At 67.4% G+C, this 55,129-nt stretch carries 58 protein-coding genes, 1 tRNA gene and 1 riboswitch; of the genes, 12 read left to right on the forward strand and 47 right to left on the reverse strand.

The window, feature by feature from the left end:
* The 3 genes from EVS83_RS15895 to EVS83_RS09380 all read right to left on the reverse strand — a co-directional run.
* Positions 1–420: hypothetical protein (locus EVS83_RS15895; protein WP_208108725.1), on the reverse strand; the 420-nt coding region annotated here is incomplete at its 3' end.
* A gap of 1,017 nt (positions 421–1,437) precedes the next feature.
* Complete coding sequence (locus tag EVS83_RS09375; RefSeq protein ID WP_133500787.1) at positions 1,438–1,647, reverse strand: hypothetical protein; 210 nt, start codon at positions 1,645–1,647, stop codon at positions 1,438–1,440.
* A gap of 607 nt (positions 1,648–2,254) precedes the next feature.
* The gene (locus tag EVS83_RS09380; protein ID WP_133500788.1) at positions 2,255–2,770 is read right to left on the reverse strand and encodes a hypothetical protein; all 516 of its coding nucleotides are present in this window, start codon (positions 2,768–2,770) and stop codon (positions 2,255–2,257) included.
* Between the two features lie 635 nt (positions 2,771–3,405).
* Between EVS83_RS09380 and EVS83_RS09385 the strand changes: the two genes are divergently transcribed.
* Complete coding sequence (locus EVS83_RS09385; RefSeq protein ID WP_246022847.1) at positions 3,406–4,356, forward strand: integron integrase; 951 nt, start codon at positions 3,406–3,408, stop codon at positions 4,354–4,356.
* 321 nt (positions 4,357–4,677) lie between these two features.
* Here the strand turns inward: EVS83_RS09385 and EVS83_RS09390 are convergent, their stop codons facing one another.
* The 23 genes from EVS83_RS09390 to EVS83_RS09500 all read right to left on the reverse strand — a co-directional run bounded on the left by EVS83_RS09390 (position 4,678) and on the right by EVS83_RS09500 (position 27,174).
* Entirely contained in the window at positions 4,678–6,144 is a 1,467-nt protein-coding gene (locus EVS83_RS09390) for a sigma-54 dependent transcriptional regulator (RefSeq protein WP_133500790.1), read from the reverse strand.
* Positions 6,141–6,530 (reverse strand): response regulator, encoded by a 390-nt coding sequence (locus EVS83_RS09395; RefSeq protein ID WP_115645119.1) that lies wholly within the window; start codon positions 6,528–6,530, stop codon positions 6,141–6,143. Before EVS83_RS09395 ends, EVS83_RS09390 begins: the two co-directional genes overlap by 4 nt.
* Before the next feature lie 19 nt (positions 6,531–6,549).
* The gene (rpoN, locus tag EVS83_RS09400; protein WP_133500791.1) at positions 6,550–7,959 is read right to left on the reverse strand and encodes an RNA polymerase factor sigma-54; all 1,410 of its coding nucleotides are present in this window, start codon (positions 7,957–7,959) and stop codon (positions 6,550–6,552) included.
* A gap of 243 nt (positions 7,960–8,202) precedes the next feature.
* The gene (locus EVS83_RS09405) at positions 8,203–8,859 is read right to left on the reverse strand and encodes a response regulator (RefSeq protein ID WP_133500792.1); all 657 of its coding nucleotides are present in this window, start codon (positions 8,857–8,859) and stop codon (positions 8,203–8,205) included.
* 67 nt (positions 8,860–8,926) lie between these two features.
* Positions 8,927–9,493, reverse strand: a complete 567-nt coding sequence (locus EVS83_RS09410; protein WP_133500793.1) for a PilZ domain-containing protein — start codon at positions 9,491–9,493, stop codon at positions 8,927–8,929.
* Positions 9,490–9,768, reverse strand: coding sequence for a hypothetical protein (locus tag EVS83_RS09415; RefSeq protein ID WP_133500794.1), 279 nt, complete (start codon positions 9,766–9,768; stop codon positions 9,490–9,492). The genes EVS83_RS09410 and EVS83_RS09415 overlap by 4 nt, the downstream gene beginning before the upstream one ends.
* On the reverse strand, positions 9,765–10,178 hold the full coding sequence (gene fliS, locus EVS83_RS09420; protein ID WP_133500795.1) for a flagellar export chaperone FliS: 414 nt from the start codon (positions 10,176–10,178) through the stop codon (positions 9,765–9,767). The genes EVS83_RS09415 and fliS overlap by 4 nt, the downstream gene beginning before the upstream one ends.
* 20 nt (positions 10,179–10,198) lie before the next feature.
* Positions 10,199–11,530, reverse strand: a complete 1,332-nt coding sequence (gene fliD, locus EVS83_RS09425) for a flagellar filament capping protein FliD (RefSeq protein WP_133500796.1) — start codon at positions 11,528–11,530, stop codon at positions 10,199–10,201.
* A gap of 83 nt (positions 11,531–11,613) precedes the next feature.
* The gene (locus EVS83_RS09430; RefSeq protein ID WP_133500797.1) at positions 11,614–11,931 is read right to left on the reverse strand and encodes a flagellar protein FlaG; all 318 of its coding nucleotides are present in this window, start codon (positions 11,929–11,931) and stop codon (positions 11,614–11,616) included.
* 67 nt (positions 11,932–11,998) lie between these two features.
* Positions 11,999–13,144: a flagellin gene (locus tag EVS83_RS09435; protein WP_133500798.1), complete on the reverse strand. Its 1,146-nt coding sequence runs from the start codon at positions 13,142–13,144 to the stop codon at positions 11,999–12,001.
* Between the two features lie 492 nt (positions 13,145–13,636).
* Positions 13,637–14,392 carry a flagellar brake protein gene (locus EVS83_RS09440; RefSeq protein WP_133500799.1) on the reverse strand — a complete coding sequence of 252 codons (756 nt, stop codon included), beginning with the start codon at positions 14,390–14,392 and terminating at the stop codon, positions 13,637–13,639.
* A gap of 63 nt (positions 14,393–14,455) precedes the next feature.
* Positions 14,456–15,646: a flagellar hook-associated protein FlgL gene (gene flgL / locus EVS83_RS09445; RefSeq protein ID WP_133500800.1), complete on the reverse strand. Its 1,191-nt coding sequence runs from the start codon at positions 15,644–15,646 to the stop codon at positions 14,456–14,458.
* A 14-nt stretch (positions 15,647–15,660) separates the two neighbouring features.
* Positions 15,661–17,535: a flagellar hook-associated protein FlgK gene (gene flgK / locus EVS83_RS09450; protein ID WP_133500801.1), complete on the reverse strand. Its 1,875-nt coding sequence runs from the start codon at positions 17,533–17,535 to the stop codon at positions 15,661–15,663.
* A gap of 3 nt (positions 17,536–17,538) precedes the next feature.
* Complete coding sequence (gene flgJ, locus EVS83_RS09455; RefSeq protein WP_166636862.1) at positions 17,539–18,471, reverse strand: flagellar assembly peptidoglycan hydrolase FlgJ; 933 nt, start codon at positions 18,469–18,471, stop codon at positions 17,539–17,541.
* 244 nt (positions 18,472–18,715) lie between these two features.
* Positions 18,716–19,813, reverse strand: a complete 1,098-nt coding sequence (locus tag EVS83_RS09460) for a flagellar basal body P-ring protein FlgI (RefSeq protein WP_425456092.1) — start codon at positions 19,811–19,813, stop codon at positions 18,716–18,718.
* A 181-nt stretch (positions 19,814–19,994) separates the two neighbouring features.
* Entirely contained in the window at positions 19,995–20,762 is a 768-nt protein-coding gene (locus EVS83_RS09465) for a flagellar basal body L-ring protein FlgH (RefSeq protein WP_246022837.1), read from the reverse strand.
* A gap of 9 nt (positions 20,763–20,771) precedes the next feature.
* Positions 20,772–21,557, reverse strand: coding sequence for a flagellar basal-body rod protein FlgG (gene flgG, locus EVS83_RS09470; RefSeq protein WP_133500804.1), 786 nt, complete (start codon positions 21,555–21,557; stop codon positions 20,772–20,774).
* A 12-nt stretch (positions 21,558–21,569) separates the two neighbouring features.
* Complete coding sequence (locus tag EVS83_RS09475) at positions 21,570–22,316, reverse strand: flagellar basal body rod protein FlgF (RefSeq protein WP_133500854.1); 747 nt, start codon at positions 22,314–22,316, stop codon at positions 21,570–21,572.
* Positions 22,317–22,551: 235 nt separating this feature from the next.
* Entirely contained in the window at positions 22,552–23,775 is a 1,224-nt protein-coding gene (gene flgE, locus EVS83_RS09480; RefSeq protein WP_133500805.1) for a flagellar hook protein FlgE, read from the reverse strand.
* A gap of 35 nt (positions 23,776–23,810) precedes the next feature.
* Positions 23,811–24,467: a flagellar hook assembly protein FlgD gene (locus EVS83_RS09485; RefSeq protein ID WP_133500806.1), complete on the reverse strand. Its 657-nt coding sequence runs from the start codon at positions 24,465–24,467 to the stop codon at positions 23,811–23,813.
* Between the two features lie 19 nt (positions 24,468–24,486).
* A complete protein-coding gene (gene flgC / locus EVS83_RS09490; RefSeq protein ID WP_133500807.1) occupies positions 24,487–24,894 on the reverse strand; it encodes a flagellar basal body rod protein FlgC in 408 nt (135 codons plus the stop codon).
* Between the two features lie 13 nt (positions 24,895–24,907).
* A complete protein-coding gene (flgB, locus tag EVS83_RS09495) occupies positions 24,908–25,279 on the reverse strand; it encodes a flagellar basal body rod protein FlgB (RefSeq protein ID WP_115645148.1) in 372 nt (123 codons plus the stop codon).
* A 953-nt stretch (positions 25,280–26,232) separates the two neighbouring features.
* On the reverse strand, positions 26,233–27,174 hold the full coding sequence (locus tag EVS83_RS09500; protein ID WP_133500808.1) for a chemotaxis protein: 942 nt from the start codon (positions 27,172–27,174) through the stop codon (positions 26,233–26,235).
* A gap of 115 nt (positions 27,175–27,289) precedes the next feature.
* Here EVS83_RS09500 and flgA point away from each other — a divergent pair, with 115 nt between their 5' ends.
* The 4 genes from flgA (at position 27,290) to EVS83_RS09520 (ending at position 29,991) form a co-directional block, all read left to right on the forward strand.
* Positions 27,290–27,961, forward strand: coding sequence for a flagellar basal body P-ring formation chaperone FlgA (flgA, locus tag EVS83_RS09505; protein WP_246022839.1), 672 nt, complete (start codon positions 27,290–27,292; stop codon positions 27,959–27,961).
* A gap of 99 nt (positions 27,962–28,060) precedes the next feature.
* Positions 28,061–28,375 carry a flagellar biosynthesis anti-sigma factor FlgM gene (gene flgM, locus EVS83_RS09510; protein WP_166636863.1) on the forward strand — a complete coding sequence of 105 codons (315 nt, stop codon included), beginning with the start codon at positions 28,061–28,063 and terminating at the stop codon, positions 28,373–28,375.
* 3 nt (positions 28,376–28,378) lie between these two features.
* The gene (locus EVS83_RS09515) at positions 28,379–28,744 is read left to right on the forward strand and encodes a flagellar protein FlgN (protein ID WP_246022841.1); all 366 of its coding nucleotides are present in this window, start codon (positions 28,379–28,381) and stop codon (positions 28,742–28,744) included.
* 77 nt (positions 28,745–28,821) lie between these two features.
* Complete coding sequence (locus tag EVS83_RS09520) at positions 28,822–29,991, forward strand: ATP-binding protein (RefSeq protein WP_246022842.1); 1,170 nt, start codon at positions 28,822–28,824, stop codon at positions 29,989–29,991.
* Here the strand turns inward: EVS83_RS09520 and EVS83_RS09525 are convergent.
* The 6 genes from EVS83_RS09525 to EVS83_RS09550 all read right to left on the reverse strand — a co-directional run bounded on the left by EVS83_RS09525 (position 29,980) and on the right by EVS83_RS09550 (position 35,837).
* The gene (locus EVS83_RS09525; RefSeq protein WP_133500811.1) at positions 29,980–31,005 is read right to left on the reverse strand and encodes a sensor domain-containing diguanylate cyclase; all 1,026 of its coding nucleotides are present in this window, start codon (positions 31,003–31,005) and stop codon (positions 29,980–29,982) included. The genes EVS83_RS09520 and EVS83_RS09525 overlap by 12 nt on opposite strands.
* Before the next feature lie 66 nt (positions 31,006–31,071).
* Positions 31,072–32,811 (reverse strand): EAL domain-containing protein, encoded by a 1,740-nt coding sequence (locus EVS83_RS09530; RefSeq protein WP_133500812.1) that lies wholly within the window; start codon positions 32,809–32,811, stop codon positions 31,072–31,074.
* Between the two features lie 62 nt (positions 32,812–32,873).
* A complete protein-coding gene (locus EVS83_RS09535) occupies positions 32,874–34,307 on the reverse strand; it encodes a M28 family peptidase (protein ID WP_133500813.1) in 1,434 nt (477 codons plus the stop codon).
* Positions 34,308–34,376: 69 nt separating this feature from the next.
* Positions 34,377–34,802, reverse strand: a complete 426-nt coding sequence (mscL, locus tag EVS83_RS09540) for a large-conductance mechanosensitive channel protein MscL (RefSeq protein ID WP_133500814.1) — start codon at positions 34,800–34,802, stop codon at positions 34,377–34,379.
* 16 nt (positions 34,803–34,818) lie between these two features.
* Entirely contained in the window at positions 34,819–35,529 is a 711-nt protein-coding gene (locus EVS83_RS09545; protein WP_133500815.1) for a fumarylacetoacetate hydrolase family protein, read from the reverse strand.
* A gap of 2 nt (positions 35,530–35,531) precedes the next feature.
* Complete coding sequence (locus EVS83_RS09550; protein WP_246022844.1) at positions 35,532–35,837, reverse strand: hypothetical protein; 306 nt, start codon at positions 35,835–35,837, stop codon at positions 35,532–35,534.
* A gap of 77 nt (positions 35,838–35,914) precedes the next feature.
* Here EVS83_RS09550 and EVS83_RS09555 point away from each other — a divergent pair, with 77 nt between their 5' ends.
* Positions 35,915–36,247, forward strand: coding sequence for a Rieske (2Fe-2S) protein (locus EVS83_RS09555; RefSeq protein ID WP_133500816.1), 333 nt, complete (start codon positions 35,915–35,917; stop codon positions 36,245–36,247).
* Here the strand turns inward: EVS83_RS09555 and EVS83_RS09560 are convergent.
* The 9 genes from EVS83_RS09560 to thiS all read right to left on the reverse strand — a co-directional run bounded on the left by EVS83_RS09560 (position 36,244) and on the right by thiS (position 43,018).
* On the reverse strand, positions 36,244–36,618 hold the full coding sequence (locus EVS83_RS09560) for a YciI family protein (protein ID WP_133500817.1): 375 nt from the start codon (positions 36,616–36,618) through the stop codon (positions 36,244–36,246). The genes EVS83_RS09555 and EVS83_RS09560 overlap by 4 nt on opposite strands.
* A gap of 53 nt (positions 36,619–36,671) precedes the next feature.
* Positions 36,672–37,934, reverse strand: coding sequence for an RNA polymerase sigma factor (locus EVS83_RS09565; protein ID WP_133500818.1), 1,263 nt, complete (start codon positions 37,932–37,934; stop codon positions 36,672–36,674).
* A gap of 4 nt (positions 37,935–37,938) precedes the next feature.
* Entirely contained in the window at positions 37,939–38,349 is a 411-nt protein-coding gene (locus tag EVS83_RS09570) for a VOC family protein (protein ID WP_133500819.1), read from the reverse strand.
* Positions 38,350–38,359: 10 nt separating this feature from the next.
* Entirely contained in the window at positions 38,360–38,791 is a 432-nt protein-coding gene (locus EVS83_RS09575) for a VOC family protein (RefSeq protein WP_133500820.1), read from the reverse strand.
* A gap of 25 nt (positions 38,792–38,816) precedes the next feature.
* Positions 38,817–39,236: a YciI family protein gene (locus tag EVS83_RS09580; protein ID WP_133500821.1), complete on the reverse strand. Its 420-nt coding sequence runs from the start codon at positions 39,234–39,236 to the stop codon at positions 38,817–38,819.
* Positions 39,237–39,349: 113 nt separating this feature from the next.
* Positions 39,350–41,191 carry an SLC13 family permease gene (locus tag EVS83_RS09585; protein ID WP_133500822.1) on the reverse strand — a complete coding sequence of 614 codons (1,842 nt, stop codon included), beginning with the start codon at positions 41,189–41,191 and terminating at the stop codon, positions 39,350–39,352.
* A 68-nt stretch (positions 41,192–41,259) separates the two neighbouring features.
* On the reverse strand, positions 41,260–41,982 hold the full coding sequence (gene trmB / locus EVS83_RS09590; protein ID WP_133500823.1) for a tRNA (guanosine(46)-N7)-methyltransferase TrmB: 723 nt from the start codon (positions 41,980–41,982) through the stop codon (positions 41,260–41,262).
* Positions 41,982–42,776: a thiazole synthase gene (locus tag EVS83_RS09595; RefSeq protein ID WP_133500824.1), complete on the reverse strand. Its 795-nt coding sequence runs from the start codon at positions 42,774–42,776 to the stop codon at positions 41,982–41,984. The genes trmB and EVS83_RS09595 overlap by 1 nt, the downstream gene beginning before the upstream one ends.
* 29 nt (positions 42,777–42,805) lie before the next feature.
* Positions 42,806–43,018: a sulfur carrier protein ThiS gene (gene thiS / locus EVS83_RS09600; RefSeq protein ID WP_133500825.1), complete on the reverse strand. Its 213-nt coding sequence runs from the start codon at positions 43,016–43,018 to the stop codon at positions 42,806–42,808.
* Positions 43,019–43,174: 156 nt separating this feature from the next.
* Between thiS and EVS83_RS09605 the strand changes: the two genes are divergently transcribed.
* The 6 genes from EVS83_RS09605 to EVS83_RS09630 all read left to right on the forward strand — a co-directional run bounded on the left by EVS83_RS09605 (position 43,175) and on the right by EVS83_RS09630 (position 48,983).
* Positions 43,175–45,022 (forward strand): autotransporter domain-containing protein, encoded by a 1,848-nt coding sequence (locus EVS83_RS09605; protein ID WP_133500826.1) that lies wholly within the window; start codon positions 43,175–43,177, stop codon positions 45,020–45,022.
* A 57-nt stretch (positions 45,023–45,079) separates the two neighbouring features.
* Positions 45,080–45,153: transfer RNA gene (locus EVS83_RS09610), tRNA-Gly, on the forward strand.
* Between the two features lie 61 nt (positions 45,154–45,214).
* A complete protein-coding gene (locus EVS83_RS09615; RefSeq protein ID WP_208108726.1) occupies positions 45,215–45,676 on the forward strand; it encodes an ATP-dependent zinc protease family protein in 462 nt (153 codons plus the stop codon).
* Positions 45,673–46,581: a 30S ribosomal protein S6--L-glutamate ligase gene (gene rimK, locus EVS83_RS09620; protein ID WP_133500827.1), complete on the forward strand. Its 909-nt coding sequence runs from the start codon at positions 45,673–45,675 to the stop codon at positions 46,579–46,581. The genes EVS83_RS09615 and rimK overlap by 4 nt, the downstream gene beginning before the upstream one ends.
* A gap of 307 nt (positions 46,582–46,888) precedes the next feature.
* On the forward strand, positions 46,889–47,572 hold the full coding sequence (locus EVS83_RS09625; protein WP_133500828.1) for a response regulator transcription factor: 684 nt from the start codon (positions 46,889–46,891) through the stop codon (positions 47,570–47,572).
* 85 nt (positions 47,573–47,657) lie between these two features.
* On the forward strand, positions 47,658–48,983 hold the full coding sequence (locus EVS83_RS09630) for a sensor histidine kinase (protein ID WP_133500829.1): 1,326 nt from the start codon (positions 47,658–47,660) through the stop codon (positions 48,981–48,983).
* A 163-nt stretch (positions 48,984–49,146) separates the two neighbouring features.
* On the opposite strand, the gene EVS83_RS09635 is transcribed toward EVS83_RS09630, so the two are convergent.
* The 6 genes from EVS83_RS09635 to ahcY all read right to left on the reverse strand — a co-directional run bounded on the left by EVS83_RS09635 (position 49,147) and on the right by ahcY (position 54,849).
* Entirely contained in the window at positions 49,147–50,064 is a 918-nt protein-coding gene (locus tag EVS83_RS09635; RefSeq protein ID WP_133500830.1) for a branched-chain amino acid transaminase, read from the reverse strand.
* A gap of 56 nt (positions 50,065–50,120) precedes the next feature.
* Complete coding sequence (locus EVS83_RS09640; RefSeq protein WP_133500831.1) at positions 50,121–50,729, reverse strand: hypothetical protein; 609 nt, start codon at positions 50,727–50,729, stop codon at positions 50,121–50,123.
* Positions 50,730–50,774: 45 nt separating this feature from the next.
* Positions 50,775–51,401, reverse strand: coding sequence for a hypothetical protein (locus tag EVS83_RS09645; RefSeq protein WP_133500832.1), 627 nt, complete (start codon positions 51,399–51,401; stop codon positions 50,775–50,777).
* Positions 51,402–51,521: 120 nt separating this feature from the next.
* On the reverse strand, positions 51,522–52,343 hold the full coding sequence (gene metF, locus EVS83_RS09650; RefSeq protein ID WP_133500833.1) for a methylenetetrahydrofolate reductase [NAD(P)H]: 822 nt from the start codon (positions 52,341–52,343) through the stop codon (positions 51,522–51,524).
* Positions 52,344–52,455: 112 nt separating this feature from the next.
* Positions 52,456–53,136, reverse strand: coding sequence for a hypothetical protein (locus tag EVS83_RS09655; protein ID WP_133500834.1), 681 nt, complete (start codon positions 53,134–53,136; stop codon positions 52,456–52,458).
* Between the two features lie 282 nt (positions 53,137–53,418).
* Positions 53,419–54,849, reverse strand: coding sequence for an adenosylhomocysteinase (gene ahcY / locus EVS83_RS09660; protein WP_133500835.1), 1,431 nt, complete (start codon positions 54,847–54,849; stop codon positions 53,419–53,421).
* A gap of 34 nt (positions 54,850–54,883) precedes the next feature.
* Positions 54,884–54,979: riboswitch (S-adenosyl-L-homocysteine riboswitch) on the reverse strand.
* Positions 54,980–55,129: the final 150 nt, after the last annotated feature.

A 55,129-nucleotide genomic window follows, 5' to 3' on the forward strand; every position in this document is an offset into this window, starting at 1 on the left:
CGGCGTCGGCTTGGACGAATTGTTAGCTGCCAGCCGAGCTTCGTGCTTTTCGCCGAGACGCCAGCTTAGCCAGACCAGCCAGGCAATAGACAGGCCCCAAGCAGCGAACTTCAAAATGGCACTACTTGGCGGGTCTTGAGAGTAGAACGTGAACGACACGGCTGCGCCACACACGGCGCCGAAAAGTGCTGCGATCCACCAGCGGTCTAGCCTCAAACGGCGAGCTAGCAAGAGAGCGGGTAAGCCTATCGCTGCGACGATAGGCGCTGAGAACGCGTAAGTGACAAGGCTAATTGCTAAGAAGACGCTTAGGGACTGATCAGTGCCGCTCAGAATGTCACGGCACGACAGAACTAGTGGCGGAATTGCCGGTGCAACGATGAAGCCGCCAAGTAGCCACAAGACGCGAATTTGTTTCATGGCAGCTAACACCGAAGTTGACCCGCGCCGCGAAGCGGCGTCGGCTTGGACGAATTGTTAGCTACCGCGCGTGCTCGGCTGGATGCTCACGGAGCTGCCGGAACTACAGGCACTGTGAGGCGCTGCTCCGGCACTGATCGAGTTTATCGTTTGAAGGGAGAACTGCCCGGTCTTCTTGGCAATGACCGCTACAACGACAGGCGGGCTACCCGGAAGATCGCGCAATTCGACGGCAAACCCCTGCGAGCGGACGTAACGTTCCAAATCGACTGTCGGCTTGCCAGGAGGTAACCGCACTTCATATCCGAGTGTGACCGCTGCGCTCAGATCGGGCGCAGGACCGGCCCATGCGACGAATGGCGCGGCTGACGTGCACGTCCGCTCCGCCTCTGCGGGAACCTGTGGCGATTGGCTCCGACTACAGCCTCCAAGACATATTGCGGCCAGTGCCGCAATGACGAGACAGCGCATGCAATCAACTCCCAAAGGCAGCTAACACCTGAGTTAAGCCGCGCCGCGAAGCGGCGTCGGCTTGGACGAATTGTTAGGGCGCACCCTCATGGCGGCCCATAGAACGACAGCTCGATAGTTGCACCGAGGTCCGCGGCGAGACGGACCGCCTGGGCAGGGATGCTATAGCTTGGCCAAGGCCGATCTTCGGTTGCCAAATCATGCAGCCCGAAATCAATGACCACGGTGCGAAAGCCTAGCTCAGGGATGAGACTTAGGGTTGCACGGTGCTTCTTTGCGAACCGAACCGCGCCCTGAGCTTGTTTGAGGATCCCTTCGGCGTCAGACAACTGGATGTTGAAGCCCGACTCCTGGACGTTACCCCTGCTTGCTGGCAGACGCGGCTCCCCCTTCCAGTACACACGCACGGGTTCCAGTTTCGACTCAGACAGAAAGCGGCGGACCTTCGCAGTCGATCCTGAAACCCGCAAAACGCATGAAGACATGTGTGCGCCCTAACACGTGAGTTAAGCCGCGCCGCGAAGCGGCGTCGGCTTGGACGAATTGTTAGCGCCTTGAGGACTGCAACCGCACATGCGCCCTCTCGAATCTGCCCGCCGCGGTCAAGTTCATCTGGATAGCGTACCCGCGGCGGCGGCTGCCTGCCTGCTCCGTATCGAGGATGCACTCCAGAACAAGAGGCCGGATTTCCTTGCATGCATCGAAGTAGTAGCTGCTGGAGCCGCGGATGAGCACGCCTTTCAGTTGGCGATTCATGCCCCGCTCAATCTGAAGAGGCGTGTAGTAGCGGTAAGGGAAGCTGCTTGGAAGCCCGGCCGCCGCATAGACCAGCTGCCATGTGTTTTCACACGCACAAGGCATGGGCGAGTAGGCCAAGCTTGCACCGCCTATCGCCAGAGCGACTACAAGGGCTGAAACACTTCCATTCATGGCGCTAACACCTGAGTTAAGCCGCGCCGCGAAGCGGCGTCGGCTTGGACGAATTGTTAGCTGCCATGCCCGTACACCACGGAAGGACCGCCTTTGACACCCTCGGTCTCAGCGTAGAACCGCGAGCCATCATTGCCAACCACCAAGAGACCCTCACCTAAGCCAATCCGACGCTGTAGCGCGCCCCACGTGGTGGCTCGGAAGCCGCGGGAGTCTTCCAGCACTAGGCACGGGTCATCGCTGGAGAACCGTGCACGTTTCCCGGCGAAGGCTGACGGCAGTATCTCTTCGATGTTGTGGCAGATGCGCGAGTACAACCTCTCGGGGCGCTTCGAAGCTTCGTGGAGGAAGCGCTCGCGGAAACTAGCCACGACGTATCGCTGGGCAAATGCTTCGAGCGCTGACTTGCTGTCCATCGCAGCTAACGCTTGAGTTAAGCCGCGCCGCGAAGCGGCGTCGGCTTGGACGAATTGTTAGGCGGCGCACAGAGCTTCTGCAAGGCTTCCAATTGTTGGGCATGCAGATTCGACAGCGGACTAATTAGAAGCGCCTCCCTTCCGCCGGCTTCAAGCGCTGCCAGAGCAACCGCCGGATCGGAGTAGCGCTGAAGGACTGGCAGGCCGACCGCCTGGAACTCGGCGGCAAGCGCCCTTGCGGAATCTATCGCGGACGCGCGGGAAGAAACCGGATGGGGTGAATAGCCCGTGCCGGCAATGTTGGCCAGTTGCGCACCGATGATGGCAACTCTCTTTTTCATAGCCACGTACTCAACTGCAACGTCCCCGAGTGCGTCGAATGCGTCGGAGTAGTTCGCGAACGAAACGTGGAACAGCCAACGGACGTGCCCGTCGGTTCGCTTGAAGTGACGACTGCTCTTAACGAACGTCCAGCCGGGCATAAGCTCCACCAGCTCGGAAATAAAAGCCGCATGTAGCTCAGATACTTTCATAGCCGCCTAACACCGATTCTCTTGAATAAGCACAGCGGTAACCGCTCCGCAAGGAAGAAGGAGGCAGGCTCGGCCAGAAGTCTATTACGAAACAATAGTTTAGCTCTGGCCGCAGTGGCCCGTGACTTGGTCCGACTGTTTGGCGCGGCGTGCTCATCGGTAATCCGTTATCGCGGCGTCCGTGGAGGGGTAAGCGACGCCTCGCCGGCAGCGGAATTGTCCGACGCTCTATTCGTCCATTGCCCTAGCGCACATAACGAAAACGTTCTGCACGATTGCCACCTCTTCTTGCAGTGCTGAGGACGCAACGTCGCATGGATGCGCTGGTATCGCTTTACCGAAGCTTGGGTAGGCAGCTGGGACTTCGTGTCGCAGAGGACCCGCCGCCTGGAAGCAATCGCTATCGCTCCGGGGCCGGCGGGTGGCCCGATACGCGTTCCCACTCGCCTCCGCGCTCGTCTGGAGCCAGCACGTCGACGCCGGGCTCGCGCGAAGTACCAGCGAGGAACCTGGCGGGTCGTCGGGACACGTCGCCCGGCGACGACGGCATCCACTGGCTGGGCGATGCTTATCGCGAAGATGCTGCACCCAGTGCAGGAACGAACCTCAGAACAGACGCAAGCCACGGAAAACGTCTGCTCGACCTCGTGCGAGAACGCGTGCGGGTTCGCCATTACAGCCTCCGCACCGAGCGTGCCTACGTCAGTTGGGTGCGACGCTTCATTCTCGCGAATGGCCGGCGGCATCCGCGCGAGCTGGGTGGTGCGGAGGTCGAGCGGTTCCTGACCGATCTCGCCGCACGCGACGACGTCGCGTCGGGTACGCAGAACCAGGCGCTCGCTGCGCTGTTGTTTCTCTACCGCGAAGTTCTCGGCCTGAAGCTGCCGTGGATGCAGGACGTCGTGCGCGCGAAGCGGCCTCGGCGTATTCCCGTGGTGTTGTCGCGCGGCGAGATCGATCGGTTGCTCGGTGCGATGGATGGGCAGACGCGACTGATGGCGGCGCTGCTCTACGGCACGGGCATGCGCCTCATGGAATGCACGCGCCTGCGCGTCAAAGACGTTGATTTCGAGCGCTGCGAGATCGTGGTGCGGGAAGGGAAGGGCGACAAGGACCGCCGGGTGCCGCTGCCGCAGACGCTGCGGGAAGATCTGCGCCGCGCGATCGAACGGTCGATGTTGCTGCACCGCCATGATCTGGCGGAAGGATTCGGCGAGGCGCGTCTTCCCCATGCACTGGCCAAGAAGTATCCGAATGCGGCGCGCGAGCCGGGTTGGCAGTTCGTATTTCCGTCCGCTCATAGATCGGTGGATCCTCGAACGAACAAGACGCATCGTCACCATCTGGACGACAGCGCGCTGCAGCGCGCCGTGAAGCGTGCGCGTACGCTGGCGGGCATCACGAAGCCCGCGACCTGCCATACGCTGCGTCATTCGTTCGCGACGCACTTACTCGAGAGTGGGCAGGACATCCGCACCGTGCAGGAGCTGCTCGGCCACAAGGATCTCGGCACGACGCAGATCTATACGCACGTGTTAGGACGTGGCGCGGGTGCGGTCCTGAGTCCGCTCGATCGTCAGTTCTGATCGTGTGGACGCGAACCAGGTAGTGCGCTTCGCAGCCGTGCGCTTCGGCGCATCTCAGCGTTGCGTGTATCGCGCGAGGAGCCTTTTGTCGACTACGAACCCAACGTCAAGGGCGAGCGACCTTCGTGCGGTCGGCGTGACGGCACGCACGCCGCTTACGCAACAGGGAATTACGCGACGGCAGTCGATCGCGCATCCCTTACAACGACCGCCGATGACGGCAATCACGACACCGAGGGACAACGACCGAGCGGATACGAAACGTGACAGTCAGGAAACGTCGTGCAGGATACGTCACGCGAAAGGCGTCCTCTCGACGCCTCAATCCGCGTCGCGATCAATCCCGTACTTGCGCAACTTCTCGACGAGCGTCGTCCGACGCAGGCCCAGTAACGGCGCGGCGTGCGCCACCACGCCATTCGCCTGCTGCAGCGCCGCCTGGATGAGCTCGAGTTCGAGTTCCGCCATGTGGCTTTTCAGGTCCAGACCTTCCGGCGGCAGTGTCGCGCGCGGATTGATCGTCGAAGGATCCGCAGGCGAAGCCGTCGAAGGCGCCGTTGATGGCGTGCGTGTCGCGGCGATCACCGTGGCGGGCGTCGGGTTCGCGGCCACCGGCTCGACGGGCAGTTCGGCGACACCGGCGCGATAGCGCGCGGGGAGGTCGGCGGCGCGCACCTGTCCGTTCGGATGCAGCACGGCGAGGCGCTCGAGCAGGTTGTGCAGTTCGCGCACGTTGCCGGGCCAGTGGTAGTGCTTGAGCACGTTCACGGCTTCGCCCGTCAGCGAGACGCGGCCGCGACCGCTGTCGGCGAGCTGGCGCGTGATCGCGGAAATCAGATCGGGCAGGTCTTCCGTGCGTTCGCGCAGCGCGGGCATCTCGATCGGGAAGACGTTGAGGCGATAGAAGAGATCCTCGCGGAAACCGCCCTTCGCGATCTGGTCCTCGAGGTTGCGATGCGTCGCGGCGACGACGCGCACGTTGCACGAATACACCTGCGTGCCGCCGACGCGCTCGAACGTGCGCTCCTGCAGCACGCGCAAGAGCTTCACCTGCATCGCCATCGGCATGTCGCCGATTTCGTCGAGCAGAAGCGTGCCGCCCTCGGCCATCTCGAAACGGCCCTTGCGCTGCGTCAGTGCGCCGGTGAACGCGCCCTTCTCGTGGCCGAACAGTTCGCTTTCGAGCAGGTCGGCCGGAATCGCGCCGCAGTTGATCGCGACGAACGGCTTGCCGGCGCGCTTGGAACGCTCATGGATCGTGCGCGCCGCGACTTCCTTGCCGGTGCCGGATTCGCCGAGGATCAGCACTGTCGTATCGAAGCCGGCGACCTGGTCGATCATGCGATTCAGACGCACGACCGCTTCGGACGACCCCGTCGGCCCGACGCTCTGCTTCTCCTGGCGCTCTTCCTCGTCGATTCGCTTGAGGCTGGCGCGACGGAGCGCTTCCTGCAGTTGCGGGCGACGGATCGGGTAATCGAGCGGCCACACCGAATCGGGATGCACGAGCGAACGCCATGGCGCGCGCTCGTCGTGACCGGGCAGCACCATCAGCGGCGGATGCAGCGGTTGGCGCGAGAGCCAGTCGGCGAATGCCGACCACGCGGCGACATCGCCAACGTCACCGGCGACGATCGCGACCCAGTCGCTCGCTTTCGAACGCGAGAGATCGAGGTCCGCGGTGTCGGCGACGAGGCGCGGGGTGAAGTCCATGAATTCCAGCAGAGTGGCGACGCGTTCCGCGCGCGCCATGTCGCCATCCACCACCAGGATGCGCGACTCGCTCATTCGGTCGCTCCGACCTCCGCCGCGCGCCCGGCCAACTTCTCGAGCAGCGGCATGACGTCGTGGATGTAGGAGAGCTTGCTGACGAACGCGTCGGCACCGGCGCGCAGTGCGTGCTCGCGATGCTCGGCGTCATCGAAATGGCTGGCGATCACGACGTAGGGCGGGGCGTCCTGCGCCTTGATCAGGCGCGTGGCCTGCAGGCCGCCCATCTCGGGCATGGCGAGGTCCATCAGCACGACGTCCGGACGCAGCGCCTCGCACTGCGCGATCGCTTCGATGCCGTTGCCGGCGGACCCGACGATGTTCACCCAGTCGAGTCGACGCAGGTGGCGCACGGCCGCGTTGATGAAGCCTTCGTGGTCGTCGACCAGCAGGACGCTCAGCATTCCCTTCTCCTCGGATCCCTCACCGCACCGCGGCGGCGGCGACGGGCCGCTGGCGTGCCCGCGCGGGGGCGATGTCCAGCTGGTCTCGATACTTTGCCACCGTACGGCGCGCGATGCGCACGCCCTGTCGCGCGAGCAGACCGGCGATCGTGTCGTCGGCGAGTGGCGCGTGCGGCGGTTCGGCGTCGATCAGGCGCTTGACCATCGCCTTGACCGCGGCGCCGGACACTTCCGCGCCCTCCAGCCGCACCGCGAAGAGGCGCTTGAGCTCGAACGTGCCGCGCGGCGTCTGGATGTACTTGCCGGTGGTGATGCGCGAGACGGTCGACTCGTGCATGCCGATGGCGTCGGCGACTTCGCGCAGGGTGAGCGGCGCGATGGACTCTTCGCCCTGTTCGAGAAAGGCCTGCTGGCGCTCGACCAGCACCTGCGTCGTGCGCAGCAGCGTGTCGTTGCGCATCGCGATACCGCGGACGAGCCAGCGCGCTTCGTCGAGCAGGCCGCGCAGCGCGGAGACGTCGCCGCTGGCGCCGGACAGGCCGGACTCGCAGTGCGCGGAGATGCGCACCTTCGGAAGCGTCCTGCCATTGAGGTTCACGCGCCATTGCCCGCCGAGCTTGCGCACCACGACGTCCGGCACGACGTGATCGTCGTCGCGGATCGAAGGCTCCGGCACCGGGCAGGCGTCGAGCGAGAGGATGAGACCGACCGCCGCGTCCGCGGCGTCGACGGTGCAGTCGAGGGCGGCGGCCAGTGCGCGGCCGTCGTGGCGGGCGAGTGTGGCGAGGTGGTCGCGCACGATGCGCCGCGCGAGGTCGCGGTCCTGGCCCTCCGGCAGACGGTCGAGCTGCGCGCACAGGCATTCGCAGGCGTCGACGGCGCAGAGCCCGGCCCAGTCGCCGTTGAGCAGGCGCAGGCGGACGATCTGCATTGCTTTCGGGCTCACGCCGAGTTCGCCGGCACCTTCCGCGGTCAGCGCGTCGAGTTCGCCTTCGAGCAGGCCGGAGTCGGAGGTGCGATCCAGCCACCACGCGGCGATCAGAAGGTCGCCGGTCGACCAGTCGAGCCGCAGTTCCTTCAGCAGGCGCAGGCGCCAGTCGCTGAATTCGCCATCCGCGATACGGGCGGTGGCGTCGTCATCCCCCACGGTGACGCCGCCACTCATGCCCGACAGGAACTGCGGCTCGGGTAGCTCGTCCCAGGCCGCCGCGTCGAACGACGCTTCGTCCAATGCGGCGTCATGCGCGTCCGCATCGGTTTCGCCGGCCTCGTCGCCTTCGTCGAGTTCCAGCATCGGGTTCCGGTCCAGCGCCTGGCGCAGCTCCATCTCGAGCTGCGGCGCGGTCAGCTGCAGCAGTCGGATCGACTGCAGCAACTGCGGCGTCAGGTTGAGCGACTGCGACATCTGCGCGCGAACCGACGCCTTCATTCGAGCCTCCCGGTGGACCAGTAAGTGTTAGTACGGCATGAATCCTGCAGTGCATCGTGCAGGAGTCGTGCCAGAGCTCGGATCGGGGTATTCCCGACGCACCGGCGGCGCTTCAGGTAGGGGAGGTCGGGGAAACCCTTACGCCACTGCCGGCTTTTCGACAGGAACTGTGGCGCGCTCCGAAAAAGTGCCGCCGCTGCAGTCGGGAAGCTGAACCACTCCCCGACGAACGGTCGGGCCTGCTCAGGGCGACGGCGCGTCCTTCGACGGCAGACGCGCCTGCCACTGGACGGCCGTGCGCACGAGCTCGACCGCATTGCGGCAACCCAGCGCTTCCATGAGTCGCGCGCGATGGGTTTCGACGGTCTTGATCGAGATGCCGAGGTCGGCCGCGATCTGCTTGGTCGTGCGGCCCGCGCCGAGTGCGGCGAGGATCTCGCGCTGGCGCGGGGGCAGGGTGGACGGATCGGTGCCCTTGCGCGCGCGGTTGCCGCCATCGCCGAGCATCGCCGACGACACCTGCGGGCTCAGGTAGACGCGGCCCGCGAACGCGGCACGCAACGCGATGTCGAGCTCGGCCGGCGCGGCTTCCTTCACCACGAAACCCTGCGCGCCGCGCGCGATCGCTTCGCGAACGTGCGCACTGTCGTCGTGCATCGACATGATCACGACTGCCGTTTCGGGTGCGACGCGGCGCAGTTCTTCGAGCGTGTCGAAGCCGTTGCGGCCGGGCATCGAGAGATCGAGCAGCACGACGTGCGGATGCAGGTCGCGCGTGCGCAGCACGGCTTCATCGCCGCCCGCCGCTTCACCGACGACCTCGATCCCGTCGAACGATTCGACGAGCCGGCGCAGGCCGGCACGGATCAGGGTGTGGTCGTCGCAGATCAGGACGCGCACGCATTCACGATCGGGGGAGGTGGCCGCACCTTAGCCGAGCGGGCACAGCATCGCCAAGACGCGGCGTTCAGCGCTGGCGTCGCCGCTCCGCCACCGCGCGACGGTGCAGGCGGAACAGATGCCGTTCGAGGAGGGCTTCGAGGCTTGCCGGCAAAGGATCGAAACGCAGCCAGGCGCGGGCGCCATCACTGCCGGTTTCGATCGCGAGCACGTGCGCCGGCAGCAGCAACGGTTCGGGCAGCGTGTCGGACGGCTGCAGGCGCAACACGACGGCGTCGCCGATCGCCGGCACTGTGTCGTCGCGCGTCATCGACACCGCGGCACCGCGCGCGGACCAGTCGAGCGGACGCACCGGATCGACAGGCTGGTCGCGTTGCATCAATGCGCCGACGAGGCCGACAAGAAGATCGACTTTCGCTTCGAGCCGGCGCACGGCCGGATCGGTGCCGGGTTCGTCGGATTCCTCGCCGCGCGTTTCGTCGACGAGCGCGAGGGCGCGCATCAGCGCTTCGGCGCGTGCGAGCGCGGCGCGCTGGCGGGCTTCAGGTAGCGGCGGAAGGAGCGCGAGCGGCCGAGCGTCCTCGCTGGCGATCGCGTCGCCGAACAAGGAATCGCGCGCGGCCTCGGCGTTCATCCGGCGAGGTAGGCCTTGATCGCACGGCCGTCGCGGCCCATGCGCTCGAGCGTGCGTTGCGCTTCGTCGCGCGCATCGCGCAGTTCCTCGATCAGCGCGCGCTGCGCCGCGAGCAGGTCGAGCCAGGATTCGCGGCAGCCCATTTCGGCATCGGTGCCGTTCTCGAAGGTGGCGCGTAAGGCGTTTTCGTGTTCGACCAGCAGCGCGTGGGCGCCGTCGAAATCGCTGTTGGCGATGCAGGTGCGGATCGCATCGGTCGGCAGGCCGACGGTCATGCGCCGGCTCCCGCAACGCGCGGTGCGGCGCCGGGTGCAATCGCGCTCCAGGCGGACTCGATGTCGGCGATCAGGCCGTCGCACTCGCGCAGCGCGCTCGTGTCGTTGGCGACGTTCGCCTCGAGCAGGCGACGCTGGATGTAGTCGTAGAGCGCGAGCAGGTTCTGCGCGATCTCGCCGCCGGCTTCCATGTTCAGCGAGCCGGCGAGCGCGCCGACGATCGTCGAGGATTCGCTGATCGCCTGGCCCTTGCGGGCGATGTTGCCGGCGTCGATGCACGCGGCGGCGAGCTGCAGGCGCTCGCGCAGGCCGGTGAACATCAGCGCGACGAGGCGATGCGGATCGGCTTCGAGCACCGCGCTGGACACGGCGGTCTGTCGGTACTGGTTGGCGTAGGCGTGGATGCTCATGGCGGTGCTCGGTGCTTCGATCAGGACGACAGCGACGACAACTGCTGCGAGAGATAGGTGCTCGTCGATTGCAGCTTGGTCACGAGTGCGTCGAGCGCGGTGAACTGCGTCCGGTACTGCGTGGTGAGCTGGTCGATGTGTACCTCGTAGTTATCGCGCTGCTTCTGCAGATCCTTGAGCTTTTTATTGAGACTATCGGTACGGCTGCTCAAAACGCTGCCCGTGCCGACCCACGAATCCATCGAACCGCGCAGCTGCTTGCCCAGCGCCGCGTTCGGTCCGAACAGCTTGCTGACCGCGCCGGGGTCCGCGGCGATGGCGGTGTCGAACTTCGCGCCGTCGAGCGTGAGCGAACCGTCGACGGCCGTCTTGAAGCCGAGCTTCGACAGGTCGCCGTACGCGCCGGAGACCATCGAGCGCAGTCCCTGCATGATCGAACGCGGCGTCGCGTCGCCCACCAGCGTGCCCGCGGTCTTGCCGTCGCTTCCAGCCTGCGTGAGCGAGCGCATCTGGCTGAGCGCCGTGTTGTAGGAGCTGACGAACACCAGCAGCGACGCCTTCAGCGAGCTGGCGTCGGTGGTGACGTCGAGCGAAGCCGGCGTGTTCGGCGTGGCCTTCGTCAGCGTGAGCGTGACGCCGTCGAGCGCGTCGCCGAGCGTGTTCGAGCTCGACGTGCGCAGCACGCCATCGATCTTCACCTGCGCGTCCTGGGCGGGCGCGATCTGCGTGAGCGTGCCGCCGCTGGTAGCGAGCGCACCGAGGCCGCCATCGCCACCGGACGTCGTGATCGTGATCTGGCCGGCGCTGCCGGTTTTCGTCGCGGCGATCGTGAGCACGTCGCCGGCGTCGCCGTGCACGATGCTTGCGGTGACGCCCTTGTCGCCGGCCTTCGCGTTGATCGCATCGCGGATGCCCGCGAGCGTGCCGCTGCCGTCGGCGATGTCGATGTCGATCTGCGTGCCGCCGCCGACCTGCAGGCTCAGTCGGCCATAGCCGAGCTGCGTGGTCGCGTTGACCGGCGTCGACTGCAGCTTGTGCGCGGTCGCGAGCTTCTCGACGCTGATCGAATAGCTGCCGAGCTTCGCCGACGACGTCGCGCTCGCGGTGTAGCCGGCGTCGGTGGCGACGGTCGCCTTGCGGCCCGGAAGTGCGCCCTCCGCGTCGTAGCGCTTGATCGACGACTGCAGGCTCGACATCGCACTCGTGATCTGGCCGAACGCCGAGATCTCCGACTGCGTCGTCTTCTGGATGGCGTCGAGGCGCCGGTCGGTCGGCGCGCGCTCGGCTGCGATCAGCTGGCTGACGAGCGTGGTGACATCGATCGAACCGCCTGTGCCGGAGACGCTGGCCATGAAACCTCCGAATGCGCCACGTGCGGCGCTTTCCCGGATTGGTTAACGGCGGCGGGGCAACGGCCTTTAGCGGCTTGGCCTGTTCAGGCGCGGGCGTCGAGGAGCGAGCCGGTGACTGCGAGGCGTCGCGCGATGGCGAGCGCGGTTTCGTCGGGAATCTGCAGGATCACCGCGCCTTCGCGATCGAGCACGGAGACGACGATGCGGTGCGAGGTGGAGTCGACGCGGAAGCGCAGCGAGGTGTCGCTGTCGGCGATCAGTTCGTCGAGTTGTTTCTGGAGCGCGGCCGGCGTGCGGGGCGGCGCGGGTGCGGCAGTCGTCGCGACGTGCGCCAACGACGAAACCCCGGCCGGGACGGTCGAGGTCGGGAGCAATGTTTTGACGGATGCGAGGTCGGTCATGGCGACTCACCCGCGAAAACCCGGGACGCCGATGGCGTCCCGGGCTTCGTTTGGAACGATGGAGCGATCAGCGCAGGAGGCTGAGGACGCCCTGCGTCGCCTGGTTGGCCTGGGCGAGCATCGCGGTGCCGGCCTGCTGCAGGATTTGCGTGCGGGACAGCTCGGCGGTCTCCTTGGCGTAGTCGGCGTCGCGGATACGGCTGCGCGAAGCGGACAGGTTCTCGGAGGTGGTGTTGAGGTTCGACACGACAGAGGTGAAGCGGTTCTGCAGTGCACCCAGGTTGGCGCGGGAGGTGTTGACCGACTTCAGCGCCGCGTCGGCGACGTCGATCGCCATCTGCGCACCGGAGAAGGACGACACGTTGACGTTGCCGATACCGGTCGTCGTGCTCGACGAGCCGACCGCACCGTTGGCGAAGCCGCCGACCGTCGCGCTGTTGGTCGTACCGGCGACCGTGATCGCGGCCGACGACGACAGCGTCAGCTGGCCCGAAGCCTGGTCGTACGACGCGCCGACGCCCGTCTGCGCCGAGACGCGGTTGATCGCTTCGGCGAGCTGGCCGACGCGCTCCTGGGCGCTACCGGCAGCGGCGATCGCGCCGATGTCGGTACCGTTGATCGTCACGCCGCCGGCGGCGATCGCCGTCGCGAAGCCCGACACCGACGAAGCGGCGACCGAACCCGAGTAACGCGTGACCGAACCACCGAGAGCCGACGTCTGCACGTTGGCGATCGAGGCGACCGTGATGGTCTCGCCCGAGTTCGCGCCGACCTGGAAGGCGACGCCGGCGAACGAACCGTCGAGCAGGTTCACGCCGTTGAACTTGGTGGTCTGCGCGACGCGCTGGATTTCCGACTGCAGCTGCGTGACTTCGGCGTTCAGCGCGTCACGGTCCGACTGCGAGTTCGTGCCGTTCGAGGCCTGCACGGCCAGCTCGCGGATACGCTGCAGGTTGTTGCCGACTTCACCCAGCGCGCCTTCGGCGGTCTGAGCGAGCGAGATGCCGTCGTTGGCGTTGCGGGCGGCCTGGTCGAGGCCCCGGATCTGCGAGGTCATGCGCTCGGAGATCGAGAGGCCGGCGGCGTCGTCCTTCGCGCTGTTGATGCGGAGGCCCGACGACAGGCGCTGGATGCTGGTGGCGAGGCTCGAGCCGCTGGTCGACAGGTTGCGCTGCGCGTTCAGCGACATCACGTTGGTATTAATGGCGGACATTTCTGCTTGTCTCCAGTTGTGATCCGGCGGGGCGGCGAAAGCCTTTCGAGCCGGTTTCTGCAGGGTTCGGCGGGATTGCCTTCGCCGCTGCTGTGGTGAGTAACGGCACCACCGGCGCGGGGCTTTAGGCCGCTTGAGCCCGTCAAGACGTTTTTGCGCAAGTTGTGATGCACGCCACGCCGGATGCGCATGCGCGTTCGGCAACGTCACGGAAAACTTGAGCGGCCGTTCGCGCGGTCATGAAATGGTTCGCTCGAAAATGCGGGGCGACGTTATCGGCCGGGACCGAAAAACATTGAATTTCCCGTGGTTTTCGCGGGTTTTTGCGTGTTCGCGCGCGGGCGCGGTCGCGTTCTGATCACGAGAGGTGCGTTTCCCATGCATCGCTCGACAGAAGCGGGTGCCGATTGCACGGCAAAGCATTCGCATGACGCACATACAAAAACGCGACGCACGAGGCGTCGCGTTCCGTGTGCATCGATGCAGTGACGATCAGTCGTCGCGCATCTTCGCCATGTGCATGCGATCGAGCTGCATGACGTAGCGCAACAGTCGCGCCTGGTCCTGCACGGTGAGGTCGACGAAGCTGCAGCCGGCACGCCACACGCGACGACCGCGCTGGTCGATGCGCTGTGCATGCTGCACGCGCAGCGTCACCGTCATCGGTTCCTGTTCGGGCAGTTCGAGGACGACGCCGGGATACACGTCGCCGGTGGCGACCTCGATGCTCGCATCGTCGCTCGTCAGAACCGCGAGACCACCACCGCCGATGTCGGCGATCGTGGCGCGCACGGTGCGGCGTGTACCGCTGTCGGCATCGACGGGCAGGATGCACGACACCGTGCCCGGCGGTTCGCGCCGCACGTATTCACGACGCTGCAGGTGCATCACCTTGACCGGCACCGGCACTTCGAGCGCGGGCAGGCCTTCATGCGTGCCCATGCGCGCGGCGCCGGTGGCGAAGCGCACGGTGATGCGGTCGATCGAGCTTTCGAAGCGCAGGCGATCGGCGGCGAGCAGTTGTTCGGTGAGCGCAGCATCGCGCGGCACGTCGATCCACAGCGACGTCGCGCCCACGCCGAGCGCCACGGACACGGCGTTCTCGGTGCCCGCGGCGTGCACGAGCAGCACGCAATGCTTCTCGACGAGTTGCTTCAGGCAACCGCGGATATCCGCGGGGTGATGGAGCATGTACTTCTCGTACAGGCTCTCGCCATCGCCCTGGGCGTAGGTCTGGCGCTCGCTCATGCGATGGCGTTCCGGGGGGCGGCGTACGGTCGCCGCGGGGTCGGGATCTGCATGCGGCCGACTTTACAGCTTGTCGAACAGGGACAGCGACTGCACCCGCAACATCGTCTTCTGGGCCGCCTCGATGGCGGTCATCTGCAGGCTCAGGCGGGTGGTGGCCTCGGCGTAGTCGGTGTCGCGCAGGCCCGACAGGGTTTCCTTGAGCGACAACGCGGTGCCGGAGCGATCGTCCGCGGCCTGGTCGAGCGACGCCAGGCGCGAACCGGTGCTCGAGCGCACGGCCATCAGGTGCTCCTGCGCCTGGGTGACGTCCGCCAGCGCGCTGCTGAGCGCGTTGCCCATCTGCGCCTTCTGCTGCGCGGTGATGGTCGGGGTCTCCAGCGCGTCCGCCAGCGTTTCGAGCGTGGTGAACACGTCCTGCCGCGGTGCAGACTGCAGGGTGAAGCTGTCGCCCGTCGCGGGTGCGCCGGTGATGCGCGTCTTGACGCCCGCGGCCTGCAACGTGTCGCCGTCGGTGTAGGTGCCACTGCCGACGACGGTCGCGCCGTCGAGCATCTGCCACGCGCCGGGCGCGGTGAATTTCAGCGTCAGCGTGCGGCCGTTCCATGCGGACGGATCGGTCACGCTCGTCTGCTGCAGCACGCCGGTGCCGCCGTTCGCCGCAGTCGCGGACGCGCGGATCGTGCCGTCGCCGGTGAGCGCGCGCATGAAGACTTCGCTGCCCGGATCGGCATCGGCGAGCGCCATGTCGGGCGCGACGTCGACGCGGTTCTGGCCGTCGTCGCCGTTGTAGGTGACGACACCCGCGGTATCGGAGAAGGGCGTGACGGCATCGCGCTGGCCGGCGAACAGCGCGCGGCCGTTGCCGTCGCTGCGGTTCGCGACGTCGAGAAGGCTCGCGCGCAGATGGCGGATTTCCGCGGCCGCGGTCTGGCGGTCGGCGTCGGACATCGTGCCGTTGTTCGCCTGCACGACGAGTTCGCGCACGCGCGCGAGGTAGTCGTTGCTGTCGCTGAGCGCGGCCTCCTGCGCCTGCAGGCGGTTCTGCAGCAGGCCCGCGCTCTTGTCGAACTGGTCGAGCTGCGACACCGCATAGTCGAGGCGTTGTGATTGAGCGGCACCGGCGGGATCGTCGGCGGCGCGCGTGAGCTTGTTACCCGTCGCGAGCTGCTGCTGCGTCTTGGCGATGTCGGACTGGCGCTTCATCAGCGCTGAGAGTCCCTGCTGATAGAGGCCTGCGGTGGAGATGCGCATCGTGGAGTCTCCGATCAGCCGCGAACGGCGCCGAGCAGCGTCTGGAACATGGTTTCGGCGGTGGAGATGACCTGCGCCGCGGCCTGGTAGGCCTGCTGGTAGCGCAGCATGTCCGCCGCTTCTTCGTCGAGGTTCACGCCGGATACGGAGTCGCGTTCGGCGGTGATCTGGTCGTGCAGCACCTGCTGCGCATCCAGGTTCATCTGCGCATTCGACGATGCCGAACCGACACGTGCGGTGATGCGCGACAGGCCCGTCGTCATGCCGGTCGTACCGCCGTCGAGCACGGTCTTGTCGTCGAGCGTGGCGAGCAGGCGCGCGTTGCTGTTGTCGGTCGACTTGGCCGGCGTGCGCGCGAGCGAAAACGAATCGCCGGCGCCCGGCGTGCCGTCGAGCTTCATCGACCAGCCGTTGCCGGTCACGGGCTGACCTGGGGTATAGAGCTGCGGCGCGCCGCCATCGACGGTGTAGTGCGTGGCGTCGATGAAATCGACCTGCGCCGTGGTGAACGAGGCGAACTGCGTGGGGTCGGTCACCGACATCGTGCCCGGCTTCGCGTTGCCGAGATTGGTCGGGTCGACCTTCGCGGTGAGCGGCGATGCCGCAGCGATGCGGTTCGGATCCTTCTGGATCAGCTGGATCGAACCCGCGGCTTCGGACGTCGGGCGCAACGTGAACTTGTCGCCGTTCGCGGCGGCGCCGCTGACGACGAGCGAAACGCCTTCGACCACCAGCGGATTCGCCGCCGTGCCCGTGCCCGTCATCGTGAGCGGTTCACCGGTGCCGGAGCGGAATGCGCCCCACGTGCCGCCGCTGAAACGCAGTTCGACGTCCGAACCCTTGAGCGCGCTGAGATCGGTGACGCTCGCGGTGAACGACGCCGTGCCGGTGTTCATCGCGCTTGAATTGACGGGCGGCGCGGGAACCGAGAACAGGCCGGCGCCCGCAGTGCCGGTGTAGTCGACGCCCGCGCGGTTCTGCGTGTTCATCGACATCGCGAACGCGGTCGCCATGCGGCCGAGGTCGGCGCGCGCGGGATCGAGCACGCGCTCGCGGAATTCGAGCAGGCCGCCGATCTCGCCCGACACCGAGCCGGATTGCAGCTTCACCGGGCCGCCGGGCGTGTCCATCGACAGCACCTTGCGGTCGGCGCGGTACGGATCCTGCGCGAGCGTCAGCTTTCCGGCGCGCGCACCGAGCACCAGCGCCTGGCCGCCGCTGAAGACGTTGAGCGCGCCGTCGTCCTGCGCGACCACCTGCGCGCCCGTGAGCGAGGCGAGCTTGTCGATGCGCAGGTCGCGCTGGTCGATGAGGTCCGGGCTCGCGTTGGCGCCGGACGTCGTGATCTGCTGGTTGAGCTTGGCGATCTCGGTCGCGAGCTGGTTGGCGACGTCGACCTGCGCGGCCAAGCGCTGGTCGGATTCCGTGCCCATCGAGGTGAGCTGCGAATCCACCGCCCGGAAGCGCGCGGCGAGCTGGTCGCCGGAATCGAGCATGGCCTGGCGGGCGATGCTGGAGCCGGGCTCCGACACCACGCCTTTCACCGCGCTGTAGAAGTTCGACCACGGCGTCGCAAGACCGGTCGACGTGTTGCTGAAAAGCCCGTCGAGGCGGTCGGAATAGCCGGTGAGCTGTTTCAGGCGACCGAGTTCGCCGCTGCTGTCGGCCTGTCGCGCGAAATTCAAGCCATCCGCGAGGCGCTGCAGCTTCTGGATCGATACGCCCGCGCCGACGTAACCCGCGCCGGTGTTCTGCCCCGGTCGCGCCTCGAGGTCGACGCGCTGGCGTGAGTAGCCCTCGGTGTTGACGTTCGCAACGTTGTGGCTGACGGTGCCGAGCGCGCGCTGGAAGGCGAGCAGGGCGCTGGTGCCGGTGGTGAGCACGCTCATCGGTTACGCACTCCCCAATGCGGCGAGCGCGCGGCGCATCGTGGCGCCGTTCGCGATCGCGGTGATCTTGTGGGCGTACGACGGGTCCGTCGCATAGCCCGCGTGCTGCAGTGCCGACGCGAAGGCATGCGCGTCATCACCCGTGCCGCGCGCGTTCGCGTAACGGCTGCCGCCGAGCAGGCGCGCGTAATCCGAAAAGCTGTCGGCGGGCGTCGAGTACGCGCGGAAGTTCGCGCGCTGGCTCTGGCGCACGCCGTCGACGTATTCGTGCGTGGCCGACGCGACGCTCTTGCCGCCCCAGCTGCCGCCGGCCTTGATGCCGAAGAGGTTGTGCGAGACGTTGCCGTTGCCGCCGACGAGCTTGCGGCCCCAGCCGGTTTCAAGCGCAGCCTGCGCGATCAATGCCTTCGCGGACACGCCGAGTTGCTCCGCGACCTTCTTCGCGTGCGGCCACAGCGACTTCACGAACGCTTCGGGGCTGCTGCAGTCCATCGGCGTCAGCGGGCCGCAGGCGTCGCTGTTCGTCGAGGCGGTGCTGGCGACGGGCGTCGCGGGCGTCGCCGGCGCGGCCATCATGTTCATCGACACGCCGCTGCTCGACGGCGCGAGCTGCAGCGAGTCACCGAGCGTCATCGGCGCGAAGCCCGACGGCGCGGCCAACGGAATCGAGCTGCCCATGGGGCGGGCGAGGGGCAGCGGGCCCTGCACGGCGGGCGTCGACGTCGACTGCCCGGTGCTGCGCTCCAGCTGGCGCATGATCATCGGCGCGAGGCCAAGGCCGCGGCCCTTCGTCAGCTCCTTGGCGAGCTGGCTGTCGTACATCTCGCGATAGGTCGTGTCGCCGCCGGACAGCGGATCGCCGCTCGATGTGGCGCGCATCGACTTGATGAGCATCGTCGCGAACTGGGTTTCCAGTTCCTTCGAAGCCTTTTCCATGGCGGGCCTCGACGTCGATTGCGTCGTGGCGTGGTCCAGGGCGATGGCGGTCTGCAGGCGCATGTCGGGAACGATGCAAGCGGTGTGCCGGTGGGCGGGAGTTCCTGCGGTCGAGCGTGATGAACGGGAAAATCGGGCGAAGCGGCGGTCTCCACGCCGTTATCGGCGCGGCGTCCGCTTTCCTTGGCGGGTGCGCGATGTGACGGCTGTTCGTATTCAGCGAATGACCGTCGGAAATCCGGCGTCAGATGACTTCGAGTTCGGCCTTGAGCGCGCCGGCGCGCTTGAGCGCCTCGAGAATCGCGACGATGTCGCCCGGCGCCGCGCCGACCGCATTCACCGCGCGAACGATCGCGTCGAGCGACGTGCCGCCCTCGAACTTGAACATGCGGCCGCCGGTCTGCGTCGCCTGGATCGTCGACTGCGGGACGACGGCCGTGCCGCCACCCGCGAACGCGTTCGGCTGGCTGACCTGCGCCGATTCGGTGATCGACACCGTGAGCGAGCCGTGCGACACCGCCGCCGGCATCACGCTCACGTTGCCACCCATCACCACGGTGCCGGTGCGTGAATTCACGATGACCTTGGCCGCGGCTTCGCCCGGCGAGACGTCGAGCGATTCGAGCTGCGCGAGGAACGCGATGCGATCCATCGCGGGCGGCGAGATCTCGATGGTCACACCGTCGACCGCACGCGCGTGGCCCGGGCCGAACGTGCGATCGATCGCGGAGACGATGCGCGCAGCGGTCGTGAAGTCGGAATCGTTGAGGTTGAGCGTGACCGCGCCACCCTGCGGATTGCCGGGCACCGCGCGTTCGACGATCGCGCCGTTCGGAATTGTGCCGGCGTTGGTCGCGTTGACCTGGATGCGCGAGCCGTCCTTGCCGCCCGCGCCGAAACCGCTGATCACGAGTGAACCCTGTGCGACCGCGTAGACCTGCCCATCGGCGCCCTTGAGCGGCGCCATCAGCAGCGTGCCGCCGCGCAGCGAACCGGCGTTGCCGATCGACGACACGGTGACATCGATGTTCTGGCCCGGCTTTGCGTACGGCGGAAGTTCCGCACTGATCGCGACCGCAGCGACGTTCTTGAGCTGCGGGTTCACGCCCGGCGGGATGGTGACGCCGAGCTGGTCGAGCATCGACTTCAACGACTGCACGGTGAACTGTGTCTGCGACGTGCGATCGCCCGAACCGTCGAGACCGACGACGAGGCCGTAGCCCACGAGCGGGTTGCCGCGAACGCCTGCGATCTGCGCGAGGTCTTTGATGCGTTCGGCGTGCGCGGGCGAGCCGACCAGCAGCATCGCGGCGACCGCGAACAGCATCTGCAAACGCGGCATCGCAGCGCGGCGCAGCGGCGCGCGCGTGACACCGAATTCCGCATCGCGCGCGGCGTCGAGTTCGAACGGATCGGCCACGCGCGTGAGCGGCGCGAAGCCCGGCGCGGGTCGCGGAATCGCGACGGGCGTGTTCTGCTGCACCAGTCGACGCCAGATCGAGAGAAGGTTCATCGTCGCGGCCTCAGTACGGCATCAGCGCGGAGTTGAAGAAGCGATCCAGCCAGCCCATCGCGTTGCTGCGCGACACTGGGCCGCGCCCGCCGTAGACGATCTTCGCGTCGGCGACGCGCTCGGAGCTGATGGTGTTGTCGGCGGAGATGTCGGACGTGCGCACCACGCCCTGGAACTGCACGACCTCGTCGCCCTGGTTCAGGCGCAGCTTCTTCTCGCCCGAAACGAGCAGGTTGCCGTTGCCGAGATCCTGCACGACGGTGACCGACACCGTGCCGTCCAGCGAATTGCTCTGCTTGGTGTCGCCCGCGCCGTTGAAGCCGCGCTTGCCGTCGACGCCCACCTGCAGGATGTTCTTGCCCTTGTACGTGACCGACTGGCCGGCGATCGTCGGCGCGGCGAGATCGATGCTCGACTGCTTGTTGATCGCGGTGCTGGTCTTGGTCGACGCCGTGGTCGTTTCGACGAGGATGATCGTCAGCAGGTCGCCGACGTCGCGCGCCTTGTTGTCCTGGAACAGACGCATCGTCTTGGTGCCGGTCGCGCCCGCGTTGCTGTAGATCGAGCCGCCGCCGTCGCCGGTGGTGGTGACCATCGCGACCGGTTGCATTGCTGGCTGCTGCGCCTGCGCACGCATCGCCGTCTGCGCGGCCATCTGCGCATGGATCTGCTGCGACGTCGGCACGGACGGATCCTGCTGGAACGTGCGCACGTCGCCCATGGCGGTGGCGCAGCCCGTGAGCGAGGCGAGGGCGCAGAGGAGGGCGAGCGTCTTCATCGCGAAGCCTTACAGGTTCTGGTTGAGATAGCCGAGCATGTTGTCGACGGTGGAGATCGCCTTCGCGTTCGTTTCGTACGCGCGCTGCGTCTCGATCATCGACACGAGTTCTTCGACGACGTTGACGTTCGAGCCTTCGACCGAACCCTGCACGAGCGTGCCGAGGCCGGACGTGCCCGGATTGCCTTGCTGCGGCGGACCGCTGGCACCGGTTTCGGCGTAGAGGTTTTCGCCCTTGGCTTCGAGGCCCGCGGGATTCACGAAGTCGACGAGCGTGAGCGAACCGACCTGCACCGGTGCGGCCTGGCCCGCGACCTGCGCGGTGATCGTGCCGTCCGAACCGATGGTGACGCTCTGCGTGCCCTGCGGCAGCGTGATGCCGGGCTGCACCGGATAGCCTTCGTTCGTGACCATCTCGCCCTGCGAGTTGATCTGGAACGAGCCGTCGCGTGTGTACGCGGACGTACCGTCAGGCATCAGTACTTCGAAGAAGCCGCGACCGTTCACTGCGACATCGAGCGCGTTGCCCGTGTTGGAAAGATTGCCCTGCGCGAAGCTCTTCGCGGTCGATGCGACGCGTACGCCGGTACCGATCTGCAAACCCGAGGGCAGCTGCGTCTGCTCCGACGTCGAACCGCCCGGCTGGCGAACGGTCTGATAGAGGAGATCCTCGAAGTTCGCGCGATCGCGCTTGAAGCCGGTCGTGTTGACGTTCGCGAGGTTGTTGGAGATGACCGACATGCGCGTCTGCTGCGCGTCGAGGCCGGTCTTGGCGATCCACAAAGCCTGTGTCATGACGGTTCTCTGTTACTTCGAGGAGAGCAGCGAATTGCCGCTGCGGGCGTTCTCGTCACCGCTTTGCAAGACGCGTACCTGCATCTCGAACTGGCGGCTGTACTGGATCATCGACACGAGCATGTCGGTCGGGTTCACGTTGCTGCCTTCCACCGCGCCGCTTACGAGCGACGTGCCCGCGGCCTGCGGCGGATCCTCCGCGCCCGGCTTCGCGCGCATCAGGCCGTCGTCGCCACGCACGAGGTCGGACGTCTTCGCTTCGACGACCTTGATGCGGCCGGACTCGGTGATCGTCGACGCGGGTTGCCCCTGCGGAACGATCGAGATCGTGCCGTCGCCGGCGATGGTCAGCGTCTGGTACGGCGGGATGGAGAGCGGTGCGCCGCCGGCGTCGAGCACGGGGAGGCCGTTCGACGTGGTGAGCAGGCCGTTCTCGGTGAGCTTGAGGTCACCGGCGCGCGTGTAGGCGGTGGTGCCGTCGGACGCCTGCACCGCGAGCCACCGATCCTGGTGCAGCGCGACGTCGAGTTCGTTGCCGGTGTTGATCAACTGGCCCGCGGCGCTGGAGACGCCGGCCATCGTGGGCACGGTCGCCACGCGCGACGAGAGCCCCTGGCCGAGCACGGGCGCGGCCTTCGTCGCCACCAGCTGCTGCTGGAAGCCGACGGTGTCGGCATTCGCGAGGTTCTGCGCGACGCTGGCCTGCGCGCGCAGCGAAGCGCTGGCGCCGGTCATGGCGATGTAGAGCGACTTGTCGATCATGCGAAGCCCTGCGGGCAGGCGGCTCGGGCCGATACAAGCCTTAGGCAAGGGATGTGCCAGCGGGTGTGCGACGGCCGCTTGGACGATGTGATGGAGCGGATGCGCCGCGCCGCGCCGCGTCGCCGACGTCCGAACGCGAATGCGCGTTGCTGCACGGCGGCCATCAAAAAAAGAAGGGCCGCCCCAAACCGCGGGCGGCCGATCCCATTTCCTCCCCCGAGGAAACTCTTTATCAGCGGATGTTGATCACGGTCTGCGTGATCTGGTCCTGCGTCGTGATCATCTGCGCGTTCGCCTGGAAGTTGCGCTGCGCGGTAATCATGTTCACGAGCTGCTCGGTGAGGTCGACGTTCGACGACTCGAGCGCGCCGCCCTGCACGTTGCCGAATTCCGCCGTACCCGCCGCGCCGCGCATGGGCTGGCCGGATTCCGATGTCTCCGCCCACGCGTTGTCGCCGAGCGGCTGCATGCCCTGCGGATTCGAGAAGTTGGTGACGACCACCTGGCCCAGCGGCGTCGACACGCCGTTGGTGTAGCGCGCCTGCACCACGCCGTCCGAACCGACTTCGATGCCGGTGAGGCGACCGGTCGTGTGGCCGTCCTGCGTCAGTGCGGCGACGCTGAAGTTGCTGCCGTACTGCGTCGAGTTGCCGACGTTGAGCGTGATGTTCATCGGCGCGGCGCCGGTGGTCGGCGTGTACGCGGGCAGCGTGATGTTGCCCGGCGCGACCGGCGAAGTCAGCGTGCCGGTGGTCGAATACTGCAGCGTCTGCGCGCCGCCGACGGCGGTGCCGTCGATCGTCGTGTACGCCTGCCACTCGTTCGGGTTCGCCGTCTTGACGAAGTACAGCGACTGGCTGTGCGATGCGCCGAGCGAGTCGTACACGGTCATCGACGTCGTGTAGTTGTACGAGGTCGGATCGGCCGGATTGAACGTCGCCGTCACCGGAACGCTCGCGTTGCCCGGCAGGTTCGTGCCGACGGCGACGTTCGACGTCGCGAGCGGCGGCGAATCGCCGGAATCGAGCTGCAGGTCGGACATGCGGCCCATGTCGAAACCGCTGCCGCTGGCGTCCGGCAGATACACCTGCAGGCGCTGGCCCGACGGATTGACGACGAAGCCGTCCTTGTCGGTGCCGAAGTTGCCGGCGCGCGAGTAGACGGTCGTGCCGTTCGCGGACAGCGTGAAGAAGCCCTTGCCGTTGATGGCGAGATCGAGCGCCTTGCCGGTGTTCTCGATCGTGCCCTGCGAGAACTGCTGCGCCACGCGCTGCAGGCGGACGCCCGCGCCGATCGTGTTCTTCGACAGGCCGTAGGCCGACGTCGGATACACATCGGCGAACTCGGCGCGCGACTGCTTGAAGCCCGTCGTGTTCGAGTTGGCGATGTTGTTCGACGTGACGTTGAGGTCGGACTGGGCCGCGTTCATGCCGCTCAGCGAAACTCGGAAGCTCATGGAATCACCCCTGGATATGCGTGCGACGTGTCGGGTCAGCCGATGCGGCGGACGGAGGAAAGCGGTTGCGGGCCGATGCCGCGCAGGTTGAGCATCAGGCCGTTGGCTTCGATCGACACGCTGTCGACGTGCGACGACACGCGCGTCGACAGCGCCTGCGTCGACGCGCCGGTGCCTGTGGTTGCCTTGATCGTGTACGTGCCGGCGGGCGCGGTTGCGCCGCTCGACGTCTTGCCGTCCCATTGCCACGCGACGCTGCCGGCGCCGTTCGCTTCGATCGGCACGCGGTCGACGATCTGGCCGGATGCGTCGGTGATCTCGAGCGTGATCGGACCGGACGACGTCGCGACGACTTCGCCGCTCATGCCAGCGCCCGCATCGAGCTGCACGGTGTCGGTGTCGATCAGCGCGTCGTGGCCGACGAGCGATGCGGCGCGCAGCGTCTGGTCGGACTCCATGACATTCGCGACGGAACCCAGCGCGTCCTGCATGCCGTTGATGCCCTGCACGGTGGAGAACTGTGCGAGCTGGCCCAGCATCTGCGTGCCGTCGAGCGGCTTGAGCGGATCCTGGTTCTTGAGCTGTTCGGTCATCAGCTTGAGGAAGTCGGCCTGGCCGAGCGTCTCCTTCTTGCTGAGCGGCGTGACGCCGTATGACGACAACGCGTCGGTGGTGGAGCCCACGGTACTCATGCGGAAAGTCCTCTACGGCTCATCGGCCGAGGTTGAGGGTTGCGACCGCGAGCTCCTTCGCGGTGTTGAAGACCTCGACGTTCGCCTGGTAGCTGCGCGAGGCGGAGATCATGTCGACCATCTGCGCGACCGGATCGATGTCCGGCGCGTACACGTAGCCCTTGTCGTCGGCGAGCGGATTGCCCGGCTCGTAGCGCTTGAGCGGCGCGGCGTTGGATTCGGTGACGGTCTGCACCTTGACGCCGGCGAGTGCGGGATCGCCTTCGACAGGCGTCGCCTCGAACACAGGCATCTTGGCGCGGAAGGTGTCCTCGGCCTTGCCGGACACCGAGTTGGCGTTGGCGAGGTTGGAGGCGACGGTCGACAGGCGCACCTGCTGCGCGCCCATGGCGCTGCCGGCGACGTCGAAGATGGGCAGGTTGCTCATGGCTTATGCGTCCTCACTGCCCGGTGATCGCGGTGAGCATCGTGCGCACCTTCGATTCGACGAAGTTGAGCGTCGCGCGGTACTCGAGCGAGGCCTGCGCGAACGCGGCCTTCGCGCGCTCACCGTCGACGGTGTTGCCGTCGAGACTGGGCTGCGACGAGGGCGCATCGAACTGCGCACCGGTCGCGGCGGCGTTGATGGGATCGGTCCCGACGGCGTCGGCGGCCGGCGCCATTGCGGCGGTCAGCGCCTTGGTGAAGTCCATGTCCTGGGCGCGGAAGCCCGGGGTATCGGCGTTCGCGATGTTCGCGGACAGCAGCTGCAGCCGTTGCTCGCGCAGGGCGAGGGCGGTGCCGTGGATGCCGAGGAAGGATTCGGTGGCCATGTGCCCCTCCGGGGGCGGGATGTCGGAGGGGATTAGGCAAGGGGTGTGCCAGCGGGTTCTGGCGGCCGCTTGGGGGCCGAGCCGTGGACGCTGGGCAGTGGGTTACTGCCGCTTGGTCGAGATCATGTGGCTGGCGGCTCCGGCTCGCCGCCTGAGGCTGAAGCGACAGCAAGGGCGTTCCGTTCGCTCACGCGACCGGGTCACTTTTCTTTGCCGGTGCAAAGAAAAGTGACCAAAAGAAAGCACCTTCTCGACGAATCTACAGCTCGCGAGCGGGCGACATCATCGAGATCGCCACACTCGGCATCCTTCGGCCCGCCGCAGCGCGGCGGGCGCTCACCGGCGCGCAAACCTACGGTTTGCAGGCAGCGCCGGATCGCCAAGTGGCGACGGCGCGCGTCCTGCGCGCCGCCCCTTCGGGGTCTTCCCGATTGCCGTCAGCTGTTGAGGTCGCAACCGAAAGCGGATTCCAGCCGGTTATTGCCGTTCAGGGCTGCCGCCAGATCCAGCAGCTGTCGTTTAAGTGCGGCCGGAGCCTTTTGTGACCTCGCGTCCCGCTAGGTGCGGGTCTTGAAGGACGAGGCAGCGAGCAACCGTAGCGGCGGTACGCCGCAAAGCGGCCGTCAGCTACCGCAAGACTGGCCCTGCGACCCGAATCGTGAAGACCCCGAAGGGGCGGCCGACAGGACGTCGGCCGTCGCCACTTGGCGATCCGGCGCTGCCTGCAAACCGTAGGTTTGCGCGCCGGTGAGCGCCCGCCGCGCTGCGGCGGGCCGAAGGATGCCGAGTGTGGCGATCGCGAGGAGCCCTCACGTCGCGGGCTGTAGATCCGTCGAGAAAGGTGCTTTCTTTGGTTACCTTTCTTTGCACCAGCAAAGAAAGTAACTCGACCGCGTCAGCGGTCGAAACGCTTGTACTTCAGCAACTTGCGCGCGCCACGCGGCGGGCGGACCTTATGCAGCCCGCGCCCGCTGCAACGCCGAAATCCTCGCCTCGATCCGGCTCGCCAGCTCCCGCTCCGAATACTTCGGAACAAAGTCGTCCGCCCCCACCCGCTCCACCATCGCGTGGTTGAACACGCCCGACAGCGAGGTGTGCAGCAGCACGTGCAGGCCGCGCAGGGCCGGGGCGCGCCGGATTTCCGTCGTCAGGGTGTAGCCGTCCATGGCCGGCATCTCGATGTCGGAAATGACCATGGCGTAGCGGCGGTCCGGCGGGGTGCCGCTTTCGGCCAGCTGGACGAGGTGATCGAGGGCCTGGCGGCCGTCGGAGAGCAGGGTGGCGTTGAGGCCCAGCTGGTCGAGCAGCTGGCGGATCTGGTTGCGGGCGACGCGCGAATCGTCGACCACCAGCACTTCGCGCGGCACGTCGCCGCTGATGGCGAGCGGCTGCACCCCGGCGATTTCGGTGGCGCGCGGGGCGGACTCGGCCAGCACGCTTTCCACGTCCAGCAGCTGGATCAGCTCGCCGTGGAAGCGGGTGACGCCGGTGAGGTAATGGCATTCGCCGCCGAGATCCGGCGGCGGCTGGATGTCCTCGACCGCGATGTTGACGATGCGTTCGACGCCCGACACCAGGAAGCCCTGCACCGTGCGGTTGAACTCGGTGACGACCAGATACGGCGGCTCCGGGCTGCCCGCCGGCGCGGCATGGCCGACGGCGCGGGCGAGGTCGAGCACCGGCACCGTGCGGCCGCGGACGTCTGCGGCGCCGGCGAAGGCCGGGGGCAGCTGCGGCAGCGTGAACAGCGGCGGGCGCGGGATGACCTCCTGCACCTTGAACACGTTCACGCCAAAAAGCTGACGCGAACCCAGCCGGAAGAGCAGGAGCGCAAGGCGGTTGTGGCCGGCCAGGCGCGTGCGTTGGTCGATGCGGTCGAGAAGGTCGCGGCTCATGCACGCGTTGTCGGCCTGTTCGGCGTGTCCTTGAGCGCGGCCGGCGTGCGCCTCGTCGCGGCTCCGGCACGCGGATTGCTACGACCGGGGCATGAGACGTTCCCCGCTCCTGTCGATGCTGCTGCGCTACACGGTGTTCGCCATGCTCCTGGCGGCCGTGCTCGTCGCGCAGGCCGCGCATGCGGCCGGCAGCGTGACCCCGGTCGCCGACATCCTGCGTGCCGCCGAAGCCGCGCTGGGTGGCAACGGTGCGCAGGTCGAGGCGCGCGTCGACAGCGCCGTGCGCATGCCCGCCTGCAGCCAGCCGCTGCAGGGCGTGGCGATGGGGCCGCGCATGGCGGAGGTGCGTTGCCCGGATGCGGGCGGCTGGCGCCTGACGGTGCCGGCACGCGTACGCCGCGATGCCGACGTCGTGGTGCTCACGGCGCCGGTCCAGGCGGGTTCGACGATCGACGCCGCGCAGCTCGCCGTGCAGCGCCGGGACGTCGCGAATGGAAGTGGGGTGGGGATGTCGGATCCGTCGCAGGTCGCGGGGCATGTCGCCCGCCGCGCCCTGCCGACGGGGTCGGTCGTGACGGCGGGGGATCTCGCGGACGGCGCCGGGACGCTGAAGCGCGGGGATCCGGTCGTGATCGTGTCGCGGGCCGGGGGGATCGAGGTCCGCATGGGCGGCCGCGCGCTGGGGGGCGCAGTGGCCGGGGCGGTGGTCGCGGTGGAGAACCTGGAATCGAAGCGGATCGTGCGGGGCCGGCTGGTCGCGGACGGAGTGGTGGAAGTGCTGCAATGACCGCTCGTCTGAACCGCGGCCAAAAAAATGTGGACCGGGCCTCAAGTCCGATCCCCGGGCGCCGTTACCGGCCCTGACCGCTCAATCCCGGAGTTCGCCATGACCAGCAAGATCGATGGCCTGAGCCCGCCCCCGGCCCGGGTCGTAGATACCGCAGCGTCGCCCAGCGTGGCGCGTGCGGGCACCGACCGTTCGAAACCTGTTGTCGCCGCGCCGGCGACGGACAGCGTGCGCCTGACCGGTGAGGCCACCAGCCTGCAGGCTGCCGTGGAATCGAAGCTCGGCCAGGCTGCGCCGCTCGACATGGCGAAGGTCAATGCCGTGCGTGATGCGCTCGCCGACGGCAGCTACCAGATCAATCCGCAGGAAATCGCGAATCGACTGGTCGCGCTCGAGCGCCAGATGAGGGGATAAGCCATGCTCGCCGCCGCCTTCAATGCACCGTCCACCCACGTGGGTGAAGCGCTCGATGCGCTCGAGCGTGCACTGCAGGAGGAGCGGCAGGCATTGCTCGAGAACGACGCCGACGCGCTGCTGCGCTCGACGCAGGCCAAGATCGCGGCCCTGCGACGCGCCGAAACGATGCAGCCGGGCCACGCCGACGCCACGCGTGTCAGTGCGCTCAGCGAATTGAATCGCGCCAACGGCATCCTGCTCGCCCGTCGACGCCGCGAGGTGTCGTGGGCGCTGCGCCACATGGGTCGCGTGGAGAGCTCCGGCGTGTACGATGCCGGAGGTCAGGCGGGCGTTCGCCCGCAGTCGCGATGCCTGGGCGTGGGATGAGCGCGAACGAGACTTCGACACCCGTAATTTCCCATTCCTGGACCGCGCAGATGCGGTGGGCGGCGGACGTCGCCCCGATGGCCGTACTTCTGCTCGATGCCACCGGCGAACTCGCCTACGCGAACGCCAGCGCGCGACGCCTCGCCGCACGGCTCGAACCGACCGCCAACGACAATCCCGACGCCTTGAAGCGTCTGCTCGCGCTCGCCACCGAGGACGACTGGGCGATCGCCTGCACGCAGGGCCACGCCCGCCGTGACGTGCAGGTGCGCGACGACGTGATGCTGGCGGTCGAGGTGTTCTGCGGCAGCGGCGAGAACGCCGGCCTGCGCTTCGTCGCGATCACCGACATCTCCGCGCGCAGCGCGCGCGAGCGCGAGCTGCAGCAGCGGCACGACGAACTCGAACGCGCCTATCGCTCGCTCGCCGGCGCGCAGGAGCAGTTGCTGCAGTCGGAGAAGATGGCGTCGATCGGCCAGCTCGCCGCGGGCGTCGCGCACGAGATCAACAACCCGATCGGCTACGTGCACAGCAACCTCGGCACGTTGCGCGAATATGTCTCTGCGCTGTTCGCGATGATCGAGACGTATGCGAGCGCGCTGGCCGCGCCCGATCCGCTGATCTATCGCAACGACATCCGCGCGCATCGCGAGAAGCTCGACATCGACTTCATCCTCGGCGACCTGCCGCAGCTGCTCGACGAATCGCGCGAAGGCATCGAGCGTGTCACGCGCATCGTGCAGGACCTGAAGGAGTTCTCGCACGTCGGCCGCAACGAGACGATGCGGCCGTCCGACCTCGTCAAGGGCCTCGAATCCACGCTCAACATCGTGTGGAACGACCTCAAGTACAAGGTCAAGCTCGAGAAGATCTACGGCGACATGCCGCTGGTCGAATGCCATGCCTCCGAGATCAACCAGGTCTTCATGAACCTGCTGATCAACGCCGGGCAGGCCATCGCCGAGCGCGGCGTGATCACGCTCGCCTGTGGCCAGGAAAACGACGAAGCGTGGGTGAGCATCGCCGACACGGGCTGCGGCATTCCCGAGGAAGCGCTGGGCCGGATCTTCGATCCGTTCTTCACCACCAAGCCGATCGGGCGCGGCACGGGCCTGGGGCTGGCGATTTCGTACCGCATCGTCGAGAAGCACAACGGCCGCCTTGAAGTGCAGAGCACGGTCGGGCAGGGCACGACGTTCCGCGTGGTGCTGCCGGTGAAGCAGCCCGTCGAACTGTCAGCGGCCTGAGCCTTCGTCGGCATCCGGCGCCGCGCGTTCGCGGCGCGCACGCTTGGCCTCGTACATCGCCGCGTCCGCGCGTGCGATGACCTGATCGACATCGTCCTCCGGATTCGCCTGTACCAGCCCGACGCTTGCGCCGCCGCTGCGCACAGGGATGCCGTCGAGGTTGAACGACGCCACCGCGCGCCGCGTCAGCCAGTTGCACAGCACGTCGCGCGCACGCGGTCCCGAGCCGCTCGCCACCGGCGCGACCACGATGAATTCGTCGCCGCCGATGCGGCCGAGCAGGTCGGCGCGCCGCAGCGACGCGCGCAGACGGTCCGCCATCGCCACGAGGAACAGATCGCCGATGCGGTGGCCGTAGCGATCGTTCACGGCCTTGAAGTCGTCCAGATCGATGAAGCCGACCAGCAGGACCACGCCGTCGCGCTGCGCCCACGCGAGCATGCGCGCGAGCGTCTCGCGGACGTATTCGCGGTTGGGCAGGCCCGTGAGCGGATCCTTGTGCACGAGCGCGGTCATGCGCTCCTGCGCTGCCTCGGACTCGCGCACCAGCCGCTCGCGTGCGGCGAACTCGCCGATCAGGCGTGCGATGACATCGGGCATCCACACCGCGTTCGTCGTCATCGACACCTCGTGCGGACTTATCGCGCACAACGTGCCGAGCATCTCGTCACCGACGCGCACGGGCACCGAAATGAACGTGCGGATGCCGTATTCGCGCGCGATCCAGAGATCCGCGAACGGCGTACCGGCGCACTGCACGTAGAGCCGGCCTTCGTCGAACGCGCGCTTGCACAGCGTGTCCGTCCACCGAAGACGCATGCCTTCGGGAATGCCCATGCCTTCGTCGTGCACGTAGGCGATGCGTTGCATGCCCGGCTCGACATCGGGCTCGGTGAGCAATGCCGTCTGCATGCCCGTGGAATGGACGAGGAGGCGCAGCAGCGGGCGTACGAGGTCCTCACCCGTTCGGGCGCTCGACACCAGTTCCGCCAATTGCGCGAGGCGTTGACCCATGGCTCCGTGCGGCAGGACGCGGAGCGCGCGACCTTACCGGCTCGCCGTTAGAGGCAGGTGAGCGGCCTAGAAGCCGACTTGCTCGCCCGCTTCGCGCCGCTCGTGGGCGCGGAACGCGGCCTGGATGTGTTCGCGCAGCTCGTCGTCGTTCCACGGCTTCGTGAGGAAACGGTAGATCGCGCCCTGGTTCACCGCTTCGGTGATCGTCGCGAGATCGGTATAGCCCGACAGCACCATGCGCACGGTGTCGGGATAGAGATCGCGCACGCGGCCGAGGAATTCGGTGCCGCTCATGTCGGGCATGCGCTGGTCGGACACGATCACCTGCACGCGGTTCGCGGCGAGCAGGTCGAAGGCTTCGCGCACCGAGTTCGCGGTGAGGATCTGGTAGCCGTCGCGACGGAACAGGCGAACGAGCGAACGCAGCACGTTCTCCTCGTCGTCGAGCAGAAGCAGCGTGCGCTCCGGGCGCGTCTGCGCGAACGCCTCGGGCAGCAGGAAGCGCTTGCGAATGAGTTCGCCGAGCGCTTCCGCCGGCTGCGGCGCGCTGAAGATGTAGCCCTGGAAGAAGTCGCAGTGGTTGCGGCGCAGGAAGCCGAGTTCCGCTTCGCTCTCCACGCCCTTCGCGCAGACCTTCATGTCGAGGCGATGGCCCATCGCGATGATGCCGCGCACGATCGCCGCCGAGCGCGTATCGCTGGTGACGTTGCGGATGAAGCTGCGATCGATCTTGAGGCGGTCGAGCGGGTATTGAGCGAGCGCCGCGAACGACAGGCCACCGAGGCCGAAGTCCTGCACGGTGAGGCACGCGCCGAGCTCACGCAGGCCGACGAGCGTTTCGTACGTGTGTCGCGCATCGAGCGACAGCGCGCCTTCCGGTACTTCGAACTCGAGCGCGCGGCCGGGCAGGTTCAGTCGATGCAGAAGTTCGCCGATGCGATCCCGGCAGTCGGGTTGCGACAGCAGCGTCGTCGGCAGGTGCACCGAGATCGTCAGGTAGTCGATGCCTTCGTCGCGCCATTGCGCGAGCTGTCGCGCCGCCGCTTCCACCACCCACGAGCCGAGGCGCGCAGACAGACCGACGCGTTCGACGATGTCGAGGAACCGGTTCGGACGCAGCAGCCCGTTGCTCTCGGAATTCCAGCGCAGCAGCGCGGAGAAGCCGGCAAGCGAGCCGTCGTGGCCATTGACGAAGGGCTGGTAGAACAGCCGGAATTCATCGCGGTCGAACGCGTCCGCAAAGCGCTGCGCGAAGCCATCGTTGATCGGGCCGCGGTCGGGGCGTCCCGAGTACAGGCCGACGTTGTCGAGGCCCGTCTGCTTCGCATGCCGCAGCGCGTGTTCGGCGGTGGCGAGCAACGCCGCGGCGTTCTGCGCGTGATCCGGGAACACGGCAATGCCGATCGAGATCGTGATCGGCAACGTGTACGGCGGAATCGACAGCGGCACTTCGAACGCGTCGCGAAGGCGCTCGGCGAGCGCTTCACCGTCGGGCTCGCCTTCGCGATAACCGATACCCGCGACGAACTCGTCGGTGCCGCGACGCCACAGCCACGCATCGGCCGGCATCGCGTTGCGCAGGCGCTGGGCGACGGCGGCGAGCACCTGGTCGCCCACCGTCTCGCCCATGTTGCTGTTGATCGAGCCGAACATGTCGACGTCGATGTGCAGCAGCGCGACCTTGCGTCGCGTCGCTGCGGCCGCGGCAATGGCGGTGGCGAGCGCCGGGCCGTTCGCGCCGAGGCGGTAGATGCCGGTCACCGGATCGACCGGGACGCTGCCGTACTCGTCGTAGCGTTGGCTCATGCCCGCAGTCTAGGCGGTCGCGCGGGCACTTCGCAGCGCCCGCGCGAACGAAGCGGCGGGGCTCAGTGGCCGGCGGCGGGCGTCTCGGGCGCCTTCGGCGCGCTGCCGAAGCTGCCGTCCGCTGACGCGGCGAGGTAGGCGAACACCGCGTACGCCGCGGCGTTCTGCTGGATCTGCGCCGGGTCGATCTTGTCGAAGGTGTCGTCCGGCGTGTGGTGCAGGTCGAAGTAGCGCGTGCCGTCCTGCGCGAGCGACGCCCACGCCAGGCCCAGCTGCGCGAACGGGCCGATGTCCGAGCCCGGGCCTTCGCCCTTGCCGTTCTCCAGGCGCGTGATGCCCAGCGGCGCAAGCGCCGACAGGATCTGCTCGTCGGCCTCGCGAGCGTTCTCCGGGAGATTGCTGGCGTAGCCGTAGATGCGGTCCGCGCCGAAGTCGCTCTCCGCGCCGATCTGGTGCTTGGTGATGTCGGGCAGGTGCTTCTGCGCGTAGGCGCGGCCGCCCAGCAGGCCCTGCTCCTCGTTGGCGAACGCGACCACCCGGATCGTGCGCGCCGGATGCTTCGGAAGCTTCGCGATCATCGCGCCGGCCGCCATCGAAATGCCGACGCCGGCACCGTCGTCGATCGCACCGGTGCCGAGATCCCACGAATCCAGATGCCCGCCGATGACCACGACTTCGTCCGGCTTCGAGCTGCCGCGTACTTCGCCGATCACGTTGTACGAGGTGTATTCGCCGTTCCAGCCGCAGTCGAGTGCGACGCGGATCTTCTGCGGGCCCATCGCGACGAGGCGCGACAGCTGCTGCGCATCGGGGGACGACAGCGCCGCAGCCGGGATCGGCTTGACGCCCTCGTCGAAGCGCGTCATGCCGGTGTGCGGCATGCGGTGCGAGTCGGTGCCCGCCGAATGCATGACGTAACCGATCGCGCCCTGCTGCGCCGCGGCGTTCGGGCCGCGCGAACGGATGCGCGAGCCCATGCCGTAATCGTCGCCGCCGCGCTTGGGCATCATCTGGAAATCGATGAAGACGATCTTGCCGACGAGCGAACCGGCGGGCGCCGCTTCGAGCGAGGCGAGGTCGGTGAAGCGCACGACGTCGCCTTCGACCGTGCCGCCCGGGCTGCCCCCGAGCGCGGTGAGCTTCATCGGCTGCGAGTGCGCGCCGAGGATCATGCCGCTCTCGCTGCGGCGCTCCCACTTCGGGAACGTCACCGGCTCGGTCCAGACCTTGTCGAAGCCCAGCGACTTGAACTTCGCCTTTGCCCATTCGACGGCGCGCGGGTCCGCTTCGCTGCCCGCCATGCGCGGGCCGACTTCCGTCGTCAGCGATTCGGTGATGCGGTAGGCAAGATCGCTCTGCAACGCGGCCTCGCGCAGCTTCGCAGCCTGCGCCATCGCGGCGTCCGGGATGCGCACCGGTTTGGCGGCGTCCGCGGCCAGCGCGGGCAGCGACGCAAGGGCGAGGGAGAGTGCCGCCACGATCATCCGGGTGCGCATTGCGTCGAACCTGCTCGGGGAAACCCCGGAGCGTAGCAATGCGTCAGTCGCTGGCGGCCGTGACGTTCGTCATGGTGATGTGACCGGTTTGGCTTTCAGCGCGTCGCGGATCTCGCGCAGCAGCAGGACGTCTTCCGGCGGCGCGGCCGGCGCGTCCTCGGACGGCCTGCGCAGGCGGTTGTACGCACGCAGCACAAGGAAGATGACGAACGCGATGATCAGGAAGTCGAGCGTAGCCTGCAGCACCGCGCCGTACTTCAAGGCGACTTCGGGCGTCGCCACCTTGCCCGCTGCATCGAGCACCGCGGGCTTGAGCACGACCTTCCACTGGTCGACGCGGACGCCGCCGGTGGCCATCGCGATGACCGGCATCACCAGTCCGTCGACCAGGGCGCTGACGATCTTGCCGAACGCCGCGCCGATCACCACGCCGACCGCGAGGTCGACGACGTTGCCGCGTGCGATGAAGGCCTTGAACTCGTCGAGGAATCGCATGCGGTGGTCTCCGGAATCAGGCGGGCAGGATGCGGCCGTCCAGCACCGCGAGGTCGTCGAACGTGGCGTGGAACGCATCGCCCGGCACCAGCGCGGCGACACCGGCGGGCGTGCCCATGAAGATCAGGTCGCCCGCTCTCAGCGCGTAGAGCTTCGACAGCTCGTGGAGGATGTCTTCGACAGTCCACACGAGGTCGGTCAGCGCGCCGTGCTGGCGGCGCTGGTCGTTGATGTCGAGCGAGATCGAGCGCTGCGTGTAGTCACCGACGCGTGCGGCGGGCACAAGCTTGCTGACCGGCGCGGAATGATCGAACGCCTTGCCGATATCCCACGGCAGGCCTTTCGCCTTCGCATTGCCCTGCAGGTCGCGGCGCGTCAGGTCGAGGCCGACGCCGTAGCCGAACACGAGATCCAACGCGTTCGCGGGGTCGATCTCGCCGGCGGGCGCGTCCTTGCCGAGCGCAACGACGAGTTCGACCTCGTGATGCAGGTCGTTCGTGCCGGGGGGATACGGCACCTGGCCGTCGAGCACGACCGCATCGGCCGGCTTGAGGAAGAACACCGGCGTGCCGCGGTCGGCCTTCGACGTCGGCACCGCCGCGCCCATCTCGCGCGCGTGGTCGGCGAAGTTGCGGCCGACGCAGTAGATGCGGCGGACAGGAAAATGGTCGGAGGTGCCGTCGACCGGAATGCGGACCGGGGCGGGGGCGGAAACGACGTCGGCCATGCTCAGCGCGAGAGCAGCGGGCGCGTGACCACGCGATACGTGCCGTCGAGCACGCGCGGATCGCGCGGCGCCCGGGGCGTGCGGTGCAGCAGCTTCCAGCCCAGCCCACCGATGATCATCACCGCGCCCACGGCCACCGCCACGACGAGGAACGCCGCGAGCAGCGCGAGGCCGAACAGCGCGAGCACGACGCGCAACAGGCGATGACGCGGCTTGCGCGGCTCGATCACGGCACGGAACACGCCGCGTGCGGGGCGTTCGGCGCGGCCGAGCAGGTCGGAAAGGCGGAGCAGGGTGTAAAGGCGCATGAGAAACTGACCGGGTCTTGCGAGCGACGGAGTATCCGGCGCTCCTTCCGGTGGGGTGTGAGGGAAGCGTTAATCCGATGAGCCAGGTTCTCGTTTCGTTCGACGCCCTCGTCGACGGTCAACCGTCCGAGGCGGAAGCGCAGATCGATGGCGCGCCGGAGTCGCTGATCGTCCTGCGCACGGGCGACCGCGTCGACGCCTTCCTGAACATCTGCCCGCATGCCGGCCGGCGGCTGGACTGGGCGCCGGGGAAGTTCCTCCTGACGCGCGAGGGGCTGCTCGTCTGCGCGGCGCACGGCGCGTCGTTCTCGCTGCCGTCGGGCGAATGCGTCGCGGGTCCGTGCAAGGGCGATTCGCTGCGCCGCGTCGACGTGCAGGTCGACGACGGCGAGGTGCGGCTGCCCGACTAGGCGCCGACGCGACGACGCACGGCGTCGATATCGCGCACCGGGCGCACTTCGATCGCGCCGTAGCGCGTCCACGGCATCGATTCGGCGATGCGCACCGCCTCGTCGATGTCCGCCGCTTCGATCAGGTTGAAGCCGGCGAGGAATTCCTTCGTTTCCGCGAACGGGCCGTCGCTGATGCGCGCCGCGCCGTCGCGATGCCGCGCGGTGCGTGCGCTGGCCGGCGGCTCGAGCTGTTGCGATTGCAGCAGCCGGCCTTCGGTGCGCAGTTCGTCCGCATTGACGAAGCAGTGGTGCATGTGGCGATCAAATTCGTCGTCCGAGAGTTCGGACAGGCGTTCGTCGTCGATGTACACGAGCAGGAGGAACTGCATGGGCGGCGTCCGGGCGGCGGTCACCGACATGCTGCGCGAGCGGACGGCGGCTGTCACGCGGCCCCGCAGCGTGCCGCGCGATCGAGCAGCACGCGGCGCTCGCGCGCGTTGCGGATGAGCGACGCCGCGCGTTCGAACTCGATGCGCGCTTCGGCCGCGCGGCCCAGGCGGTCCAGCAGATCGCCGCGCACGGCGGGCAGCAGCGCGTAATCGCCGAGCGCACCGTCCTCGATCAGACGGTCGACGCGGGTGAGCGCGCGTTCCGGCCCGAACGCCATCGACTCCGCGACCGCGCGATTGAGTTCAACGACGGGCGAGCCCGTCACGTCCGACAACTGCGCGTACAGCGTCGCGATGCGCGTCCAGTCGGTGGCGTCGGTCGAGGCCGCACGTGCGTGGCAGGCCGCGATGGACGCCTGCAACGTGTACGAACGGTCTGCGCCGCCGAGCGCGATCGCGCGATCGAGTTCGGCGAGACCATGCTGGATCAGCGTGCGGTCCCAGCGGCGGCGGTCCTGATCGGCGAGGAGAATGGCGTTGCCGTCGGCATCGGTGCGCGCATTGAGGCGCGACGCCTGCAGCTCCATCAGCGCGACCAGGCCGCGGACTTCGGATTCATCCGGCATCAGTCCAGCCAATACACGGCCCAGACGCATCGCGTCTTCGCAGAGCGCAGGTCGCACGAGATCGTCGCCGGCCGTCGCGGCATAGCCTTCGTTGAAAACGAGATAGATCACCTGCAGCACGGCGTCGAGACGTTCCGGCAATTCATCGCGACGCGGCACTTCGAACGGAACGTGCGCCTCCCGCAGCTTCTGCTTGGCGCGGACGATGCGCTGCGAGATCGTGGCGTCGCGTGTGAGGAACGCGCGTGCGATCTCTTCGACGGAGAGGCCGCCGAGCAGTCGCAACGTCAGCGCGACGCGCGCATCGACCGGCAGCACCGGATGGCAGGCGACGAACATCAACCGCAGCAGGTCGTCGCCGATGTCGTCGTGCGCGTGCATCTCCGGGCCTCCGTCGCGCGAGGCATCGTGCAGGTCGAGTTCCACGGCGTACTCCCGCTGGCGTTCGCCATGCAGTGCGCGTTGGCGCAGGTGGTCGACCGCGCGATGGCGCGACGCAGTCATCAGCCACGCCGCGGGGTTGTCCGGCACGCCGTTGACGGGCCAGCGCTGCAGCGCCTGCACCAGCACGTCCTGCACCAGTTCTTCGGCGACGCCGACGTCGCCGGTCATGCGGGCGACGCGCGCGACCAGCCGTGGCGATTCCATCCGCCACAGGGTTTCGAGCTGGCGCGCGGCGTCGCTCGTCATCGGTTCACGCCGCCGGCGGCATCTGCGACGCGTCCATCCAGAACAAGCCCCACTGATGGCCTTCCGGATCGTTGAACGCGCGCTGGTACATGAAGCCGGAGTCCTCGGCGTCGTGCTCCGTGACGGCGCCCGCGTCGACGGCGCGCTGGTGGAACTCGTCGACGGCTTCGCGCGAATCGAAGGACAGCGTGAGGAAGTGCTGCGTCGAGGTCATGGGGTCGCCCGCGGTCTTCTTCGTGAACGACTGGAACATCGGCCGCGCGAGGAACATCAGCTGCACGCCCTCGTTGAGGGGCACGCAGACCGCCTGTTCGCCGCTGAACTTCGCATCGATATCGAGGCCCAGCGCTTCGACGAAGCGCTTGGTGCGCGCGACGTCGGTGACGGGCAGGTTGAGATAGAGCGGATGACTCATGTCGGTGTCCTCAGTGCGGCGGCTGTGCGGTCGGGCAGTTGACCATCCACGGCTTGCCGAAGCGATCCTTCAGCATGCCGAAGCGTTGTGCCCAGAACGTCGGTGCCAGCGGCATGGTGACCTGCGCGCCTTCGGACAGCTTCGCCCAGATGCGCTCGGCCTCGTCCGGGGTGTCGACGGAGATGTTCACCGTGGTCGATCCCGCGGCGGTGCTGGCTTCGCAGCCCTCACCGCCACCGCCGTCGGACCCCATCAGCGCCGCGCCACCGACCTGCAGATGGATGTGCATGAGCCGGTCGTGCGTCTCCGGCGGCATGTCGGCGGCCATCGGCGATTCGCCGAAGGTCGCCACGTAGACGAACTCGCCGCCGAGCGCGGCGCGATAGAACTCGAAGGCTTCGCGGCAGTTGCCGTCGAACGCGAGGTAGGCAATCAGTTGCATGGTCAGTTTCCTTGGGTGGGCGGGATCAGTTCTGCGCGAGCTGCGCGCGCTTGCGGGCTTCGCTGTCGCGAAGTTCGTCGGTCGCCGCATCGAAGTCGGCCATCTCCCAGACGGGGCGGATTTCCAGGATGCCGCCATCGGCATGCGGCTTGGGGCAGCGACGCGCCCACTCCAGCGCTTCGTCCATCGAGCGCACCTGCCACAGCCAGAAGCCGGCCACGAGCTCGTGCGTCTCGGTGAACGGGCCGGCGTGCAGGCGGCGCGCGTCGCCGTCGAACGTCAGGCGGAAGCCCAGCGACGAGGGCTTCAGGCCTTCGGCGGCCAGCAGCACGCCGGCCTTGATCAGCTCGTCGTTGAAGCGATCCATGGCCTGAATCAGTTCGAGGTTCGGCATCTCGCCGGCTTCCGAGGCCTTGCTGGCCTTCACGATCACCATCACGCGCATCGTCGTCTCTCCGGTCGGCCGGCGTCATTGCCGGCCTTCATGGGGTACGACGAACGGGGAACCTCGATTTCGACATCGTCGTGGCGTCGGCCGACGAACGGTCGAAGCGGCGGTCAGAAGAGCAGGTTGACCATCACGACGGTCACGACCGTATAGATCAGCGTCAACGGGCCGCCAACGCGCCACAGATCGCGCGGCGTGTAGCCGGCGGGGCCGGTGATCATGGGGATGATCGCGTTCGACGGCGTCAGGAAGTTGTTCGACGCCGCGAGCGCGACGGTCAGCGCGAACGCGGTCGGATTGCCGCCTGCGGCCAGCGCGAGGTTGATCGCGAGCGGCACGACGACGATCGTCGCGCCGACGTTGCCGATGGCGATCGAGAACGCGGTGGTGCCGAGCGCGATGACGATCTGCAGCACCCACGCCGGCAGCCACTCCGGCAGCAGCGCGATCGCATGCCCGGCCAACCACGCGGCTGCACCGCTCGAATCCATGGCCCAGCCCAGCGGAATCAGACAGGCCATCAGGAAGACGGTCTTCCAGCTGATCGCCGCGTAGGCCTCGTCGATGTCGATGACGCCGGCGATGAGCATGCCGGCGACGCCCGTCATCATCGCGATCGGCACCGGCAGGCGCGACGACAGCGCGAGCAGCATCGTGATCGCGAAGATCACCAGCGCGGCCTTGAGCTTGTGCGGGCGCGTCTTCGCCTTCGGGTAGTCGGTGACCACCACGAGGTCGCGTTGCGCGGTGAGCTGCGGCAGGTCGCTCCACACGCTGTGCAGCACGAGCATGTCGCCCGAGCGCAGCGCGACGTCGCGCACGTCCTCGCGGATCACGTCCTTGTCGCGATTGATCGCGAGCAGGCTGACGCCGTAGCGCCGACGCAGCTGAAGGTCACCGGCGGTGCGGCCGATGTAGCGCGAGACCGCCGGCACCACCGCTTCGGAAATGCCCGAGCGCGACGGATTGAACGTGTCGGCGAAATACTCCAGTCGCGAGCCGACCGTCAGCTTCTTGCGCTCGGCGAATTCGCGCACCTGCTGTTCCGTGCCCATCACGCCCAGCACGCTGCCGACGTTGATGCGCGAATCGGCGGGCGGCGCGAGGCGGCCTTCCTCGCCGTTGCGCAGCGCGAGGAGGTGCGGCGCGCCGAGCTGCTTTTCCGCTTCGCCGACGGTGAGCCCGGCGAGGGGGCTGTCGGGCATCACTTCGACTTCGAAGACGTCTCCGGCGATGCCGTAGGCCTCCGCGAAATAACTCTGCGTGCGACCGGGCGTCGCACCCTTGCCTTCGGTATCCGGCAGGCGACGGCTGCCGTAGTAGTGGAAGTAGGCGATCGACGCAGCCAGCAGCGCGAGGCCGATCGGCATCGGCGCGAACATCTTCAACGGCTGCAGTGTGGCCGCGCCCGACGGCAGATTGGCATTCGCCGCGATCAGCAGGTCGTTGAGCAGGATCAGGGGCGAGTTGCCCACCATCGTCAGCCCGCCGCCCATCACGATCGCCGCGGCGATCGGCATCAGGAACTTCGACAGCGGCAGGCCGGTGCGCGACGACAGGCGTGCGGCGACCGGCATGTACAGCGCCATCACCGACGGGTTCTGCATCAGCGGCGAATTGATGCCGGCCGCGGCGGTCGTCAGCAGCATGAGGCGTCGCTCGTCGCCGTGCGCGCGGCGCAGCAGCCACGCAGCGAGGCGGTTCACCGCGCCCGTGCGGTCGAGGCCCGCACCGAGGATCATCGTGCCCATCACGCTGATCACCGCGTTACCGGCGAACCCGTTGAACAGCGATTCCGGTTCGACGAGACCGGTGAGCCCCAGCAGCACCAGCACCACCAGCGCGACGACATCCGCGCGGATCCGTTCGAACAGGAACATCACCATGGTGAAGGCGGCGATCGCCAGCACCACGACCATGTCCTGCGTCAGCGGGAGTGCGGTGTCGTCCATCGCTCAGCCGACTCGCGCAGGCGCGCGATGCGCGTGGGTGGCGAGAGGGGCGAGGGCGACCGTCGCTGTCATCCGATGCGGTTGTACACGAGGTCCCAAACGCCGTGGCCGAGCTTCAGGCCGCGTTTCTCGAAATGCGTCTCCGGTCGCCATTCCGGCCGTGGCACGTGGCCGCGCGGGCCGGCGCTGTTCGCGAGGCCAGGGGTCGCATCGAGCACGTCCCACATGTGCTCCGCATAGCCTTCCCAGTCCGTCGCGAGATGGAGCAGGCCGCCCAGCGCGAGCTTGCGCACGAGCATCTGCGCGAACGCCGGCTGCACGATGCGGCGCTTGTGATGCTTCTTCTTGTGCCAGGGATCAGCGAAGTAGATGCGCACTTCCTGCAGCGCGCCGTCGGCGATCTCGTTCTCGAGCACTTCCACGGCATCGTGGTGATAGACGCGCACGTTCGGGGTGCCGTCCGCCGCGAGTGCATTGAGGAAGCGACCCACGCCCGGCGCATGCACTTCGATCCCGATGTAGTCGCGCGCTGGATCGTTCGCCGACGCGAACCGCAGCGCCTCACCATTGCCGAACCCGATCTCCATGACGCGCGGCGCGTGGCGACCGAACGCGGCGTCGAGTTCCCGCGGCGCGCCCGTGTAGTCGAGGCCGTAGCGCGGCCACAGTTCGTCGAACGCGCGCTGCTGCGCGTCGGTGAAACGCCCCTGCCGCAGCACGAAGCTGCGGATGCGGCGGTTGCCTTCCTCGACGGTGAACGGCTTCGCGTGCGGCGCGTGAGGCTCGGTCATCAGCCGATCAGTCCGTCCACCGGAGACGAGGCACTGGCGAAGCGCTTGCGCGGAATGCGCCCGGCCTTGAATGCGGTGCGTCCAGCTTCGACGGCCAGCTTCATCGCGTGCGCCATCAGCACCGGATCTTTCGCACCGGCGATCGCGGTATTCATCAGCACGCCGTCGCAGCCGAGTTCCATCGCGATGCTCGCGTCGGACGCCGTGCCGACGCCCGCGTCGACGATGATCGGCACCTTCGCCTGCTCGATGATCTCGAGTAGGTTGTACCGGTTCTGGATACCGAGGCCCGAACCGATCGGCGCGGCCAGCGGCATCACCGCGACGCAGCCGATCTCCTCGAGGCGCTTGCAGAGGATCGGGTCGTCGGACGTGTAGACCATGACGTCGAAGCCGTCGCGCACCAGCGTTTCGGCGGCGGCGAGCGTCTGCACGACGTCCGGATACAGCGTGCGCTGGTCGCCGAGCACTTCGAGCTTGACCAGCTTGTGGCCCTCGAGCAGCTCGCGCGCGAGGCGGCAGGTGCGCACCGCGTCGTCGGCGGTGTAGCAGCCGGCGGTGTTCGGCAGGATCGTGTATCGCTCGGGCGGCAGCACGTCGAGCAGGTTCGGCTCGCCCGGGTTCTGCCCGATGTTCGTGCGACGGATCGCGACGGTGACGATCTGCGCGCCGGCGGCTTCGGTCGCGACGCGGGTCTGCTCGAGGTCGGCGAACTTGCCAGTGCCGGTGAGGAGGCGGGACGAATAGCGAACACCCGCGATGACGAGCGGGTCGGTCGAGGCGAAATCGGTCATGTCGGGATTATCGCATCGTCACGGCGGGCTCAGCCCCCACCGAGCGCGTGCACGATCTCGACGCGGTCTCCCCCGTGCAGCGCATAGTCGGCGTGGCGGCTGCGCGGCACGATCTCGCCGTTGATTTCCACGGCAACGCGTCGCTGACCCAGGCCTTCGAGGTCGAGAAGATCGCGGAGACGGGTTCCGACCGGGACGACCCGCGTCTCGCCATTGAGCTGGAGGGTGAGGCTCGATTCCATCCCCGCATTGTCGCCGCCGGCGCCTCCTGGTGCACCCCGCTGCCGCTTGTCCGCCCTGCCTGACGGCGCTTGCGTAACGGGATGTTCACGTGCTTCGATGCCGGCCATCCGCCCGCGTACGCCGGCGGTTTCCCAACGTTTTCAAGGACGCAACGCATGAAACCTGTCCGTACCGCGCTGGCTGCCGCCCTTGCGCTCGCCGCGATGCCCGCCTTCGCGCAGACCTATTCGCAGACGATCTTCTTCGGCGACTCGCTGACCGACACCGGCGCGTTCCGTCCGGCGCTGGTCCAGGCCGCCGGCCCGTCCGCCGCGATCGCGGGTCGCTTCACCACCAACCCGGCGCTGATCTGGGCCGAGTACCTCGCCGACTTCTACGGCACCTCGGCCAACCCGTACTACGGCGCGAACAGCACCGTGCAGAACCCTGCTGGGACGGATTACGCAGTCGGCGGCGCATTTGTTGCGACCACGGTGCCGAGTGCGTTCGGGGCGGTTCCGTCGCTCAAGACGCAGGTCGCCGCTTACCTCAATGCCAACAGTGGACGCGCGGACCCCAACGCGTTGTACACGGTGTGGGGTGGCGCGAATGATCTCTTCGCAGTTGCTAACGGTTTAGCGCCAGCTACCACGGTGCCTACGGCAGCTGCGGCGGATGTCGCTCTGATCAAACAGCTTTCCGATGCCGGCGCGCGCTACATCCTCGTGCCGACGATTCCTGATCTGGGCCAGACCCCCGCGGCTAAGGCCAAGGGACCGGCAGCACAGGCAGGCGGTACCCAGCTTGCGACGAATTACAACACTGCGCTGTTCTCGGGCCTCGCTGCTGCGAACCTCCATGTCATCCCGCTCGACACGTTCCATCTCTTGAATGAGGTGATCGCGAGCCCCGCCGAGTTTGGAATCACCACGACGCTCAACGGCACCGCCTGCCAGCCGCAGATCACCGCGCAGTCGCTGACCTGCAACCCGACGACCTACGTCAACGTCAATGCGCCGTACACCTATCTGTTCGCCGACGGCGTGCATCCGACGCTTGCCGGTCACCAGATCATGGGCGACTACGCGATCTCGATCCTCGAGGCGCCGCGCCAGGTGCAGCTGCTGACGCACACCACGTCGGTGATCAACCGTGCGCGTTCGGAAGTCGTCGGCGGTGAAGCGCTGGCGCGTTCGCTGGTCGATGGCGACGCGATGCACTGGTGGATCAACGCGCGCGGCGATTTCCAGCGCTACGGCAAGGGCGACCTGTACGACGGCGTCGGTCCGTCGCTCACCGGCGGCGTGGACTGGAAGTCGGGCAACCTCGTGTACGGCGCGTTCGGCGGCTTCGGTCGCGCGTCGTTCGACTGGGGCCAGCGCGGCGGCGAGTTCGACCAGCGTGACGCCGCGCTCGGCGGCTACATCGCCTGGCACAGCGGCGCGGCATGGGTCGACGGCCAGATCAGCTACACGCGCACCAACTACGACCTCGACCGTCACGTGCGGCTGGGCAATGCCGAGCGCATCCATCGCGGCGACACCAACGGCAACACGCTGACGATCGGCGCCGAGGGCGGTTGGGAGTTCGGCACGGGCGCGTTCAAGCACGGCCCGGTGGTCGGCGTGCTGTCGCAGCACATCGACATCGACGGCTTCCAGGAAGACCAGGCGTCGCTGTCGACCTCGCTGGCCTACCCGGACCAGTCGTTCGACTCGCTGATCGGCAAGGTCGGCTGGCAGGCGCATTACGACGCCGCGTCGGTGATGCCGTACGCCCGCCTGACCGTCGACAAGGAGTTCGAGGACCAGCCCGAGCAGGCCTTCGCGCGTTCGCAGTCGCTGGGCACCACGGGTGACTACGCTGTGCCGGGCGTGATGCTCGACGACACGTACTCGACGCTGACGTTCGGCGTGCGCACCAAGACCTTCGGTCTCGACGCCAACATCGGCGCCAGCCTCACCGCGACGCAGAAGGGTGGCAACGACGCGTCGGTGTTCCTGACCGTCGGCAGCGGGTTCTGATCGACCGGCCGCGCGCGTTGCCAAGCGGCGCGCGCGCGGCCTAGACTTCGCCCCATCGCGGGTGTAGTTCAATGGTAGAACTGCAGCTTCCCAAGCTGCTAGCGTGGGTTCGATTCCCATCACCCGCTCCACATTTTCGAAACGGCGACCCGTCACACTGGTCGCCGTTTTCTTTTGCGCCAGGGGAACCGATTGGACACCGCGTCGTCCCGCATCGTGGTCGGCTGGCGTGAGCGCGTGGCGTTGCCGGACCTCGGCCTCGCCGCACTGCGCGCGAAGATCGACACCGGCGCCCGCACGTCGGCGCTGCACGTCGACGCGCAGTGGCGGTTTGAGCAGGACGGCGCGCCCTGGGTCGGTTTCCGCATCAGCCCCGGCGGCCGCCAGGTGGTCGAACTCACCGCGCCGGTGCACGACGAACGCGATGTCGTCGACTCCGGCGGTCATCGCACCACACGAATCTTCCTCCGCATGCGCATGCGGCTGGCGAGCGTGGAGCGGGATATTGAGGTCAACCTCGCCGACCGTCGTGGCATGCGCTTTCCCATGCTGATCGGCCGCACCGCACTCTCCGGAATTTTTACGGTCGATCCGTCACGATCCTTCCTGCACGGCCGCGCTCCGCGACGGTCGCCTCTCCCGGCGCTCCCATGAAACTCGCGATCCTCTCGCGCAACAGTTCGCTGTACTCCACGCGCCGGCTCGTCGAGGCCGCGCGCGAAGCCGGTCATGTCGTCCGCGTGCTCGATCCGCTGCGCTGCTACATGCGCATCGCGTCGGAAGGCTTCGCCATGCATTACAAGGGCAAGCCGCTGACAGGCTTCGACGCGGTGCTGCCGCGCATCGGCGCATCGGTCACGCGCTACGGTTCGGCCGTGCTTCGCCAGTTCGAACTGATGGGCACGTACACACCGAATCCGTCCGACGCGATCCTGCGCGCGCGCGACAAGCTGCGCGCGCACCAGTTGATGGCCGCGGAAGGCATCCGCATGCCGGTGACGGTGTTCGGCGACAACCCGGACGACACCAGCGACCTGCTCAAGCTGCTCGGTCCGTCGCCGCACGTCATCAAGCTCACGGAGAGTTCGCAGGGCGCGGGCGTGATCCTCGCGGAGAAGCTGTCGGCGTCGCGCGGCATCACCGAAGCGCTGCGCGGCCTGTACGCGAATTTCCTCGTGCAGGAATTCATCGCCGAAGCGAAGGGCGCCGACCTGCGCTGCTTCGTCGTCGGCGACAAGGTGATCGCGGCGATGCGCCGCCAGGCGCCGGCCGGCGAGTTCCGGTCGAACCTGCACCGCGGCGGCAGCGCGGTCGGGGTCAAGGCGTCGAAGGCGGAGGTCGAGGTCGCCGTCCGGGCGACGCAGGTACTCGGCCTGGGGGTCGCGGGCGTCGACCTGATCCGCTCCGACCGGGGGCCGCTGGTCCTGGAGGTGAACGCTTCACCCGGCCTCGAAGGCATCGAAAGCGCCTCGAAAAAGGACGTTGCCGGTGAAATCGTGCGGTTTGTTGCACAGGCGTGCCCGCCGAAAAAGCCGTCGCGAACCGTCCGTAAGAAATAACGGATTCCTAACGAAAAAACCGGTCTGCCCTTAACCATCGTTTAAGGGTTTCGGGCGTAGCGTGCCCCGACCGCAGCTCATCCCGGGGTGGCTCCTCGGCGGGCCGCGGTAATCGGGGTAACACCTTTTTGCCCGGGCGCATGCGTCCGGGCACTTTTTTTGGTGCCGCCGGTCGGATGTGAAGACGAAGCATGAACAGCCGTCTGACAGAATCGAGACCATGCACACACGAACCCCCGATCCCCGCGCACACAACCCGCATCCGATGGCCGCGGGCGGTAGCCGGCTCCAGCCCCAGGAAACCTCCATGCGCATCCTTGTGATCGAGGACAACCCCGACATCGCGGCCAACCTCGGCGACTTCCTCGAGGACCGCGGGCACACCGTCGACTTCGCGGCGGATGGCATCACCGGCCTGCATCTCGCCGTGGTGCACGACTTCGACGCGATCGTGCTCGACCTCAACCTGCCGGGCCTCGACGGCCTGGAGGTCTGCCGCAAGCTGCGCAACGAAGCGCGCAAGCAGACGCCGGTACTGATGCTCACCGCGCGCGACTCGCTCGACAACAAGCTCGCGGGTTTCGACTCGGGCGCCGACGACTACCTCATCAAGCCGTTCGCGCTGCAGGAAGTGGAAGTGCGACTCGCGGCGCTGTCGCGTCGCGGGCGCGGCGTGCAGACGCGCGTGCTCAACGTCGCCGACCTCGAATACAACCTCGATACGCTCGAAGTGCGCCGGCAGGGCAAGCTGCTGCAGCTCAACCCGACCGCGCTGAAGATCCTGCAGGCGTTGATGGAAGCGTCGCCGGCCGTGGTGACGCGCCAGGAACTCGAAACGCGCGTCTGGGGCGAGGAGCTTCCGGACTCCGACTCGCTGCGCGTGCACATCCACGGCCTGCGTTCGGTCGTCGACAAGCCGTTCGGCACGCCGCTGATCCAGACGCGCCACGGCATCGGCTATCGCATCGCCGCGCCCGACGGCGGCGCCTGAGCCGATCGATCCCGGCATCGCGCGGCCCTCGTGAGCGGCCGCGCGAACGCATAGACTGCGTGCATCCCGTACGTCCCTGACGACCATGGCGTCCGCCCCGGCCGAGACCCCGCGCGCCCGCACGCGCACCCGCTACCGTCGACGCCTGCGCAGCCGAATCATTCTCGGCTTCGTGTTGCTCGGCTTCGGGTTGACGTTGCTGCTGGCGTTCGCGACCAACTGGGTGCGCGACACCGTCGAGGACGAACTCGTCACCGATGTGATGAATCGCAACATCGACGAGGTGGCGCGTCAGTACTCGCGTGATCCGACACGTCAGCCGGCCATCGCGGTGCAGCAGTTCTTCGCGCGTGTCGTGCCGGCCGGGAAATTCGACAAGCTCAAGGCCGAACAACCCGAGTGGTATGCGCTCGGCGATGGCATCCACACGGTGCGGGGCGTCAACGATGACGGCACGCCGTTCGCTTACCGGCTCGCGGTGCGCAAGACGAACCAGGCGTGGTTCTTCCTCGCGATGGACCTCACGGAGTCCGAGCGCGGCAAAGGACGTTTCAACCAGCTGCTGATCGGCGTCATCCTGTTCTTTACGCTGCTTTCGTTTCTTCTCGGATGGTGGTCCGCCTCTCGCGTCATGAGCCCTGTGCTCGAACTCGCGAAGCGGTTGAAGCGGTCGCGTAGCGGCTTGACCGAGCCGCTTGCCAATGACTTTGCGGACGATGAAGTCGGACAGCTCGCCGCGGCGCTCGACGAATACTCCGCGCGCCTGACGCATGTCGTGCAGCGCGATCGCGAATTCAATGCGGACGTCAGCCACGAACTGCGCACGCCGCTCGCGGTGATTCGCGGTGCGATCGAGCTTCTGCTGGCGCGGCAGGACTTCGACGAGAAGACCCGGAACCGCCTGCTGCGCATCCAGCGTTCGGAGCAGCAATGCACCGACCTCATCGGCGCGTTGTTGCTGCTCTCGCGCAACGAGCGCGGCTCCGGCAGTACGGATGTCGCGAAGGTATCCGAGCAGTTGATCGAGGCGCATCGCGCGCAGCTCGGTGGCAAACCGGTGACGTTACGCGTCGAGGGGCAGCGCGGGCTGATCGTCGATGCGCCCGAGTCCGCGGTGACCGTCGCGCTCAATAACCTGATCGGCAATGCCGTGAAGTACACGGCGTCGGGCGAAGTCGTGGTGCGACTCCAGCCGCTGGCGGTGGACGTGATCGATTCCGGCCCGGGCCTCAGTCCCGAGGATGCGGCGCGCCTGTTCGAGCGCGGCTACCGCGGCACGCACGCCGGCCATTCGCAGGGCGGCGGCATTGGCCTGTCGATCGTGCGGCGCCTCTGCGAACTCTACGGTTGGGACGTGCAGGTCAAGCCGGGTGCGGAGCGCGGCGTCGTGGCGACACTGACGTTCGGCTGATTGGTTGTATGCGCGCTCACTGCGCCGCCTAGCGCGATCGACGCAAGCAAGAGACGCATCGGCGTCGCGTGTCGACCTAGTGCGGTACTGCTCGGGTTCCGCTTCGATGCGAAGCAAAAAGGCCGACATGACGTCGGCCTTCTTGCATTCCAACATCGGACAGTTAGCCCGCCAGCGGCTCGAGCCAGCCGTAGCGATCCGGTGTCGTGCCTTCGAACAGGCCGAAGAACAGATCCTGGATGCGCTTGGTCACCGGGCCCGGCTTGCCGGCGCCGACCTGGCGGCCGTCGACCGAGCGGATCGGCGTGATCTCCGCCGCGGTGCCGCACATGAAGAGTTCGTCGCAGAGGTAGAGGTATTCGCGCGGGATGTCGCGCTCGATGACGGTGATGCCGCCCTCGCGCGCGAGCGTCATGATCGTGTTGCGCGTGATGCCGTTGAGCAGCGCGGCGCTGACGGGCGTGGTGTGCAGCGCGCCGTCGAATACGAGGAACAGGTTCTCGCCAGCGCCTTCGCTGAGCAGGCCGGTCGAGGCGAGCGCGATGCCTTCGCCGAAGCCGAGGCGACGTGCTTCGCGCGCGATCAGCTGGCCCGACAGGTAATTGCCGCCGGCTTTCGCGCCGGCCGGAATCGTGTTCGGCGCGAAGCGCTGCCAGCTCGAGACGCAGGCGTCGATGCCCTGTTCGAGCACGCCCTCGCCGAGGTACGGGCCCATGAACCACGAGGCGACCGACACGTCGACCGGCGTCTCCGCCGACAGGCCGAAACCACCGAGGCCGCGATAGGCGAGGGGACGCAGGTAGGCGCGCGTCAGGCCGTTGCGCAGGATCACGTCACGGCAGGCCGCGTTGATCTCGTCGAGCGAGTACGGCAGGTCCATCTCGTAGATGCGCGCCGACGCGAACAGGCGACGGTTGTGGTCGGTGAGACGGAAGATCGCCGGACCGTTCGGCGTCTGGTAACAGCGGATGCCCTCGAACACCGACGAGCCGTAATGCAGCGCATGCGACATCACGTGGGTGGTGGCCTCGGCCCACGGCTTGATCGTGCCGTTGTGCCAGATCCATTCGGGGTAGTGCATGCGCGCGGTCCGGTGAAGGGAGACCGCACATTGTCCCACGAGGCGGCGGTGCGCCGTCAGTAGACCGGTGGATCCGGCGGCGTATCGGGCGGGACGCTGTCTTGCGGCTTCGGCGCAACACGGCGCGCGCCGCCCTCGACGATCCACCAGCAGTCGAGATACTTGCGCAGGCCGAATACGGCGCGGATCGGCGTGCTCCCGCGCGCGGAGGTCTGCTCGAGCCGCAGGGCGACCGGTGGGCGCGTCGGCACGGTGGTGGGGTACGGATCGTCCGGATTACCCGGCCAGACGGGCTGCAGGTCCACCAGGGGGCGGTCGACGACGGCCTGGAGGCGGTCCATCAACGCATAGCCTTCGCGGGTGCCGATCCCGTCCCAGAGGTAGACGCCGGCGAGGCGGTTCACGTCATGCGCCTCGACCGCCGAGGTCACCTCGTAGGCCAGGTCGCGCAGCGTGCGCGGGCAGGCAGGGCGATAGGACCGCAGCTGTGGGGTGCTCGGGGCCGGGGGCGCCGCGGCCCGCTCCCGGGCGCCGATCGCCTCGCAGCGCCGGTCGGTGTAGACGACGGTGCCGTCGGCCAGCGTGCAGTGGCGCACCTGCGCCGCGACCGTTAAGGGGAGCGTGCAGAGGAGGAGGGCGAGGAGGAGCAGGAGGCGACGTCGCACCCGCCAAGCCTAAAGCCGGCGCGCGTCGGCGTCGCCCCGTCGCGGTCAGAACCGGACGAAATAGCAGCCCGCGTACCGCTCGACGTTCAGCTCGAGCGACTGCGGCGCGTTCTTGCCGACGACGGACATCTGCAGGATGCCGGCGCGGCCATCCGCCGACGAGTTGTCGTTCGACGCGAGCTGCAGGCCGAAGCCGATCTGCGCGTCGAAGTACTGCGTCGATACGAGTTGCTCATGCGTGAGCTTTTCCAGTCGCGCCATCAGCGGCATCGCCTGCTGCTTGCTCATGCCCGCCCACTGCCAGCTCTCGGCGAGACGGTTCACGTCGCGCATCGCCATGGAACCCTGGATGTCCATCGCGAGTTGCGTGGGCGTGCGGGCGCAACCGTCGGCAAGCGAGCGACGGCCGACACCTGCCGTACTCGCGATCGCATTGCTCTGGTTGGCATCGGCGTACGCCTCGGGCTCGCGCGTCGCTTCGCTGGCGAGGCGCATGCCGAGATCCTGCGACATCGCTTCAGGCGACGCTCCGAACATCGCGCAGGGCTTGTCGGTGTAGACCGACGTGCCATCGGCGGCGCGGCAACGCTGGATGCCTGTAAACGCCGCCTGTGCGTCGTGCGATGCCGGCAGCGTCAGGCCGAGGCCCAGCGCGAACGTGAGAACGGACATCGGGACTTTCATGGCACGCACCTGCGAACTTCGGTGCGTGAAATGCTGGGAACGACCGCGTCAACGCGAAGTGTGACGGAGGCCTCTTAACTGAATCAGTTGCGAACCAAACCGGCGCATTCAGCGCAATTGGCCGAGAACGTTCAGAGTCGGTTTCGAAAGATTCAACGTGTAGAAGTGAAGCGACGGTGCGCCGCCGTCGATCAAGCGGCGGCAGAGCTGCGCGACGACTTCCGCGCCGAACGCGCGGACGCTTTCCGCGTCGTCCGCGTACGCGAGCATGCGCTGTGCGATCCACCGCGGAATCTCCGCACCGCAGAGCTCGGAGAAGCGGCGGATCTGGCTGAAGTTCGCGATGGGCATGACACCGGGCACGACGGGGATGTCGATGCCGGCGCGACGCACGTCGTCGACGAAGCGGAAGTAGGCGTCGGCGTTGTAGAAGTACTGCGTGATCGCACCGTTCGCGCCCGCGCGCACCTTGCCGATGAAGTTCTTCAGGTCGACCTGCGCGTCGCGCGCCTGCGGATGCATCTCCGGGTACGCGGCGACCTCGATGTGGAAATGGTCGCCGGTTTCCTCGCGGATGAAGCTCACGAGCTCATCGGCGTAGCGCAGCTCACCGGCGCTGACCGTGCCCGACGGCAGGTCGCCACGCAGTGCCACCAGCCGCTTGGCGCCGAGCGCGCGATAGAGCTTCAACAGGCCGCGGATTTCCTCACGCGAGCCGCCCATGCAGGTGAGGTGCGGCGCGGCATCGAAACCGTCGGTGCGCAGCTTCTGGATTGTCTCGGGGGTATGGCTGAGCGTCGAACCGCCGGCGCCGAAGGTGACGCTGACGTACTCCGGCCCGTGTGCCTTGAGCTTGGCGACCGTCTTGTCGAGCTGGGCGTGCTGCTCGGGCGTCTTCGGCGGGTAGAACTCGAAGCTGACGGGAACCATGGCGCGCCCAGAGGAGAAGTGGGCGCATTCTATCTCTCTATCGCGATGGATAGAAACTGAGTCGGTGGTCCGGCTCGCGAATGCGACGGCGTGTGCCGCGTCTTGGGCGCAGTTACTGCGAGGTCCGCGCCGTATCCGCGCGCGCGCTGCCGTGCAGGATATGCCCCGTATTCGTATCGAGCGACGCCGCGTGCCCCGAGGTATCGAGCAGCAGGAACGGCACGCCGCCGGTTTTCAGCTCGTAGGGGCTGAACCAGCTCATCGCACTCGCCGGTGTCGCCGCGCCGACCGCGATCACGCGTTCCGGGAAGCCCGCATGGCGCAGCACGTCGTCGGTCTGGCGGTCGTTGCGCGCCATGATCTTCTCGCGCACCAGATTCGGCAGGGCGAGCGAGGGATCGAGCGCGCTGCGGTGCAACCCGAGGCCCGAATCGAACGTCATCTCACGCGTGTTCGCCGCCGCCCACATGAGCGCGCACGCACTCGCGCAGCGACCGGCCACGCGCACCGCGAGGCCGCGCGCGTTCGCGAGTTCCGCCACGCGCAACGCCTGCGCACGCATGCCGCCCGGTCCGCTGACGATCAGGCGCTGCGTCTCCGGATGGCTCTGCAGCGCGGCGCGGACATCGTCTTCGAAGCGTCGGCCGATGACGCCGCTGATCCGCAATGCGTGCTCGGACGGGACGGCTTCGACTGCCGCATTGTCGTCGTCGACATCGGGTACGTCGGCGGCACGCACGGTGCCTGCGGCCATCAGAAGGGCGAGGTTCGCCACGACGAGAAAGCGCTTCACGGATGCATCTTCGGTTCGGAATCCCCGACCTCATCCTCGCGCAATGGTTGGGGCGCTCCGTGCCGTTCGTCGCGAAACAATCCAAAACTCGGCAACTGAATGTGCGCGGGTCCGCAATTTCACGGTAGTGATTCACGGCGCGATCACGCCGACCGTGCTGGCGGCGGCACAAGAACGGCCGCTTCTCGTTCTAAAGCCGCTCGCCCTTTCACGTTGGGTCGTCGCAAAGGAAAACGGGCGCCGAAGCGCCCGTTTCCCTGTGTTGCGATACCGCCGCTTGGATCAGTAGCGGTAGTGGTCCGGCTTGTACGGGCCTTCCTTGTCCACGCCGAGGTACGCGGCCTGGTCGTCGGTCAGCACGGTCAGCTTCACGCCGATCTTCTCGAGGTGCAGGCGAGCGACTTCCTCGTCGAGCTTCTTCGGCAGGATGTAGACCTTCGCCTCGTACTCGTCCTTATTCGCCCACAGATCGAGCTGCGCGAGCGTCTGGTTCGAGAACGAGTTCGACATGACGAAGCTCGGGTGGCCGGTGGCGCAGCCGAGGTTCACCAGGCGGCCTTCGGCCAGCAGGAAGATCGAGTTGCCGTTCGCGAACGTGTACTTGTCGACCTGCGGCTTGATGTTGGTGCGAACCGCGCCCGAGGTGTTCAGCGCATCGACCTGGATCTCGTTGTCGAAGTGGCCGATGTTGCAGACGATCGCCTGGTCCTTCATGCGCGACATGTGCTCGAGCGTGATGACGTCCTTGTTGCCGGTCGTCGTCACGTAGATGTCGCCGCGGCCGAGCGTGGACTCGACGGTGTTGACCTCGAAGCCTTCCATCGCGGCCTGCAGGGCGTTGATCGGGTCGATCTCGGTGACGACCACGCGCGCACCGTAGGCCCGCAGCGAGTGCGCCGAACCCTTGCCGACGTCGCCGTAGCCGCAGACCACCGCGACCTTGCCGGCGAGCATCACGTCCATCGCGCGCTTCAGGCCATCGGCCAGCGACTCGCGGCAGCCGTAGAGGTTGTCGAACTTCGACTTGGTGACCGAGTCGTTGACGTTGATCGCCGGCACCAGCAGCGAGCCTTCCTCGGCGAGCTTGTAGAGGCGGTGCACGCCGGTGGTGGTCTCTTCCGAGACGCCCTTCCAGTCGGCGACGACCTTGTGCCAGAAGCCCGGGCGCTCATCCTTGACGCGCTTGAGCAGGTTCTTGATGACCTGCTCCTCGTGGGAGCCGGACGGGGAGTTGACCCAGTCGGAACCGTTCTCGAGCTCGTAGCCCTTGTGGATCAGCAGGGTGACGTCGCCGCCGTCGTCGACGACGAGCTGCGGGCCCAGGCCACCCGGGAAGGTCAGCGCGTCGAGCGTGCAGTCCCAGTACTCCTCGAGCGACTCGCCCTTCCACGCGAACACCGGCGTGCCCGATGCGGCGATCGCCGCCGCGGCGTGGTCCTGCGTCGAAAAGATGTTGCACGAGGCCCAGCGCACGTCGGCGCCGAGGTCCTTCAGCGTCTCGATCAGCACGCCGGTCTGGATCGTCATGTGCAGCGAGCCGGTGACGCGCACGCCGGCGAGCGGCTTGCTCGGCGCGTACTTGCGGCGGATCGACATCAGGCCCGGCATTTCCTGCTCGGCGATGTCGAGTTCCTTGCGGCCCCAGTCGGCGAGCGAGATGTCGGCGACCTTGTAGTCGCCCTCGGTCGAAAAGGTCTTGATCTGTGCGTTCATGGATTGCTCCGTTCAGGAGTCCAGAAGGACTCGCGTCAAACGGGCGCCGTTGCAGGAAAACCGTGCCGAGCCTGATTCCGGTGTGACACCACGCCTGACGGCGGCCGGACTTGCAGCGCCCCTCGGCAGGGCCCGCGAATTGTACAGCGAGGCGGCCCGCGGCACTCGTGGCGCTGTCGGGATGCCAGTCGGTTTGAGGCTTACGCGGCTAGTCCACCGCGAAGCGGCCGTTGGAGCGAGTGCTGCCGCTCACTCGCTACGGTGGCGGCGTATGAAGTCG

The sequence above is a fragment of the Cognatilysobacter terrigena genome, from assembly GCF_004361065.1.
Lineage (GTDB): Bacteria > Pseudomonadota > Gammaproteobacteria > Xanthomonadales > Xanthomonadaceae > Cognatilysobacter > Cognatilysobacter terrigena.

Excerpts from the sequence above, each read along its gene's own strand:
- EVS83_RS09375 (WP_133500787.1), bottom strand. The coding sequence starts at position 1,647 with ATGAATCGCCAACTGAAAGGCGTGCTCATCCGCGGCTCCAGCAGCTAC.
- EVS83_RS09380 (WP_133500788.1), bottom strand. The coding sequence starts at position 2,770 with ATGAAAGTATCTGAGCTACATGCGGCTTTTATTTCCGAGCTGGTGGAG.
- EVS83_RS09390 (WP_133500790.1), bottom strand. The coding sequence starts at position 6,144 with ATGAGCGAGTCGCGCATCCTGGTGGTGGATGGCGACATGGCGCGCGCG.
- EVS83_RS09395 (WP_115645119.1), bottom strand. The coding sequence starts at position 6,530 with ATGCTGAGCGTCCTGCTGGTCGACGACCACGAAGGCTTCATCAACGCG.
- rpoN (WP_133500791.1), bottom strand. The coding sequence starts at position 7,959 with ATGAAGGCGTCGGTTCGCGCGCAGATGTCGCAGTCGCTCAACCTGACG.
- EVS83_RS09410 (WP_133500793.1), bottom strand. The coding sequence starts at position 9,493 with ATGAACGCCGAGGCCGCGCGCGATTCCTTGTTCGGCGACGCGATCGCC.
- EVS83_RS09415 (WP_133500794.1), bottom strand. The coding sequence starts at position 9,768 with ATGACCGTCGGCCTGCCGACCGATGCGATCCGCACCTGCATCGCCAAC.
- fliS (WP_133500795.1), bottom strand. The coding sequence starts at position 10,178 with ATGAGCATCCACGCCTACGCCAACCAGTACCGACAGACCGCCGTGTCC.
- fliD (WP_133500796.1), bottom strand. The coding sequence starts at position 11,530 with ATGGCCAGCGTCTCCGGCACAGGCGGTTCGATCGATGTCACCACGCTC.
- EVS83_RS09430 (WP_133500797.1), bottom strand. The coding sequence starts at position 11,931 with ATGACCGACCTCGCATCCGTCAAAACATTGCTCCCGACCTCGACCGTC.
- EVS83_RS09435 (WP_133500798.1), bottom strand. The coding sequence starts at position 13,144 with ATGTCCGCCATTAATACCAACGTGATGTCGCTGAACGCGCAGCGCAAC.
- EVS83_RS09440 (WP_133500799.1), bottom strand. The coding sequence starts at position 14,392 with ATGAGCGAGCGCCAGACCTACGCCCAGGGCGATGGCGAGAGCCTGTAC.
- flgL (WP_133500800.1), bottom strand. The coding sequence starts at position 15,646 with ATGCGCATCTCCACCGCAGGCCTCTATCAGCAGGGACTCTCAGCGCTG.
- flgK (WP_133500801.1), bottom strand. The coding sequence starts at position 17,535 with ATGAGCGTGCTCACCACCGGCACCAGCGCCCTGCTCGCCTTCCAGCGC.
- flgJ (WP_166636862.1), bottom strand. The coding sequence starts at position 18,471 with ATGGAAAAGGCTTCGAAGGAACTGGAAACCCAGTTCGCGACGATGCTC.
- EVS83_RS09460 (WP_425456092.1), bottom strand. The coding sequence starts at position 19,813 with ATGCCGCGTTTGCAGATGCTGTTCGCGGTCGCCGCGATGCTGCTGGTC.
- EVS83_RS09465 (WP_246022837.1), bottom strand. The coding sequence starts at position 20,762 with ATGAAGACGCTCGCCCTCCTCTGCGCCCTCGCCTCGCTCACGGGCTGC.
- flgG (WP_133500804.1), bottom strand. The coding sequence starts at position 21,557 with ATGACACAGGCTTTGTGGATCGCCAAGACCGGCCTCGACGCGCAGCAG.
- flgE (WP_133500805.1), bottom strand. The coding sequence starts at position 23,775 with ATGAGCTTCCGAGTTTCGCTGAGCGGCATGAACGCGGCCCAGTCCGAC.
- EVS83_RS09485 (WP_133500806.1), bottom strand. The coding sequence starts at position 24,467 with ATGAGTACCGTGGGCTCCACCACCGACGCGTTGTCGTCATACGGCGTC.
- flgC (WP_133500807.1), bottom strand. The coding sequence starts at position 24,894 with ATGAGCAACCTGCCCATCTTCGACGTCGCCGGCAGCGCCATGGGCGCG.
- flgB (WP_115645148.1), bottom strand. The coding sequence starts at position 25,279 with ATGGCCACCGAATCCTTCCTCGGCATCCACGGCACCGCCCTCGCCCTG.
- EVS83_RS09500 (WP_133500808.1), bottom strand. The coding sequence starts at position 27,174 with ATGAGCCGCGACCTTCTCGACCGCATCGACCAACGCACGCGCCTGGCC.
- flgA (WP_246022839.1), top strand. The coding sequence starts at position 27,290 with ATGCTGCTGCGCTACACGGTGTTCGCCATGCTCCTGGCGGCCGTGCTC.
- flgM (WP_166636863.1), top strand. The coding sequence starts at position 28,061 with ATGACCAGCAAGATCGATGGCCTGAGCCCGCCCCCGGCCCGGGTCGTA.
- EVS83_RS09515 (WP_246022841.1), top strand. The coding sequence starts at position 28,379 with ATGCTCGCCGCCGCCTTCAATGCACCGTCCACCCACGTGGGTGAAGCG.
- EVS83_RS09520 (WP_246022842.1), top strand. The coding sequence starts at position 28,822 with ATGGCCGTACTTCTGCTCGATGCCACCGGCGAACTCGCCTACGCGAAC.
- EVS83_RS09525 (WP_133500811.1), bottom strand. The coding sequence starts at position 31,005 with ATGGGTCAACGCCTCGCGCAATTGGCGGAACTGGTGTCGAGCGCCCGA.
- EVS83_RS09530 (WP_133500812.1), bottom strand. The coding sequence starts at position 32,811 with ATGAGCCAACGCTACGACGAGTACGGCAGCGTCCCGGTCGATCCGGTG.
- EVS83_RS09535 (WP_133500813.1), bottom strand. The coding sequence starts at position 34,307 with ATGCGCACCCGGATGATCGTGGCGGCACTCTCCCTCGCCCTTGCGTCG.
- mscL (WP_133500814.1), bottom strand. The coding sequence starts at position 34,802 with ATGCGATTCCTCGACGAGTTCAAGGCCTTCATCGCACGCGGCAACGTC.
- EVS83_RS09545 (WP_133500815.1), bottom strand. The coding sequence starts at position 35,529 with ATGGCCGACGTCGTTTCCGCCCCCGCCCCGGTCCGCATTCCGGTCGAC.
- EVS83_RS09550 (WP_246022844.1), bottom strand. The coding sequence starts at position 35,837 with ATGCGCCTTTACACCCTGCTCCGCCTTTCCGACCTGCTCGGCCGCGCC.
- EVS83_RS09555 (WP_133500816.1), top strand. The coding sequence starts at position 35,915 with ATGAGCCAGGTTCTCGTTTCGTTCGACGCCCTCGTCGACGGTCAACCG.
- EVS83_RS09560 (WP_133500817.1), bottom strand. The coding sequence starts at position 36,618 with ATGCAGTTCCTCCTGCTCGTGTACATCGACGACGAACGCCTGTCCGAA.
- EVS83_RS09565 (WP_133500818.1), bottom strand. The coding sequence starts at position 37,934 with ATGACGAGCGACGCCGCGCGCCAGCTCGAAACCCTGTGGCGGATGGAA.
- EVS83_RS09570 (WP_133500819.1), bottom strand. The coding sequence starts at position 38,349 with ATGAGTCATCCGCTCTATCTCAACCTGCCCGTCACCGACGTCGCGCGC.
- EVS83_RS09575 (WP_133500820.1), bottom strand. The coding sequence starts at position 38,791 with ATGCAACTGATTGCCTACCTCGCGTTCGACGGCAACTGCCGCGAAGCC.
- EVS83_RS09580 (WP_133500821.1), bottom strand. The coding sequence starts at position 39,236 with ATGCGCGTGATGGTGATCGTGAAGGCCAGCAAGGCCTCGGAAGCCGGC.
- EVS83_RS09585 (WP_133500822.1), bottom strand. The coding sequence starts at position 41,191 with ATGGACGACACCGCACTCCCGCTGACGCAGGACATGGTCGTGGTGCTG.
- trmB (WP_133500823.1), bottom strand. The coding sequence starts at position 41,982 with ATGACCGAGCCTCACGCGCCGCACGCGAAGCCGTTCACCGTCGAGGAA.
- EVS83_RS09595 (WP_133500824.1), bottom strand. The coding sequence starts at position 42,776 with ATGACCGATTTCGCCTCGACCGACCCGCTCGTCATCGCGGGTGTTCGC.
- thiS (WP_133500825.1), bottom strand. The coding sequence starts at position 43,018 with ATGGAATCGAGCCTCACCCTCCAGCTCAATGGCGAGACGCGGGTCGTC.
- EVS83_RS09605 (WP_133500826.1), top strand. The coding sequence starts at position 43,175 with ATGAAACCTGTCCGTACCGCGCTGGCTGCCGCCCTTGCGCTCGCCGCG.
- rimK (WP_133500827.1), top strand. The coding sequence starts at position 45,673 with ATGAAACTCGCGATCCTCTCGCGCAACAGTTCGCTGTACTCCACGCGC.
- EVS83_RS09625 (WP_133500828.1), top strand. The coding sequence starts at position 46,889 with ATGCGCATCCTTGTGATCGAGGACAACCCCGACATCGCGGCCAACCTC.
- EVS83_RS09630 (WP_133500829.1), top strand. The coding sequence starts at position 47,658 with ATGGCGTCCGCCCCGGCCGAGACCCCGCGCGCCCGCACGCGCACCCGC.
- EVS83_RS09635 (WP_133500830.1), bottom strand. The coding sequence starts at position 50,064 with ATGCACTACCCCGAATGGATCTGGCACAACGGCACGATCAAGCCGTGG.
- EVS83_RS09645 (WP_133500832.1), bottom strand. The coding sequence starts at position 51,401 with ATGTCCGTTCTCACGTTCGCGCTGGGCCTCGGCCTGACGCTGCCGGCA.
- metF (WP_133500833.1), bottom strand. The coding sequence starts at position 52,343 with ATGGTTCCCGTCAGCTTCGAGTTCTACCCGCCGAAGACGCCCGAGCAG.
- ahcY (WP_133500835.1), bottom strand. The coding sequence starts at position 54,849 with ATGAACGCACAGATCAAGACCTTTTCGACCGAGGGCGACTACAAGGTC.